This is a genomic window from Streptomyces sp. NPDC099050, assembly GCF_044759865.1.
Classification (GTDB): Bacteria; Actinomycetota; Actinomycetes; order Streptomycetales; family Streptomycetaceae; genus Streptomyces.
In genome coordinates, this window is record NZ_JBIWAE010000005.1 from 225,818 (window position 1) to 279,131 (window position 53,314).

The window sequence follows — 53,314 nt, forward strand, 5'->3', positions numbered from 1 at the left end:
GCGGCGCCGGCCCGTCCGGGCCCCGCCGAGCAGCCGCGTACGGACGCCCGCTGCGGACCCGAACTGTCCTCCCCGCAAGGGGTGGAGGCGCAGACGTGCGTCCTGTCGGGCGAGGGCCGGACGTGGGGGCGCAGCTACTACCGGAACACCAGCGGCCGCGCGCTCGACGCGGTGCTCACGGTGATGGGTCCGGCGGGGCGCACGGTGCAGATCCGCTGTGCGGTCGGCGCGGGTGACGAACCGGGGCTGTGCGAGACGCCGGGGGAGGAGTCGGCCGGGGTTCCGGCGGACTACTCGGCCGTAGCGGAGTTTGCAGTTCCGGATGATGAAGGAGCTCTGCTGCTGCGGTCCGGGAGCAACTCACCGGTCCGGGGTGATGGTTGAGCGTCACCGGAAACTCAAGGGCCCGGTCGCTGGCGACGGGGGATGCACCAGCGACCGGGCTACAAGAACGGTAACAAGAGATCGCCTGTTCGCAAATTCGATCTCTGATATTCGGACACCGATTTGCAGGCGATTAGCGGGAGTTGTGACTCCGATCACCGGTGACCGGTCACCGATGGCCATCCGTGGTAGCGCCCGAGGCCCCTCGTGCGGGCCTTCGTGCGGGCCTTGGGGCGGACCCTCGTGGCCGGCCCGCGAACGGGCCGGCCACCCGGTCAGCTGAGGGTGACCTGGCGGTTGGTGAGGCCGCCGCGCGCCCGGCGCTCCTCCGTGGTCAGCGGCGCGTCCGTGGCGAGTGCCGCGGCGAGCCGCTCCGCGAGTTCGGCCGCGGGCTTCTCCACGTCCTCGGCCGAGACTCCGGTCGGCAGGTCCCAGACGGGGACCATCAGGCCGTGGGCGCGGAAGGAGCCGACCAGCTTGGTGCCCTCGCCGAGCGAGGACGTGCCCGCGGCGGACAGGCGCGCGAGCGCGTCGAGCAGCTTCTCCTCGGGGTGCGGCATGACCCAGCGCAGGTGGTTCTTGTCCGGGGTCTCGCACCAGTAGGCGGCATCCACGCCGGTCAGCTTGACGGTAGGGATGGCGGCCGCGTTGGCGCGCTCCAGGGAGGCGGCGACCTCCGGGGAGGCGCTCTGGGCGCTCTCCGCTTCCGGAATCCAGAATTCGAACCCGCTGTGGACAACCGGCTCGAAAACGCCGTCCACGGACAGGAGATCCTGAAGTCGCGGACCCTCGGCCGGAACCCGGCGGGCGGCGACGACGGTGCCGGGCTCGGCCACGAGCGCGCGCTCCAGGGTGTCGGCCATGTCCCGGGCGAGGTCGCCGCTGGTCGAGTCGTTCTGCAGGCCGAGCAGGACGGAGCCGTCCTCGCGGCGCAGCGCCGGCGAGGCCAGCGGGAGCACGGTCACCAGCGTGACGGAGGGGACGCCCTCGGGCAGTCCGCCCTTGAGGGTGAGCGGCACGGTGGCGGCGGGGACGAGCTCGCGCAGCGCCACCCAGTCGCACTCGCCGGGCAGGCCCTCGAACGGGCGGGCCACGTGCTCGGTCACGGCGTGCGCGGCGGCCGCGCCGTGGCAGGCCTTGTAACGGCGCCCGGATCCGCAGGGGCAGGGCTCGCGAGCGCCCACCACCGGGATCTCCCCGTTGTTGAGCTGCGGCTTTGCGGACTTCGCGGCGGGGCGCTTCTTGGCCATCGTGGGTGTCTCCCGGTTGCGGCGGTACGGCGTCGGTCTGGGCGCGAGCCTAGCCGTTCGTACCGCCACAACCGGTGGGGTGCGGCCGGGAGCACGGTCGGCGTGCGCTCCCGGACGGCCGCCATCCGTCCACCCGCGGTCGAGGACCGGTCGGATCAGGGATCCAGGTCGTCGAAAGCCATACTGAAATCGATCGCCGGGGACGCAACGCGCGTAGCGAAATCCTCGTGCCGGGTCCCACAGGCAACGGTCGCCCATACGGTGACCTCACCCGCCGCTCCGTCCCGGACACCCCAGTCCTGGGCCAGGGCGCTGATGATGTTCAGCCCCCGCCCGCCCCGCGCGGTGACCGAGGGCTTGGCCGGGATGGGGCGGGTGGGCCCGCCGCCGTCCGTGACCTCGACCGTCAGCCGCCCCGCCTTGTCGACGTGCCACGACGCGTGTATCCCGCCGTCGCCGATCTCCCGTACGCCCAGCGGTCTGCCGTGCCGGCAGGCGTTGCTGAGTAGTTCGGAAAGGATCAGTACGGCGTCATCCACGATCGATTCGGACACCCCGCTGATGCGCAACTGCTCGCGCATCCGGTGCCTCGCCTCGCCCACGCCCGCAGGACCATGGGAAACGTCCATGCACGACGACGTGGGCACTTCTTGTGCCACCATCAACGCCACCCCCGGAACCTCCTTAGCCCCACGCATGGTCTGGATGCCCCAATGGCCTGGACCGGAAACCGTCGGACGGGCGCCCTCTGACGCATTCACGACGACCGAACGCGGAGTGGATGCGCCGGTGCACACCCCGTAACGGGTGGTTCGCGTGGGACGAGTGCGCAAAACGGGATGTCAGCGGCCCAGCTGTGACAAAACTTGTCGCGGTCGGTTCGTGATGATCGCTTCCACGCCCAGATCAGCGCAGAGATGAACATCTTCCGGATCGTTCACGGTCCATACGTGAACGGAGTACCCCGAGGCCTGAAGTTTGCGGATGAAGCCCGGGTGGTTGCGCACGATCCGCATTCCGGGCCCGGCGATCCGCACCCCGGCCGGCAGTCGCCCGTCCCGCATCCGGGGGGAGATGAACTGCATCAGGTACACGGTCGGGACCGTCGGCGCGGCCGCCCGCATCCGGTGCAGGGAGCGCGCGGAGAAGCTCATGACCCGGACCGGGTGCGGCCCCTCGGCGGGCGGGGCGTCCAGCGCGAAGCGCTTGAGGAGGAAGAGCAGCCGCTCCTCCACCTGTCCGGCCCAGCGGGTCGGGTGCTTCGTCTCGATCGCCAGCTGTACCGGCCGCCCGGCGTCCGCGACCAGCTCCAGCAGCCGCTCCAGGGTGAGCACGGAGGTCCGCTCGGGGTCGGCGTCCCAGTCGGGAGACTCCTCCCGGTCCTTCCACGAGCCGAAATCGAGGGCGGCGAGATCGGCCAGCTCCAGGGCGGAGACGGCGCCGCGGCCGTTGGAGGTGCGGTTCACCCGCCGGTCGTGGACCAGGACCAGGTGGCCGTCGGCCGTGAGCCGGATATCGCATTCGAGGGCGTCGGCCCCGTCCTCGATGGCCTTGCGGTAGGCCGCCAGCGTGTGTTCGGGGGCATCCTCCGAGGCGCCGCGGTGGGCGACGACCTGGATGGGGCGCGGCGTTGCGTGGGTCACCGGCTCATGGTGCCACCGAGAGGGCCCCGGGTGTCGTGGAGGGCTCGGCAGGTGCTTCTGGGGATGCGTCCGAAATGTCGCAGATAAAGGATGGGGGAGACTCACAGGTCCGGCTTACAGTGCTCTGACGGGTCATGGGAAAGGCTTTGCCCCGGAACTTGTACGGCACGTCGAACGTTCAGTCGGACCGATATAGCCCGTATTTCTGAAGCCGTGTGTGACGAGGAGAGAGCGCTGTGAGCACCGAGAACGAGGGCACCGCGGCCCCGACGCCCCCCGCGGCTCCGCCCGTACCCCCGGTGGCCGCGCCCGTCGACGCCGCGCCTGCCGCCCCCGCGCCTGCCGCCCCCGCCGCGCCGACGCCCGCGGAGCCGGTGACGCAGCAGCTGCCGCCGACGCCCGCGCCAGGCGCCGAGCCCACCCAGCAGCTCCCCCGGACTCCGGCGGCCCAGCCCGCGCCGGCCCAGCCCGCCGCGGCCGTCCAGCCCCCGGCCCCGGCCCCGGCTGCGTACCCGGCTGCCGCGTACCCCGAGAGCCCGGCCCCGCCGGTCACCCCGGCCTACGCCCAGGCCCCCGCTCCCGCGCCGCAGGCGATGGGCGCCGAGGGCTGGCCGCCCCCGCCGCCCGCGGCTCCCGCGTACGGTGCCGGCGACGGCCACGGCGGCCACGGCGGTGGCGGCTGGGGCGTGCCCCTGGCCACCGACGGCGCTCCGCAGCCCAAGCGGAAGGGCAAGGGCGGCCTGATCGCGGGCGTGCTCGCGGCGGCCCTCATCGCGGGCGGCGTCGGCGGCGGCGTCGGCTACTGGGCCGCCGACCGCAGCGCCGACGGCTCCGGCTCGACCACGGTCAGCGCCGGCAACACGCCCAAGGACCTCAAGCGCGATGCCGGCTCCGTCGCGGGCCTGGCCGCCGGCGCGCTGCCCAGCGTCGTCACCATCGAGGCCTCGGCAGGCGACGGCGAGGGCGGTACCGGCACCGGGTTCGTCTACGACCAGCAGGGCCACATCCTCACGAACAACCACGTGGTCGCCTCGGCGGCCAACGGCGGCAAGCTCAGCGCGACCTTCTCCGACGGCAAGAAGTACGAGGCCGAGGTCGTCGGCCGGGCCCAGGGGTACGACGTCGCCGTCATCAAGCTGAAGAACCCGCCGTCCGGCCTCAAGCCGCTGCCCCTCGGCGACTCGGACAAGGTCGCCGTCGGCGACTCGACCATCGCGATCGGTGCGCCGTTCGGCCTGTCCAACACGGTCACCACCGGAATCGTCAGCGCCAAGAACCGCCCGGTCGCCTCCGGTGACGGCTCCAGCGGGAAGAACTCGTACATGAGCGCCCTCCAGACGGACGCCTCGATCAACCCGGGCAACTCCGGCGGTCCGCTGCTCGACAGCCGCGGCGCGGTCATCGGCATCAACTCCGCGATCCAGTCGGCCGGCAACGGCGGCTTCGGCGGCGGCCAGGCCGGCTCCATCGGCCTCGGTTTCGCCATTCCGGTCAACCAGGCGAAGAACGTCGCCGAATCGCTGATCAAGACGGGCAAGCCGGTCTACCCGGTGATCTCGGTCTCCGTGGACCTCGCGGCCAAGACCGACGGCGCGAAGATCTCCGAGACGGGCGCCTCGGCCGGCGAACTGGTCGACCCGAGCGGCCCGGCGGGCAAGGCGGGCCTGAAGCCCGGCGACATCATCACCGAGTTCGGCGGCAAGCCGATCGACAGCGGCCCGACCCTGATCAGCGAGATCTGGACGTACAAGCCGGGCGACACGGTGAAGCTGACCTACCTGCGCGGCGGCAAGCCGACCACGGTGGACATCACGCTCGGCTCGCGGGTCGGCGACAAGTAGCAGCGGGACCAACTGGCTTGATGGCGATGGGCCGTAGGCGCGATTGTGCCTGCGGCCCCTCCCAACGTCCGCTTATGCTTCGACCGTGTTCGATTCGCGGCACATACGGACGTTCCACGAGGTGGTCGCCTCGGGGTCCTACTCGGCCGCCGCGCGGGTCCTCGGGTACACCCAGCCCGCGATCACCCAGCAGATGAAGGCGCTCGAACGCGCCGTCGGCACCCCGCTGTTCACCCGCGTGGGACGCCGCATGCAGCTCACCGAGGCCGGGGAATCGATGGCCCGGCACGCGGAGACCATCCTCGGCAGCCTCTCCGCCGCCGAGGCACAGCTGAAGGCGTACGCCCGGCTGCGGACCGGCCGCGTCCGGCTGTGCGGCTTCCCCAGCGCCAACGTCACCCTGGTCCCCGAAGCCCTGAGCAGCCTGGCCAAGGAGCATCCGGGCATCCAGGTCGAGTTGCTGGAGGGGGAGCCCCCGGATTCCTTGCGCAGGCTGGAGCGGGGCGAGTGCGACATCACCCTGGCCTTCACCTATCCCGGCCTGCACGAGGAGGTGCCGGAGGAGGTCGCCGAGGTCAGGCTCATGGAGGACCAGCTGACGGTGCTGCTGCCGACCGGGCACCCGCTGGCCAGGCGGCGGGCCGTGCACCTCGCGGACCTCTCCGAGGAGCGGTGGATCGCCGGCTGCCCGCGCTGCCGGGCGAACCTCCTGCACGAATGCGCGGGGCTCGGCTTCGTCCCCGACATCCGGTTCGCCACCGACGACAACCTGGTGGTCCAGAGCCTGGTCGCACAGGGCCTGGGCGTGGCCATGATGCCCGCGCTGGTGCTGCCCTCGCTCTCGCTGAGCAAGGTGTGCGGGCGGCCCCTGCTCCCGGCCGCCCGCCGTCACATCGCCGCACACGTGTACCGCGACCATCTGCGGGTCCCGGCGACGGCGGTGGTGCTGGAGGCCTTGCGGCAGGCGGCCTCGAACCGCGTCGGCTGCTGAACCGGTCCGCCGGAGGTTCCCGCTCCTCCCCCAACCCATAAGCCGGTGTTGGGATTTCAGCTCATAACTGTCGTTGGACGTGATGGGTGGGTTCCTCGACGCTCCCCCTATGACCACCACCACGCCGGCCCGCACGACAGCGAGGACGGCCGCCCTCGTCAGTGAGATCCGTACGGTCGTGGACCGGGGACTGGCCCCCGACCTGACCGCCTACCTGGTCGGTGAACGCCTCGCCCCGCATCTGGGAATGCCCGGTCTGCTCACCGCCGGGCAGCGCGAGGGGCACGCCGACCGGTACCGGCAGCACGTCCTGCACGCGGAGCCGGACGGGAGCTTCTCCGTGGTGGCCCTGGTGTGGCTGCCGGGCCAGGAGACGGCCATCCACGACCACGTCTCGTGGTGCGTGGCCGGGGTGCACGAGGGCGAGGAGAGCGAGCTCCGCTATCGCCTCGTTCCCGCCACGGCCACCTCCGGAGCCCGGCTGGTGGCGACCGAGCACGTGGTCAACGGCCCCGGCGACGTCTGCGGGTTCGCCCCGCCCGGCGACATCCACAAGGTCCGCAACTCCTGTCGCACGAAGGCGATATCCCTGCACGTCTACGGCGCGGACGTCGTACGCCTGGGCAGCAGTGTCCGCCGCGTCTACACACTGCCGACCGACTGATGGCCATCCTCAACCGCCCCGTGCGCGGAGCGGGATCCACGGTGCCGGTCGATGTTTCACGTGAAACAACGTCATCGTGGCCCGGGTTGGGCCTCGCGGCGGCCGGAGTCCTGGTCGCCTGGTCGGTGCACCGGTTGGTGCCCTGGGCGCCGATGCTCACGGTGGCGGTGGTGCTCGGCATCGCCGCGGCTCACCTGCCCGGCCTACGGGGCTTCGTACGGGGCCCCGCGCGCCCGGGACTCTCCCTGGCCGGGCGTCGCCTGATGCGGATCGGCATCGTCCTGCTGGGCCTGGCGCTGGGGCTGGACGAGGTGCTCGGGCTGGGCTGGGCCACCGTGGCCATGGTGGCCGGGGTGGTGGCGGCGACCTTCCTCGGCACCCTCTGGCTCGGCTGGCGGCTCGGACTCCCCGGAGACCAGCCGTTGCTGATCGCCACCGGGTACTCGATCTGCGGAGCCTCGGCGATCGGGGCCGTCAGCCAGGTGTCGGGCAGCGACGAGGAGGACGTGGCCTCCTCGGTGGCCCTGGTCACCCTGTGCGGGACCCTCGCCATCGCCGTACTCCCGCTCCTCCAGTCCCCCCTCGGCCTCTCCGACCCGGACTTCGGCCGCTGGGTGGGCGCGAGCGTCCACGACGTCGGCCAGGTGGTGGCGACCGCCCAGACGGCCGGCCCCGGCGCCCTCGGTGAAGCGGTGCTGGTCAAGCTGATGCGCGTGGCGCTACTGGCCCCGCTGGTCGCGGCGGTGGCCTTCTCGGTACGGGCCCGCCGGCGCGGAGCACGCACGTCCTCGGGGCGCCGACCGGCTCCGGTACCGCTGTTCGTGGCCGGTTTCCTCGCGGCGGCCGCGCTGCGCGCCACCGGGACACTGCCCGACGTAGCGCTGGAAGGGGCGCACACGGCACAGGAACTGCTGCTGGCCGCAGCCCTGTTCGGCCTGGGCAGCGCGGTCCACCTGCCCACCCTGTCCCGTACCGGCGGCCGGGCGGCCCTCCTGGGCCTGGCGGCCTGGGTGGTCGTGGCCGGAGCCTCGTATGCGGGTGTCCTGCTCACCACCTGACGGCAGCACGCCCCCACGACGATCACCCCGCCCCCGGAATCCCCAGCGCCGCCCACCCCCACCGCCCGGTACTCTGTACCCGCCAGGTGGGTTGCCCGAGCGGCCTAAGGGAACGGTCTTGAAAACCGTCGTGGCAGCGATGTCACCGTGGGTTCAAATCCCACACCCACCGCCAGGTCAGAGAAGTAGCAGGTCAGAGGGCGGGTACCCGAATCGGGTGCCCGCCCTCTCCGCTTGGTTCCTCAGTCCCTGGCCAGGGCGGTCGCGGTGGCCAGGGCGAAGCCCTCGGGGTTGTCGAGCATGATGTTGTGCCCGCAGTCCGGGATGGGGACGACCGCCACTCCGGCCGCCTCCAGGGCAGCGGTCCCGGGCAGGCCGCCGTCCTCGGCGGGGAACAGGTAGCTGCGCGGGATCGTCAGCCGCAACAGCAGCTCCCGCATCGTCGGCGTCGTGCCCGCCGCCAGGTGGACGGCGCTGCGGTGCAGGGCGACACGGCCCGCCAGCCGCATCGTGGACCACCAGTGCGCGCCGACCCGGTCGCGCACCTCGGCCCAGCCGCCGGCCAGGAACTCCTGCTCGGTGTAGGTGGCGAGCCCGCTGCTGCCCGCGACGGCGGGGTCGGGCGGGGTCGGGTCCAGGTTGGCGTCGACCAGCACCAGCCGGGATACGAGGTGGGGGTGCCGGTCGGCCAGCACGATGGCGACGGCGCCGCCCATGCTGTGCGCGATCAGTTCGGCGGCGCCGGTGCCGGCCTGCTCCAGCACGGCGGCGAGAGCGTCGGCATGCGCCTCCAGCGTGTACGAGAAGTCCTCGGGCCGGTCGCTGTGCCCGTGCCCCAGCAGGTCGATCAGCAGGGACCGCCGCCCGGCGAGCAGCGGATGGACGGCGCTCGCCGCGAAGTACGCGGGCGAGGTGGATCCCAGCCCGTGCAGGTAGATCCGCGCCGGGCCGCCCCCGGGCAACTCCACCCAGCGGATCCGGTCACCGCTCGCTGTGACGACGGCACTTCGCATCCCGAACTCCCCTAAGTCGATGTGGATCACGAGCGTAGTGGCTCCGCTTCACCCGCGATCCGTGGAGTCAGCCGAACCAGACGACCAGGCGGACGCCCTCGTCCCCGTGCAGGCCGGCCAGGGTCCGCATGACGGACCAGACGGCGCCCAAGTCGCTCTCGGGCACGGCGTCCCGGCGGCGGAGCAGGCCGACGCGGAAGAGACGGTCGCCGTCGGGCCACTCCATACCTTTCGGGTGGGTGCGGCCGGCACGGTAGAGGGCTTGGGGATCGGTGACGCCGGAGAGCTCGGCGAAGCGGCTGAGGCTGGTGTTCCTGCCGTGCAGCTCCCAGACTCCGCCGGCGTCGCGACGGTACTCGTGGACGTAGGTGTCTGTCCCCATGGCGGGATTCTGCTCGGTGGGGCGGGATCGGGCGAGTGCTTTGCGGTGTACCCACCGGATCCGAGGTGGGTCAGTAGTCCTTGAGGGTGATGGAGTTCGCGACCTTCTGGATGGGCTCCATGACCTTGTTCACCATCCGCTCCTTGCCCGGCAGGAGGTCCAGGAGGGAGAGGAGGGTCAGCTGGATGGAGATCTGGCGCTTGGTCCGCATGACCATGTGCTTGATGTTCGAGGGGCCGAGCTTCTGGTTCTCCTCCGCGAACCGGCGCATCTCGCGTTCGTACGCGGCGAAGCCGGTCCTGTGGTCGCCGCCGGCCGCGGCGAGCTCGCCCGCCAGGACGTAGGCACCGACCAGGGCCAGGATCGTGCCCTCTCCGGAGGCGGGCGAGGCGCAGTACGCGGCGTCGCCGACCAGGACGGTGCGGCCCTTCGACCAGTGGTCCAGGTGGGCCTGGCTGAGGGAGTCGAAGTAGAAGTCCGGGGCCCGGTCCAGCGCCGCGAGGAGCCGGGGCACCTCCCAGGACCCGCCCGCGTACGCCTCCGCGAGCAGCTTCTTCTGCTGGGCGACGTCGTGGCGGTCGTTCGCCAGCGGCTCCGAGGCGAAGAGAGGAGCCGCCCTGGACGTCGGTCCGCTGGGCGCGGACCGTGTCGAGGACCCCGGCACGGGAGACCACGTCGAGCGCGGCACCCCGGATGTCGATCTTGTAGCCGCACTCCCGGAGGGCGGCTGGCGCGCTCGACGACGGTCGGCCGGAAACCGTTGTGGCGCAGCCAGTGGGCCAAGGCGGTGCCCGCGATGCCTGCACCGGATATCAGTACGTCTCGGTTCTGCATGGAGACCCGGTCCCCCCGACCATGAGGTGAAGCTCCGCCGCGCCGTCGATGGAGCCTGCTGGCGGGCTGAGTTGATGTCAACAATCGTCTTGTGAAGGGGAGATGGCGGTCCTCTGGAGGGAGTCCGGCCCGGGTTCGCGGGTGGGCCCGCGGGGGGATGCGCGGGGGTGGCCAAGGGGCGGGAATTATGCGATTAGCCCCTTTGAGTGGTGTTTGTCGGAAGATCGGCGCGCGTCGTGGAGGCGTTCCGGTTGCGCCCGCATCATGACGAATGTATTCAGATCCACCCGTCGGAACATCGCGAAAAGAGGGACCCGTCATGGCTCACCGCAGCACCATCACGTCGATCTGGACCACTGTCCTCGCGGCCCTCGTGGCCGTCCTCGCCTCCTTCGGCTTCGGCGCCAAGGTCGCCCAGGCCGCCGCCACCCCGCTCTCCTCCTTCCCCGCCGCCGCCCCCGCGGCCGTCACGGTGAACCGGCCGGCCTTCATGGCCCGGCGGACCTGGAGGGCGATGATGCGTGGTGGTTCGCTCCCGCCCACCATCAAGCAGCGCATCCGCGCCGAAGCCCATGGCAAGACCCCGTCCGTCCGCCGCTCCACCACCGCCCTGGCCGCCGGCTCCGGATCCGAGTCCGCGTGTGGAGCGGACGAAAGCGTCCGTAGCGCCACGCTCGCCGCGGCGGTCCGCGTCGGAGCCGCCCGCCGGGAGATGGCGCTCGCCGCGTAGTGCGCGGCACGGAGCGCTCGTACCGAGCAGACGCGGGATCCGCTGACCGCTGCAACCACAGGAACCGCTGGAACCGTTGACCGCGGAGTTCGTTGATCGCAGGACGCAGGACGCAGGACGCAGGACGCAGGACGCAGGACGCAGGACGCAGGACGCAGGACGCAGAGCCCAGAACCCGTTACCGCAGGACGCAGTGCGCGCAGGTGTGAGCAGTAGGGCCCAGTGCGCGGCGCCCCGTACGCACGACACGGCAGCACCCAGTACGCGCACCCGACCTGGTCATCAGGACCGCAGGTACGCCGCAGCGCGCAGGAGCACCGCAGGAGCACCACAGGAGAGGCGTAGAAGTACGCGAGAGAAGCGCGCAGAAGCACGCAGAAGCGCAGCGCAACCCAGCACGGGCGCTGGAGCCCGGTCGGTCGGTGTGTGCAGGCCGCGACCGCGGATCGCGCCGTGAAGGTGCCCCGGAGCGGGGCACAGGGGGAAGGCCCCGGCGAGCGCCGGGGGCGTGCAGGGGGCGTGAAGCTTGGCAGCGCAGGGCCGCAGGCCCGGGAGACGGTGGGGTTCCCGGACGGCGCGGCCCTTTTTGGCATGTCCGGGGCCGACCGGTTTGGCGGAACGGTTCGCCCCTTGCCCGGCATGGGTTTCAGCGGGTCTGGAGGCGCTGACCTGGGACGTCTGAGGCGCGAATGGGGTTTATCCGATGTTGGTCATGCTTGCGGGGGAATCGAGGGCTCCGGGGTGGTTCGCCGGGGATTCGGTGGGCAACTCTGGTCTCGCGACGTCGTCACCACACGGAACGACCGAGGCGGTCGGCCAACTGCCTTGGAGTAAACCCCACTTCGGTTTTCTGGAGGATACAGACATGGCAAGCATCCGTACCGCCCGCGTCATCGCCGCCGTCGCCGCTCTCCCCCTCGCCGTCGCCCTCTTCGGCGGGGTGGCATCGGCCGACAACGGCTCCTTCGCGAACGACGGATCGAATGCGAGCGTCGCCAGCATCATCGGCAGCGGCGTGGGTGGCAACAACCACGGCAACTCCTCCACCTCGCAGCAGGTGGCCACCGGATCCGGCGCGTCCAACCAGAACAACACCGCGCAGGTCAACGGCTCGGCCTTCACCGCGATCGAACAGCACAACTCCAACGTCGCCGTGAACTTCTACCCCTGGTGGTAGCCGCGGCCTGAGTCGCACCGACTGCTGAGGGCGCCCGCGCGACCGGACCGGCTGGGGTCCGGTAGTGCGGGCGCCCCCGCGCGTTTTACGTGCTCCCTCACAGCGCCCCGGCCTTGACATCCACCTGGAATCTGACGGACAGTCAGGTCCACTTGATGATGTGATGCCGGGAGGCCAGCGCCGTGCACCTCGCCCCGACCGAAGGCCAGTTGCGGCTCCGCTCCGAGCTGCGGGAGTACTTCGGAAACCTGCTGCCGGACGGGGTGCCCGAGGACCCCGCCGAGCAGCGCGCACTACTGCGCCGGATAGGCGCCGACGGACTGCTCGGGCTCGGCTGGCCCGTCGAGTACGGAGGCCAGGGCCGCGGCCCGGACGAGCAGTTCGTGTTCTTCGACGAGGCCTACCGGGCGGGCGCACCCGTCTCCATGGTCACCCTCAACACCGTCGGCCCGACCCTGATGAAGTACGGGACGCAGGAGCAGAAGGATTTCTTCCTGCCCCGGATCCTCAAGGGCGAACTCGTCTTCGCCATAGGCTACTCCGAGCCCGAGGCGGGCACCGACCTCGCTTCCCTGCGCACGAGGGCCGTCCGCGACGACGAGGGCTGGCTGATCGACGGCCAGAAGATCTTCACTTCCAACGCCCAGAACGCCGACTGGATCTGGCTCGCCTGCCGCACCGACCCGGAAGCCCCGAAGCACAAGGGCATCTCCATCATCCTGGTGCCCACCGACGCCCCGGGCTTCGCGTGGACCCCGATCGACACGGTCGGCGGCCTGACCACGACCGCCACGTACTACGACTCCATCCGCGTGCCGGCCGGCAACCTCGTCGGCCCCGAGCACGGCGGCTGGGGCCTGATCACCAACCAGCTCAACCACGAACGCGTCGCCCTCGCCGCCATCGGCATGCAGGCCGAGGACTTCTACCAGGGCGCGCTCGACCACGCCCGCACGCCCGACCCGGTCACCGGCGAGCGTCCCGCCGACCGCCCCTGGGTGCAGTCGCGGCTCGCGGAGGCCCACGCGCGCCTCGCCGCCGTACGCCTGCTCAACTGGCGCCTCGTCCAGGACGTCGGCTCCGGCACCCTGGCGCCGGGCGACGCGAGCGGCGTGAAGTTCCTGGGCACCGAGTCCACCGTCGAGGTGTACCGGATCTGCCAGGAGGTGGTGGGTGAGGAGGCGCTCATCCGGGGATCCGGATCCGGCCCCGAGGTCTTCGCGGGCGGCGAGCTGGAGCGGATGAACAGGGCCGCCCAGATCAACACCTTCGGGGGCGGCGTCAGCGAGGTCCAACGGGAGATCGTCGCCATGATGCGGCTCGGCATGAAGGGAAGGAAGCGATGACCGCCAGGTCCGCCACCGACGCCGCCGCGGAAGCGGCGGCACCATCGGAAGGGACGGAAGCAGCGCGCTTCCACGCCCTCCTCGCGTCCTTCGAAGGGCAGCCCGCCGCCACCGCGGGCCAGGGCAAGGATCCCGTCAACGAGCCGATGATCCGCCACTGGTGCGAGGCGATGGGCGACGCCAACCCCACCTACACCGGGCCGGACGCCATCGCCCCGCCCACGATGCTCCAGGCATGGACGATGGGCGGACTCTCCGGCCACACCGGCCGCTCCTCGGCTTACGACGACCTCCTCGCGCTGCTCGACGGCGCGGGCTGCACCTCCGTCGTCGCCACCGACTGCGAGCAGGAGTACCTGCGGCCGCTGCGCCCCGGCGACGCGATCACCTTCGACGCCGTGATCGAGTCGGTGTCGCCGCGCAAGACGACCAAACTGGGCACCGGCCACTTCGTGACCACGCGCATGGACGTCCGCGCGAACGGCGAACCCGCCGGGACCCACCGCTTCCGGATCCTCAAGTACGTCCCGGCGGCGACGAAGGCAGCCGAGCCGACGAAGGCAGCCGAGCCGACGAAGACAGCCGAGCCGACGAAGACAGCCGAGCCGACAAAGACAGCCGAGCCGACAAAGACAGCGGAGCCGAAGAAGGCAGCCGAGCCGACGAACCCCGCCCGGCAGGCCAACCCCGCCAAGCCCGCCCAGCGCCCCCGCCCCGTGATCAACCGCGACAACCAGGGCTTCTGGGACGGCGTCCGCGAGCACAAGCTCCTGGTCCAGCGCTGCACCGCCTGCGCGACGCTCCGTTTCCCCTGGCTCCCCGGCTGCAACACCTGCGGCAGCCCGGACTGGGACACCGTCGAGGCGTCCGGCGCCGGCACGGTGTTCTCGTACGTGGTCATGCACCACCCGCCCTTCCCCGCCTTCGACCCGCCCTACGCGGTGGCCCTCGTCGAACTCGCCGAAGGGGTCCGCATGGTCAGCAACATCACCGGCGTCCCGTACGACAAGGTCCGCATCGGGCTGCCCGTGCGCCTGGAGTTCCTGCGCGTGGACGAGGAACTGGAACTGCCCGTCTTCCGGGGGAGCGAGGCCTGATGGACTTCCACCCCACCGAGGAACAGGCCGCCGCGGCGGGACTCGCCGCCCAGATCTTCGGCGACCTCGCCACCCACGACCGCCTCGGCGCCGCGGGCACCGGCAGCGACGCCGAGCTGTGGAAGGCCCTCACCACCGCCGGACTGGCCGCCGCCGTCGAGGACGTCGGCCTGCTCGGCCTGGTGCTCCTGCTGGAGGAACAGGGCCGCACGACGGCGCAGGTCCCGTACGCCGTCACGTGCGTGTACGGGATCCTCGCCCTGGCCCGGCACGGCACCGACGAGCAGCGTGCCCGGCTGCTCCCGGCGCTGGGCTCCGGCGACGCGGTCGCCACCGGGGCCTTCCCGAACCGCGGCCGGATCACGGCCTCGCCGGACGGCCGGCTCACCGGCACCGCCCCCGCCGTGCCCTGGCTGCGCGAGGCCACGCACGTCCTGGTCCCGGACCGGACGGGAGCCCTGTGGCTCGTACGGACTGACGCCCCCGGGGTGGGTACGGAGCCGGTGGAGACCACCGCCCCCTGGTCGGCCGGAGCCCTGACGCTGACCGGCGCCGAGGCCGAGCGGGTCGGCGCGGAGGGCTCCTACGCGGACGTACTGGCCGTCGCCCGGACCGCCTTCGCCGGACTCCAGGCGGGCGTCTGCGCGGGCTCACTGGCCCGCGCGGTGGAGTACACCTGCACCCGCGAGCAGTTCGGCCGGCCGCTCTCCACCAACCAGGCGGTCATGCTCCGCGCGGCCGACGCCTACATGGACACCGAGGCGATACGGGTCACCGCGTACGAGGCGGCCTGGCGCGTGGACGAGGGCTTGCCGGCGGGGGAGCACGCGCTGACGGCGGCCTGGTGGGCCTCGGAAGCGGGCAAACGGGTCGTCCACGCGGGCCAGCACCTGCACGGCGGGATGGGAGCCGACCTCGACCATCCCGTCCACCGGCACTTCCTGTGGGGACGCCAGCTGGACGCCTACCTGGGCTGCGGCAGCGAACTGCTGGCCGAGCTGGGCGCGGTCCTGTCCGAAGGCACGCCCGCGTACACGCCCGCATACACGCCCGAAGGGGACGACGCATGAACACCGGAGCCGTGAACACCGGGGCCGTGAACACCGGAGCCGTGAGCATCGGCGACATACTGCCGCCGCTGGAGATACCGGTCACCCGCACCCTGATCGTCGCGGGCGCGATCGCGTCCCGCGACTACCAGGACGTGCACCACGACGCGGAGCTCGCGCGGGAGAAGGGCTCCCCGGACATCTTCATGAACATCCTGACGACCAACGGCCTGGTCGGCCGGTACATCACCGACCACCTCGGCCCGCGCGCGGTCCTGCGCAAGGTCGCGATCCGCCTCGGTGCCCCGAACCACCCCGGCGACACCATGACGCTGACCGGCACCGTCACCGCCCTCGACGGGGACACGGCCGAGATCCGCGTGGTCGGCGCCAACGGCATCGGCCACCACGTCACGGGCACCGTCACCGTCACCCTCGCCGCCCCGGAGGGCACCGCATGAGCGTCCGCACCCGTGACCAGCTCGGCGGCCGCGCCGCCATCGCCGGCATCGGCGCGACCGAGTTCTCCAAGGACTCCGGCCGCAGTGAGCTCAAGCTGGCCGTCGAAGCCGTGCACGCGGCCCTCGACGACGCCGGGCTCACCCCCGCCGACGTGGACGGCATGGTCACCTTCACCATGGACACGAGCCCCGAGATCACCGTCGCCCAGGCGGCCGGGATCGGTGACCTCTCCTTCTTCTCCCGCATCCACTACGGCGGCGGCGCCGCCTGCGCCACCGTCCAGCAGGCCGCCCTCGCCGTGGCCACCGGGGTCGCGGAGATCGTGGTCTGCTACCGCGCCTTCAACGAACGCTCCGGCCGCCGCTTCGGTTCCGGAGTCCAGCAGCGCGAACCCTCGGCGGAGGGCGCGGCGCTCGGCTGGTCGCTGCCCTGGGGGCTGCTCACCCCCGCCTCCTGGGTGGCCATGACGGCCCAGCGCTACCTGCACGCCTACAACCTGACCCCGGAGGCGTTCGGCCACGTCGCGGTCACCGACCGCCGGCACGCCGCGAACAATCCGGCCGCCTACTTCTACGGCAAGCCCATCACCCTCGCCGACCACGCGGCCTCGCGCTGGATCGTCGAGCCGCTGCGGCTGCTCGACTGCTGCCAGGAGACGGACGGTGGCCAGGCCATCATCGTCACCACCGCCGAACGGGCCCGTGACCTGCGGCAGAAACCCGCCGTGATCACGGCGGCGGCCCAGGGCGCGGGCCGGCGGCAGGAGGCCATGTCCTCCTTCTACCGGGACGGCCTCACCGGGCTCCCCGAGATGGACGTGGTCGCCCGCCAGCTGTGGCGGACCAGTGGACTGCGGCCCTCGGACATCGACGTCGGCATCCTCTACGACCACTTCACGCCGTTCGTGCTGATGCAGCTGGAGGAGTTCGGCTTCTGCGCACCGGGAGAGGCGGCCGATTTCGTGGCCGCCGACGCGCTGCCGCTCAACACCCACGGGGGCCAGCTCGGGGAGGCGTACCTGCACGGCATGAACGGCATCGCCGAGGCGGTCCGCCAGCTGCGCGGCACCTCCGTCAACCAGGTCTCCGGCGCCGCCCACGCCCTTGTCACAGCCGGTACCGGCGTCCCGACCTCCGGCCTGATCCTGGGCGCGGACGGCTGACGCCTTCCGCCGTTCCCCTCCGGGTGGAAGCCCCGCCTCCTCCACCTTCAGGAGGTGGGGCGGGCCCCGCCCCTACAACCTGAGGGGGATCCCGCTTCGGCACTTGCGGCCGATCCGGTGGGGCCGCGCCGCTCCTAGCGTGGAGGCATGACCACGCCTGTGTGCACGCTCGCCTCGAATCCGACGCCGTACCCGTCGTTCTCGGCGTACGTCCGGACCCGCGGCACGGTCCTGATGCGCACCGCGCGCTCGCTCACCGCCAACCCCTGCGATGCCGAGGACCTCCTCCAGACGGCGCTGGCCAAGACCTACGTCGCGTGGGACCGCATCGAGGACCACCGGGCCCTGGACGGGTACGTCCGCCGGGCCCTGGTCAACACCCGCACCAGCCAGTGGCGCAAGCGCAAGGTCGACGAGTTCGTCTGCGACGAGCTTCCCGAGGCCGCCGAGCCGCCGGCCGCCGACCCCGCCGAGGCGCAGGCGCTGCGCGACGCGATGTGGCGCGCGGTGACCCGACTGCCGGACCGGCAGCGGGCGATGGTCGTCCTGCGCTATTACGAAGACCTGAGCGAGGCCCAGACCGCCGAACTGCTCGGCGTCTCGGTGGGCACCGTCAAGAGCGCCGTCTCCCGGGCGCTGGTCAAGCTCCGCGAGGACCCTGAGCTGGCTCCCGTCCGCTGAGCCAAGCCCCCGGTCCGACCCCTGCCCAGCCCTGCCCCCTCCCCACTCCGCCCCCTCCCGGCCGATGTTTCACGTGAAACAACGCCGCGTTTCTACTCTTGGGTAGTGACATGCCGACCGGTACGTGCGCAGAATCGCAGCATCCGTAGCCGCCGCAGCGCCGCAGCGCTCACCGGGAGGACGCTTTGCTGAGCACCATGCAGGACGTACCACTCCTCGTCACCCGCATACTGCAGCACGGGATGACGATCCACGGGAAGTCCCAGGTGACGACCTGGACCGGGGAGGCCGAGCCGCACCGACGCAGCTTCGCCGAGATCGGGACCCGTGCCACGCGCCTGGCCAACGCCCTGCGCGACGAGCTGGGCGTCCGGCAGGACGACCGCGTCGCGACCCTGATGTGCAACACCAGTTCTAAAACACTCGCGGCGTGACCTGCGGAAACGCGCGGCGGAGGTAGCGGCAACACGGCCCCGGCACCTGTTTAGGTGCCGGGGCCGTGTCCGTCACGGGTGCTCCTGTGTCACTGGGCTGGTGAGGGGCAGGCCGGCGGCGAGTCGTCGGCGTACTGGTGGCGCTTCGGGCGGGGGCAGGCGATGAGGGCCCGCGAGACGCACTCCTGGCCCGGGGGGTACCAGTTCCACACCACGTCCTTCCCGCTCTCCTCCATGAGTCGTTCGCGCGCGTATTCGAGTCTCTGGGCAACGGGGAAGCTATCGGCGTCCAGTGGGGGGTACTGCGCCAGCGCCTTGCCCAACCATGTGACGGCGTCCTCGATGTCGGTGAACGTGGTCTCGACGTGCTGGGGGGAACGGCGTAGCCAGTCCTCGACCAGGAAGGGCGGGTAGTTGCTGGGGGCGTCTCCCTTGCGTACTTGCCCGTCCAAGTAGGCGCGTCCCGTGTAGGCGTAGGCGTGCCAGTGCTGCGTCACGTGGTGCTCCTTGCACAGCGGTGGATCAGGGGCGGAGAGCGGCGGTCTGGACGTACTTAACCGCGTCGTCCGTGTCCATGAGCAGCACCGACCCGAGGAGGTATTGCCGTGCCTGCTCGACGGCTTCGCGGGTGTCACCCATCAGGGTGTTCGGGGACAGTTCGGCCCGCATCTGCGGGTCGATTAGGGCGCGTTGGACGAGGTCTTCTACGAGCTGTTGCATGACCCACTGGTGAGTGCGTTCTTTGAAGGCCACGGTGAGGTGGAGGGAAGTTTCGTTGCCTACGGTGTACGGGGAGTGGACGAATCCGCGGGGAAGCCAGAGGACATCTCCGGGGCTGAGCGTGTAGCTCAGTTCGGGCGGGGTGTTGGCCAGGTACTCGCGCTGCTCGGGGGTGAACCCGGTCAGGTGGAAGGAGCCGTGTTCCTGGACGGGGTTCTCCACGAAGGGGCGGTGGCAGGGCCATGTCTTGCGGCCGGCGAGCTGTACGACGAGGGTCACGTACGGGTCGAAGTGGTATTTGAGGCCCTGGCATCCGGGGGGCGTGAGGTAGGCGTTCACGTGGACACCGAAGGCGGTCTCGCGGCGCAGGTTCTCGTGTAGCCGGGCGATGGCGGGTTTCATCTGCTCCAGCTCGCGGAGGGAGATGGAACCGCCGTTGGCGATGTGGTCGCGCACCGCGCCGCGCCGGGGCATGCCGGGGTCTGCCGGGTCGTGGTACTCCCACTTCTCGGACACCCTGCCGTCCTTGATGAGGACGACATTGCGCATTGAGAGGCATTCGGAGTCGATCAGGATGTCGAGCTCCTCCAGCGTGAGGAGGTCCCGGAACGTGGTGGGGTCACGCTCGAACAGGCGGGGTTCGCGTGGCCAGGCGGTTAAGACCTCCACCGGGTTGCCGATCAACGTACTCAGGGACATGTGCCGCTCCTCATCTCCGTGTCACCGAGGGGGGGCACCCCGGGTGTCCCGGGGTGCCCCTAACTACTCCGCGCGGTGGTCTAGCCGTTCTTGGCCAGCCACTCGCGGGCGAAGCCGGTGATTTCCGCGCGGGACATGCGCAGCTCCTGGCCCTGGCCCTCGGGCTTGGAGTCGCGGAGCGCGTAGCCGCCACCGACCAGGTCGGAGACGGTGATGCAGCTCTCCATGGAGTCGGAGCCGTTGTCACCTCCGCTGCAAAGGGCGATGAAGGGGCCCTCGATGGCCTTCTCGTACAGGTTGCTGTTCGGCATGATTTCCTCCGGTGCATCTGCTGTGCGGAGAGGCGTTCTCCGCGTCGTCGTGCACTTGCTGACCCGCCCGGCCGCTCACCTGTCCTTCTTCACGGGGTTGGCAGAGTGGCCGGGCGGGGGTTGGCTCCACCCCTGCCGGAAGGGGTTGGCTCGGCAGGGATGGAAGTCAGGCGCGCTGAACGGTGTCCGGGTCGGCGTGCCATTCGCGGCCCCCGCTCTCCGGACACAGGAAGGCGGTGGGGCGCTTGTAGCGGGCGGTGGGGTGCGCGGCAGGGTCTTCCCACGCGAGGTCCACAGCGCGGAGAATCCCGACGCGTCCGTACGCGTCTGTAACGAGGTGGCCTACGTCCTCGGCGGTGATCATCGGGAGCCGTCCGGGTGGACGCACTGCACGTGCCAGTAGGCGACGACGGCCGGCCCGTCCGGCCTGCCGAGCATTCCCCGTCGAGCGGGCCGGCCCCACGCGATCGCCGTGCAGCACGAGGGGCACACCTCGCGCTTCTCGGGATATGTGACGTACTCGAAGACGTCCTCTGCAACCTCTTGCGCCATCGCCCACCGTCCGTTGCCGTCTCACTGGGGTGTGTGTGAATGACGCTAGGGAGTCGGCCCGGCCGGGGTCCAAGGAGTCCTACGGAGTTCTACGAGGTCACTCCAACGCGCGGGAGGCTGAAGCAATCAGGGCTTCCGCCTTCGGTCCGAAGACGGCCAGTTTCCTGAACTCGGCGAAGGCTTGCAGGTACTGCCGGATCTCCGAGGGGGCCGTGACATTGATCTGCGCGGTCAGCGTCTCCACCTGGGCTTGTTCCTCGTCATAGATCGAAAACGTCTCCAACATCCACATGCGCCGCGCGGCTGAGAACGGGATCACGCCGATGGAAACGGTCGGCAGATACATGATCGACCGGAGATGGTCTAGCTGAGCTGCCATCACTTCCGATCCGGCGATGCGGTGATGGAGGACCGTCTCCTCCAGAAGGAACACGAACCGGTGCGCGCCTTGGCGGAGGATGCGGGAGCGCGCTACGCGGGCTCCGACTGCGTCAGACACGTCGTCGGGTGCGGCGCGGAAGGCCGCGATGGATCCGAGTAGGGCGCGGGCGTACGCGGGTGTCTGGCAGAGCCCGGGGACAACGTTGGAGCAGTAGACGCGAAACGTCTCGGTGCGGTCAAAGAGAGGCACGTAGGACTCTTGCAGGTGCCTAAGGCCGGTCCTCTGGAGCCGTTTCCAGTCGACGTACATGCTCTCTGCCGAGCGGGAGGCCGCTATCAGGTCAGCGGCCACCCCGTCGACTCCACATGCTCGACACCAGGCCCGAACGTCTTCGTCCGAGGGTGGTGTTACTGCGTTCTCCAGCCGAGAGACCTTGGACTTGTACCAACCGGTCCGCTCGGCGACGGCCTTGGCTGAGAGGCCGGCGTCCTGGCGGATCTCTCGCAAGCGGTTCGCGACGGCCTGGCGGGCCGTCTGGGCGCTCGATGATGGTGAGGTGGGCATGGTGCGGGCGTGTCCGTCAGACCTGGTACTCCGCGTGGGGAATGGCGCGGTCCCAGACGGCTTCGAAGGCGTCCGCACACAGCTTGGCGACGCTGGGCTCGTCGGTCACCTCATCGCCGAGATAGGCGCCTTCCCCGGAGAAGTGCCCGAAGCGGACTAGGCGCCCGTCGAAGACCCAGAAGTCGTTGCCGGGCAAGGCCAGGTCGGACGCCTGCCGTCGCGGTAGCCAGCGAATGTCCTCACCCGCCGCGACGTTGGTGAACGTGCCGTCGTACAGGTAGCGCGTGTAGTCGCTGACAGGCTCGGAGATGATCCGGGCGCGGCGGATAAGTACGCCACGGCTCACGGTCTCCGCGACCATGTCGAGCCACGGCCGCCACCAGGTGGACCGGTCATCGGGGTTTGGCCTGTATCCGGCCTTCCAAGCGGCCACGCGCGGTGCTTCATCGGGGTCGTCGTAGTGGTCGCGCATCTCCAGGTGCACGGCCGACTGTCGGCAGCCTGCCAGAAGCTCACTGAACGGTGGTGCGCTCTGCCGCATCGCAGGCCTTTCGAATCGCATCGATCATGCGGAAGGGGATCCGCACGACCCCTTCGCTGTCTGGGATAGGGCCGGTCTTGAGGCAGTCGGCGAGCATTTCGTCGTCCGGATTCCACCCCTGAAAGACAATCTCTTGTTGCTCCCCGTGTACCCATACGGTCGGGCAGTTCGCGCCGTCAGTGTTGGGGTCTTTCGCGATGAACTCTAGAGCCATGGCACGCCTCCGGTACGGGTTGGTTCCATGCGGTTCTACGAACGATCCCCGTGGGCGGTGGGGGTGGTCAAGAGGTGGTTCACGCCGAAGGGCGTTCGGGAAACGAGAAAGGCGCCCCCTGCTCGGCCATGTGGCCGAGCAGGGGGCGGTGTCGTTCAGCGGGCGGCTCCGGCCTGCCACAGGGTGAGCAGCAGACCGACGATGGCGACCAGGGCGGCGAGGGAGGGAAGGGGCCAGCGGGACCGTTCGAGGGTGTCGAGGCGGGCTTCGTGGTCGGCGAGCTGCCGGTCGGTCTGCTCGCCGCGCTGTACGAGCAGGGCGAGGCTTCCGTCGACGCGGGCGAAACCCGTCTCCATCGTGCCGCGTAGCCGTTCGAGCTCGACGGCCACGGCGGCCGGCTCGGAGGGGGTAGGGCTGGTCACGAGATGTCGGGGCCCTTCGCGTCGTCGACCAGGCCAAGGCCGGCGCGGTCGAGCAGGGCCTCGACGGCGGGCAGCGCCATGACGCGGGCGAGGCCACCGGCGACGGCGAGGGCGCCTATTACCCAAGGCAGGGTCTCGGGGATGCCGGACGCGGCGACGATCGCAGGGAGGGCGAGGGCGAACGCTGCGGCGGTCTGGAGGACGGTGCGGACGGACCGCTTGCTTGTGGGGGTCATGTGGGGGAGCTCCTTTGGTACAGGGGGTGTTCAGGCGGTGACGGTGAATCCGCGGCGCCCCGCGAGGGTGTCGAGGCTGGCGCGGCCGGGGATGCCGTCGGCGGCGGCCCCGGAGTAGCCGCACCGGCCCTGCCACCGGGCGTAGGCGGCGCGGGTGGCGGTACCGAAGTGCCCGTCCACCAGGTCGCGGGCGAGCAGGCCCTCGGCGGCGAGGGCAGCCTCGACGATCCGGGCGCCCGGGTAACTGACCGGGGCTCCGGCCTTGGGCGGGTCCTGACGGGCCGCGCTGATCAGCTTGGACAGGGACACGGCCTTGGGGGCCGGGACCGGGGCGGGCTTGCTCGGGGCCGGCTGGTCGTCGGCCAGGAGCTCGGCGACGCGGGCCCGGATCTTGTCCATGGTGAGCGCGGGCCCGCCCTCGTGGCCGATCGGGCCGCGGGGGTCGACCTTGCCGGGCTGCCACTCGGAGTGGCCGATCACGGACTCGGCGGCCCAGCCGTGGGCGCGGCAGATACCTGCGGCGGCGCGGGCTATCGCCTCGACCTGCGCCTCGGGCCACGGGTCGTGGCCGTCGCCGAGGTTGATGCACTCGAAGCCATAGAAGTGGCGGTTCCCATCGACCGTGGCCTCGTTGTCGGCGGGCAGGGGGGACCGCTCGTCGATTACGGCGTCGAGGACGTCGTCGTCTCCGCTCCCTGCGTGGTTGGTACGCCCGTACCCGATGAGGTGGACCGTGCCGGCCTTGTCGATGACGCCATGGCAGAGCGGGCCGGGTAGGGCGTTGTATCCGGTGCGGCACAGGGCGACGCTGTGGGCGGTGCCGGTGCTGACGGTGTGGTGGATCATCACGCCGTGCACGGGCCCCCAAGGGCCCTTGTGGTTGCGGTTGTGGGTACGCCAAGCGCCCACCTCCACTACGTCGACACCGTTCCCTGTGAGGGCGGTAAGGAGGCGAGCGGCGGACAGGGGTGCGGTCATGGTGGCTCCAGACATGAAAAAACGCCCCTCGGCGCGGTGCGCGGGGCGTGCGGGAAGACGGCTCGGTCAGGCGGTGAGGATCGGCAGAATGACGCTCGTGATGTGCGCGTAGCCGCTGTTGGAGGGGTGGACATGGTCGTGCCCGGCGGGCCCCGGGTTGGTGGGGTCGCCCCAGTAGCCCAGGGAGTCCCAATAGGTCCACGAGTTGCGGCCCAGGGCCCACATGTCGATGAGCGCGGCGCCGTAGGTGTGGGCCAGCCCACGGGCCGTGGCGCCGTAGTCCTGGTAGATCACGTTGGTGGTGTGATGGCCGATGTGGGGAAGCATGATCAGGAGATCGGTGGAGCCGTCCTGGGCGTCGCGGACGGCCTGCATGTAGCGGGCGATGTTCGCGGCCCACGTGGCGGCGGGCACGTTCTGGTCGGCGTCGTTGGGGCCGGCGGTGTAGATGATCAGATCCGCCGGATAGTCGGCGCCGCCGTTCCACGTCGCGGTCAGCGCCGTGGGGGCCGGGTCCGCGTACATCGCCGAAGTGGCGCCCGCGCGCGCGAGGTTGTCCACGACTATGCCCGTCGTGTTTTCACCGGAGACCCCGCACACGGAGAGGAACTCGTTTGCGTTGCTGGTGGTGCCTGCCCAGGTGAGCGTGACGGTGTGCTGCCCGGAGGCGAGTCCGGTGATCGTGGTCGTCTGGATGTCGGGTGTGGTCGCTCCGCTGTCGGCCACGGCGACGGGTGCGCCGCCGTCGATGCGGTAGGTGAACGCGGCCCTGGTCCCGGTCGGCGGGGGGCCCGTCACGGTGAAGATCTTCACCGTGGATCCGGTGACCTTGTAGGTGATCGCCGAGTTGGTGATCTCCGCGTACACGTAGCTGATGCCGGGGCCGATCCGCAGGGACCCAAGGCGCCACGTCCCGGTTTCCTCCGCGATGCATCCGTTGGCGGTCCAAACGGCGAGGGTGGCGGCGTTGCTGATGGCGGACGGTGTCCGCGAGGACGGGAAGAACCCACTACCGCCGTCGCCGTACTGAGCCTGGAGGGCGGTACGGACGCCACCGACCCACCCGCCGGAGTGCAGGTTCGAGGCGTACCAGCCCTGCGAGGAGGAGCCGCCTACGACCGCGATGCGGGCCTTTCCGCCGTTGGCGGCGGCATTGCGTGCGGGGCGCCACCTCTGCCCCCAGCCGGCGGGCACGTAGATACCTCGGTCGCCGCGCGCAGCGCCGAGGTTGGCGGCGGTCAGGACCACGTCCGGGCCCGCCTTGCCGTTGACGGTGTCTACGGAACCTGCCGGCCCCACAGGCCCGACCGGGCCGGGTACCGGCACCCAATTGGGCGTGGTGGGGTCTGCGGGGGCGATATCGGCGATGTCCACAACGGGCACCGCGCGGGGCAGGAGCACCTGATAGGAACGGTTGGGTGACACGCCCGTGAGCTGCTCAGTGACCGTGTAGCTCCAGCCGGACGGGTTCATGCCGGGGGCGTCGGTGGCGGGCAGGTCGACGGAGAAGGTGCCGTCCTGGGCGAGGGGCACGGGCACGGGGCCGGCGAGGAGTACGTCAGCGGCGGCGATGGTGATCAGAGCCGGCGCGCGGAAGACGACCTGACCCCGAAGCGGGGTCCCGTCGAGGGTGAGGCACTTCCCGACAACGGTCACGGTGGGTATGGAGGGGGGCAGCATGCGGGCCTTCCGGGGTTAGGCGGAGCCGACGCCGTACAGGTAGCGAGTCATCGCGTAGACCGGGCCAGGGCCGGTGGTGACGCGGGCCTGCAAGGTGAGCGTGGCGTCCATGTCATAGAGGTAGCTGGGCACGTCGCCGATACCGGCGAGCGGCTGGCCGTCCGCACCCGTGATGACGGGCGTTTCGTTGACGCAGATACGGAGCTGGCCGGGGCCGGATAGAGATGCGGATGCGCGGATGCGCGGATGCTGAATCAGAGCGCGCGAGCGCTGCAACGTCGTCCAGGCCGAGTCACTGGTCTGTGGCCAGGCGGTGACGCTCTCTGCGGTCGGCGTCGGGTAGGGCAGCCAGGGTTTGGACAGTCCGCCTGCGGTCACGTCCTCGACCAGGAGAGGGTTTCCCTTGGCGTCGGTGATACGAAGAACCTGTGGGGCGGCGGCGGTGTCACCGTTCCAGATGCTCAGCGCGGTGCTGCCGTCGCGGCGGCGGACTATGAGCCCGAACTCGGGTGTGCCGTACGTGGTGGGCAGCGCGCCGAGCGTGAGGTGTTCTGTGCCGTCGGGGGCCCGGACGAGGAGCTTTCCGCCGTCGCCGATCGTGACGGTGCCGCCGGTGATCTCGTTCATGGCGGGGCGCATCTGTGTCCGCCCCGACAGTTGGTGTACCTGCCTCTCCAGTTGCTTGATCCGGTCGAGGAGGTCGAGGGGTACGCGCGTCATGCGGGGGGCTCCAGATACAGGGTGGCCGTCTCGGGCTGGTCGCGCGCGGGTGGGGTGATGGACAGCCCCACCACGCGGAATCGGGCGTCGAGGGTTTCGGGGTGCCACAGGTCCCGGATGCGGACGCGCACCGTCGTGCCGATCAGGGCGAGGGTGCTGACGTGGTCGAGGCGGATGGTGATTTCCGGGATGGTGACGGCCGTGAGCGCGGCGGCGGCGTCCGCGCGCGCGTGGGCGTCCAGCGTGGTCTGCTGGTCGGCGGTGGCGTAGTCGCTGGTTCCGTCGAGGCGGGGCCAGCCGGCCGCGATGTGGTCCGCGGCGACCTCCACCGGGGACATGAGAGGCACTGACGCCGAGGCCTGGTTGCCGTTGGTGGCGGCGCCGCGAGACTGCCAGGCCGTCGCCAACTGTGTGGCGTCCGCCGGCCAGGCGTAGGACACGATGTGGCCGGGGTGGTCCAGGACGACGTCGGCGGCGCCGGTCCGGATCACCGGATGCCCCAACTGGAGTTGCTTCGCGCGGAGTCCGGAGGCGCTGCGGTAGGAGGCGATGCGCCACTCGAAGCCGTTCTCTACCGCGGCGAGATCGTCGATCAGGTCGCCCACGCGGGCGTGGTCGTAGCGCAGGTAGGTGCGATCTCTAAGGACCCGGTGGCGGGTGTAGTCGTAGGTGATGCCGATGTCACCGCCGGGGGTCTGTTGCACGTAGTCGATGAGGTGGCGGACGATCTCGGCCTGGTCGACTTGGGCGGCGGTGTAGGTGTCGAACAGGGTCCGCCCGTAGAGGTAGGACTCCCACGCGCCGACCTGGATGCGTGCGGAGAGCATGCCGCGACTGTCGGAGGCGAGATGGTGAGTCCACAGGATGCCGCCCCAGATGATGTCTGCGCCGCGCTGCACCCACACAGCGGTGCGGCCGGGCAGAAGGGCGGCGCGGGCCCGGTCGGCGAGGGCCCGGTTCGGTATCGGGATCATCGCGGTCAGGCGGCCGGTTTTGCCGATGTAGTCGTCGAGGGTGACATCGCGCATGGGGAGTACGTCGATGAGCCGGTCGGTTCGCAGGTCGCAGAGAAGGACGCGGTACACCAGGGCCTACAGGACGTAGCAGGCGGAGATGACAATGGCGCGCCCGGCGGTCAGCAGGCCGCCGCCGGACCACGACCGCAGCAGGAACTGTCCGTCGGTCTGGACCTGCACCGCGCCGTGCCCGAAGCCGTCTGAGGCCTGCACTTCGGTAGCGGCCTGGGGGCGCCACCCGGTAGGGATCCGGCACATGAGCTCGTCGGCGAGCTGACCGTCAGGCGCAACCGGGATGTCGCTGCCGGTGCGCTGCACGGTCAGCGTGAACGAGCAGATGCCGGATTTGCGTCGGGCCGCGAAGGCGATCACGGCCCATCCTGTGGCGCTGGTGGTGCCCGTCGTCGTGGTCTCCACCGCCTCAGCGGGCGGGTACGCCTGCCACGCGGTGCCGCTCCAGCGTTCCAGCGCCGTACCAGTGTCGCGGTACTGGCCCGGATAGGTGCCGTCGAAGACCAGACCGAAGCCCCTCGGGATGATCCCGCCGTACGCGGACGTGTAGGAACGCCGATCGGTGAGCGCCGTCGACCAGTTCAGTCCGCCACTGCCAGCACTGGTACCTGCGGGCACGGTGATGAGCCACAGGCGGATAGCCCCTTCGGGGAGGGCGGCTGCTACCGGTGATGAGGCGGGTGTCCCGGGCAGGATCTCCAGGAGCGCTGCGGTCTGCCCGGAGGTGTCGTGTTGGCTGTCGTAGACGCGGAGGACGATCTGATCGATACGGGCGAACTGCGCGTGTCCCTCGGTGACGTTGAGGGTGACCGCGCTGGTGACGGCCACCGGGTACGCGCCCTGCGCCATGCTGCCCTGCACCACTGCCCGGCCGGTGCCGACCTGGACTTGCATGTTGCCGGCGCCGGTGGCGGCGAAAGGGTCCGTACCCGCTACCAGTCCTGCGCGGGTGGTGACGTTGCCGATGGGGGCCATGACGCCCAGCGGGGCAAGTCGAGTGTCCTGTCGCGTCTGTCCATCGGGCGATAGCCAAGCGCTTCGTACGGTCATGGGGGGCGTTTCCTACCAGTAGGCCGAGCGCCATCGCACGGTGGCGGACGCGCGGGGATCGGAAGTGCCGGACGTCGTCCGGAAGTGAAAATCTGAGGCGCCGGGCGGGAGGGTCCAGGACTGCTCCGGGGCACTGCGCGCGGTCACCGTGTACAGGCGCGATGCCGTCCCGTTGAGGAGGACGGTGCCCGCTGCGGTGTCAACGGTCAGGACGTCCTCGGCCGCGAGGCGCAGGTCGTACTCAAGAACCGCGCCGGTGGCCAAGTTCGTCAGGGACGGCGTAGTCACAGGGCCGTGAAACTCCACGGTCGGATGCGTGGGTGCGGTGCCGTCGTTATGGGCGCTGAGCGTTCCCGTGCTGCCGGGCGCCCCGAAGAACAGGGGCCACGTCAGAGGCCACTTCAGGCCCGGTTCGGGCTGAGGCAGTCGAGCTGTGGCACTCTGCTCCGCGAGTTCGTAGCGCCGTGGGTCGCTCGCTTCCCACTCCACCGCGCCACCGATGATCGTGCCGAGCCGGTAGCCGGTACCGACGGGGACCGCGCGGCGCACCACACGCGCCCACACCAACAGCGGCCCCCGTTCATCGAGCCACACCACAAGAGGTAGTTCCTCGCTGGTGACCGAGGTACCTGCGGCCAACTGGCCGACGACGTGGCCGACTTCGGCCCGGGGCGCCCGGATCACCATCCCGGAGATGCCCACCGTGCGGGTCTGAGCGAGGAGCGCGCCCGGGTAGGCGCCATGCCCGCCCGATCTCGCCACGGTGCCCGAATCCAGCGCGGGCAGCTCCTCCCACCCCGTTAGCTCCCGCCATCCGTAGCGGGTGTCGGCGCCAAGCAGAAGGGACCCGTACTGCACCTGCCCAGGGCGGGTGATCAGCGATCCGATATCCACGCTCACCCCCTTGCCTTGGCGAGCCAGTGAAGAGCGCGCGCGTTGTCGTCGGGGGTGCCTTGCTCGGCGGCGTGCCAGTGCTCGACGTGCACCAGGGCGCCGCCCCCGCCTGCCGACGCGGCAAACGGGTCACCGGCCGTGCCCGCGCCGCCCGCGCCCGCGAAGGCCTGGGAGAAGGACGGGACAGAGGGCGGAGTGACGAGGTTGCGCATGGTGCGATCCACCGCGCCGGCCCCGCCCTCGATGCCCTTGACCAGACCGGCGGGAATCCACCGGCCCACGTCGCGCGCCATGACCTTGGAAGGCGAGGCGATGCCCAGGGCTTTCGCGATGGGCCCGGGGATCAAGTTCTTGGCCCAGCCCGTCAAGGTGGACTTGAGCCAGGAGCCCATTCCCTGAATGCCGGTCCACAACCCGCGCACGACGTCGCGGCCCTGGTCGACGAGCAGGCCGCCCAAGTCGCCGATCGCGTCCGAGATGCGGCCCGGCAGGCCGCGCATCCAGTCGACTGCCTCGCCGGCCTTGCTGACGATCGAGTCGCGGAAGTCCCCCAGAGCCTCGACCGCGCGCTCGCGCATCCGGCCCGCGAACGGCGCGAGAGCGTCGGCGGCCCGGCCGGGCAGACTGGCGATCCAGCCGACAGCGGCGGAGATGCCGGCGCCGACCCATTCGCCGATCTTGGTTGAGATCCGGCCGATGAGTTCACCGGCCGCCTGTACGGCGCCCTTGGCGAGTTCCCAGGCCTTGCTGAAGTCGCCCTGTAGCAGCGCGACGATCGCGCCGATGATCGGGATGACAACCTGCTCGATGACCGCAGCCAAGCCGTTCGCGAACGTGGCCGCGAGCTTGCCGATCAGCTCGATCAGCGGAGTGATCAGCGGCATCAGGGCCGTAAGCGCACCGATCAGCAGTTGCCCGAGGGCGGGCAGCAGCGGAGCCAGCGCAACGAGGATCTGTCCGAAGGCCGCGCCGACCGTCGCGAGCGACGGAGCGAGCGCCGTGATCAGATCCGCGAGGATCGGCAGAATCGTTTCTGCGAGGTCCCCGAGGACCGCCGCGAAGGGGGTGACCAGGCCGGGCAGTTGGTCGAGGATCGGCGTCAGGGCCCCGGCCAGGGCCCCGACCAGGAGCATGACGACCGGGGCCGCCTGCGCGATGACGTCGCCGAGCGCCGCGAGGAGGGGCGTTACGGCAGGCAGGACGGAAGCGACGAGCTTGCCGATGACCGGCAGGATCGGCGCGACGGCGCCGATCAGGACCCCGAACGCGTCCGCTGCGGCGGCGAGGACCGGGCCGAGCGCGCCGACGATCGGCGCGAGGCCGTCGCCGAGGGCGGTCATGAGCCGCGCGAGCGGCGGGCCCAGGGAGGCCAGCGCGGGGGCGAGACTGTCGAGCAGGGTCTCAACCAGGGGGGCGAGTGCCCCCATGAGCGCGGACAGCACCGGCCCGCCCGCCTCCGCGAGCGTGCCAATGAACCCACCCAACGCGGGCAGGATGATCGACAGGCCCTCGAAAAGGCCGGTCAGTCCCTCGGCGGCGCCGGCCGCGCCCGCGCTTAGGCCGTCGAACAGGCCGGCGAGGCCGTCGCCGAGCAGGCCGAAGCCACCGGACAGGGCCTCGACGACCGGCTGTGCCGCCTGAACGACGTTGACCAGGCCGGGCAGCAGGTTTTCGACCAGCGACCCGAGGCCGCCCACGAGGGGCTGCACCATCGGCGCGACACCAGCGAAGAGTTCGCCGAGCCGGGGCGCGATGGCCTTGATCGTGCCCTCGATCTGGCCGGCTGCCTCGACGAACGGCTTGACGAGCGGCTGCGCGGCCTTCTGGACGGTGGCCTTGGCCGACTCGGCCATGTCCGAGAAAGCGGACTTGACCTGCTCGTTCTCGGCGAGCACCTTCGCGCCCAGGCCGATGATCGCCAGGGGGACGGCGGCGATGCCGCCCGCCGCGACCAGTGCCGAACCGGCGAGCAGCTTCGTCGAGGTGGCGGCGGCGCCGAGCAGCGGACCGATACCGGCCAGGCCCCGGCCTGCTTCCTCCGCGCCGCCCCCGATGCCTGCGCCGAGCGCACCGCCCATCGCCGCACCAGCGGCGATGAACCGGCCGTTCATGTCGCGCAAGCGGCCGTCGGCGTCCCGCTGGAACTGCTCCAGCGCGGATTCCGCCCGGTCGATCCCGCGCTGCGCCCCGGAGTCGTCGAGGTCGATAAAACCCGTGAGCTCGCCGATGGTGAGGGCCAAAATGCACCCCCTATCGACGCGCTAGGCGCGCTCCCTATTGAGTTTTTGAGCTGTGTTTTACTGCCCGGTTAGCCGGGCGATTTCGTCCGGGTCAGTCACCACGCGAGGCGTATTTCGCCATGTGGTCGCGAACCGGGATTCCGAGGGGAGTCCCGCGAGGAGAACCAGGAATCGGCGCGTCGACATGCGCGCCAACTCCTGAGATGAGGTGCCATATTCGCGGGCAAGGTCAGACTCGACCACGCCCCAGTGGGTCAGGACCGCGTGCCAGAATTCCGCGGCTTCCCCTTGCCCTTGCCCTTGGGCCGGGGCCGGTTCGGGGCCTGCCGCGGTGCTGCTTTTCCCGTGGTCTTCGTGGCCTCGCGCTCGTCGTACAGCTCGGCCGCACGCTCCATCGAGACGGCGCCGGCCTCTGCGGTCTGGGCGGTCGCCCACAGCAGGACGATGCCGAGCCGGCGGTCGTCCATCCCGCATTCGGTCCAGTGGTCGACCGCGTCCGGCCCGAACAGGGAGCCGAGCAGGCGCCGGATATCCTCCGGCCGTGCGGAGTGCTGGACGCGCTGGAGCTGGAGCGTGAACAGGGTGGGCAGGGACGCAGGGAGGACGTAGGTGCGCCCGTACAGGCGCAGCGGTACGCCCTGCTTGGCGGGCTCGGCCTGCTCGGCGAAGAACGCGTCGAAGTCTGCGACCTCAGCCCCGCCGTCCTGCTCGTGAAGGGGTTCGGTCACGGGGTCACCGCCATGGTGGTGGGTGCGCCGCACCGGGTGAACGTCGCGGACCACGAGGTCTTGGCGTTGGTCTCGCCGCCCCGCTCGCCGGGGGTGACGGTGCACTCCCATACGGTCCACTCGGTCTGTGACAGGTGCCGGTACCGCATGCGTCCCCGGGATTCCTCGCCGAACAGGTAGGCCCACGTCTTGTCGATGTAGTCCTGTCCGGGATCTCGGGTGCCGGAGGTCGCGGCGTACTGCCCGCTTACCTCGATCGTCGATCCGCGCTGCATTACGTCCTGCTCGTAATAGCCGTCGGAATCGAAGTCGGTTGTGTCGGCGGTCTCTTCGTTTTCGCCTGGATTCTCGGACCAGGAGAGGAGATTGGCGAGGCGGATAAAGGTGTTGGGCGTGGCGCCCTCGACCTGAAATTCCCAGCCTCGCGCGTCAATGGGCCGTCCCATAGGGGGCCTCCTATTCGCTGCGGTGGGTGGTGGGGGCGGACACGTCGAGGTCGAAATTGACGGTGTGTTCGTGTCGGCCGGATGAGTCGGGGCCCATGGGGGCGGGGGTGGCGCGGGCGGCGGCGAGGACCAGCCACGTGCCATCGGCCAGGGCGAGGCCGGCGAGGCCGTGCAACTCGCTGTAGATCGCCCAGCAGCGGGCGCGGGAGACGCGCGGGTCCGGGCCCCCGCGCACGCGGACCTGTAGGCGCGGGGTGTCGTACGCGTTGCGGGTGTCGGGCGCCTCGCCCCCGTACAGCCACAGCCCAACAGCCGCGTCTGGGGTCGGCGGCATGCTCTCGATGAACAGGTCGCCGGTGGTCCCGGTCGGGTCGTAGGTGGCGTGTCCGGCGGCGTCGAGCAGGCGGGCGATCCCGTCGAGGGGATCAGCCACGCAGAGACCTGCGGAGCTGGGCGGCGATGATCTCGCCGACCGCGTGGGCCTCCTCGGTGAGCGGCCCTTCGAGGTACTTGGCGCTGCGCCCGGCGTCGTGCCGGTAGTTCAGCTCCTCGTGTTGGCGGACCGCGTACGGCGTGTCGTAGGAAACGGCCCCCTTGAGGGCCTGCTCATCGACGGTCGCGGTACCGGAGCGTTCGAGGGTGGCCTCTTCGATCGGCACCCGCGCACGAGACACCTGTAGGACGTGCTCCGTGGCCAGTCGCAGACCGCGTACGGCGCCTGCCCGGGTGCCGCGTAGGGCGGCGTCCCCGTTCCACTTCAGGCGGGTGCGCTTCACTCGCAGAACACCTCCGCGGATTCGGGTACGGGCAGGCCCGGCGCGGTGTGCGGGGCGATGTGCAGCGCGGTCGTGATCCGCCCGGACGGAAGGGTGATCCGGGACAGCGGCGGACAGGCCACATCGGGCGCGGTGAGCACCTGCGCCGTGGACGTGACCTCGCGTCCCTCGCGGTTGCGGACGGTCCGCACGGTCTCGGCGACCAGGGCGGGAACGTCGGCGGCGGGCGGCCCGTACGTAGGCCCGTACGCGGCGTCACCCGCGTACGGCTCGATGGTGATGCGGTGCGGCAGCAGCCACCCGGGGACTCTCACCAGATCACCCCCACCTGTAGGCCGGCGCGGGTGAGCGCGCGGTACGCGCGGGGCGCGAGGTCGACAGTCCCGGGCGCCTGGGTGCCGGTGCGGCGCCCGGACATGGCCACGGGGCCCAAGCTGACGGAGTCCCACCGGTCGTCGGCCCCGGTCCCGTCCGTTCCGGCGGCGAGCTGGTACTCGACCTGCGCACAGACGGCGTCCGCGAAGGCGGCCACGACGGCCGCCTCGGTGGGCATGCCCATGCCGTCGGTGTCGTACAGGGCGGTCGTGAGGGCGTCGTCGACGTCCTCGGACGCGCGGGTGAGCAGGCGGCCGGCGTCCGGCGGCGCCGGTTTCCCGGACCACGCGGTGAGCTGCTCCGGCGTGGCGTAGATCCGGGGCACGGCTTAGGCCTCCTTCTTGCTCCGGGCCGGGGCAGCAGAACGCCCCGTCGCCTTGGTGGGCGGCGGGGCGCTGTCGGCGTCCTGCTCCTGGTGCTCGTTGTCCTGTGGCGGGGCGTCCGGCTCGGGGCCGGGCTCCTGCTCCTGGTGGTAGCGGCGCAGCATCATGGCGGAACGTTTCTCCTGATCAGGCGGCGGCGAGAGTTCCGACGCACACGCCCCGGTCGTCAAGGCGCTTGGTTGCGTAGTGCATGTTGGTTGTGACCACGGTGGTGCGCTTGAGGATGTCGCGGTCCGTTTCGACCAGCGGCCTGCGCTTGTAGAGGGCGCCCATGCTGTTCTTCTTGAGCAGCAGGAACTTCTTCACGGCGATCCGGTTGGTGACGATGACGGGCACGCCCGCGACGGCGCCGATCTGGCCCGTGCGTACGGGCGTGTCGGCCCCCAGCTTCGATGCCTCGATGAACTGCGAGTCCTTGAACACGTCCACCTGCTGCGCGGAGTTGATGAACAGACCCGCGAACTCGCTGGGCTCCCACTCGTCGCCGAACACGGCCAGGGCATCGACCAGGACGGGCCAAGACAGCTTGGTCGTACCGGCGCCTGCGGTGAACGCGAGCGGGTTGCCTCCGCCCTGGGCGGTCTCGTCGGCCTGCGCCTGCGCGATGAGGGACGCGTCAACCTTGCGGGCGGACAGGATGCCGAACTGGCGCTGAGCTTCGGCGCGCGGGTCGCCAAGGCCGGTGAGGATCGCCCGGTCGGTGATCTCGACGGCCTTGCCGGCCTCCTTGATCATGCTCTTGCTGGCGCGCTGGCCCATGATGCTGGTGCTCATGGCGGTGCCCTCGGTCAGGTCGTCAAGCTCGCCGATCGCGTCCCACTTCGGAAAGCTGATCTCGTCGCCGGGCTGGCCGACAAGGGTGTCGTCCTGGACGACGGCGCCGGAGTTCAGGACGCGCACGGCGCCGGTGAACTGAGCCTGCGAGAGGTCGGCCCACACCTCGGGAATGATCAGGTTGGTGCTGGTGGTCGTGGGCATGGGTGCCCTCCTCTGCTACTGGGTTCCGGCGAGGCGCCGGTACATGGCTGGGTCGGTCTGGTACAGCTCGGCGCGCTCGGCGTAGGGCATGGCGGCGAACTGGGTGGCGGTGACGCCCTGCGGCGGGGCGCCGCTGAACTCGCTTCCGCCGATGTGCGGGCCGGTCGGCTTGGCGCCGAGACGGGGGTTCGCCGTGATGGCGGCCGTGATGGCTGCGGTGACGGCGGCGGTGTCGGCCGGGTCGACGTCGGCGAGGGAGTCGGCGAACTGGCGGGAGTCGAGCAGGGCGTCGGGGTCGGCCCCGGCCGCCGTGGCAGTGCGGTAGACGGCAAGCTCGACGGCGGTCTGTCGGGCCTGCGTCTGCGCGGTGGTGAGCTGCTGTGTCAGCTCCTCCGGCGTCGCCTGCTGGCCCGCCCTGGACGGGTCGAGAATGCCGATCAGCTGCGCGGTCAGCTCGGCGCGCGCGGTGTCGGCGGCCTGCTGCTTCGCGTTCACCCGGCCCTTTCCGGCTTCGGCGCGGGCGGCGGCGAGGTCGGATTCGAGACGTGCGATCGTCGCGGCCTGGTCCTGCTCGCCGGGGGCCGGCGGGGCTGCTCCCGGGGCGGGGGGCTGCACGGCGTTCGGGTCCTGCCCGGGGTTTGCGTTCTGGTCGCCCTGCTCGCCGGTGTGGCCGGGGGTGGGGGTGCTCATGGTGGTGCCCTCCTGGGGCTGGTGGGCCCGCTCCTGGCGGGCGTACGGGCATGCGAAAGGGGGCCCGCACCTGGCGGGCCCCCTCGGGGTGTTCTTCGGTCGTGGGGCTACTGGGGCGGGTCGGGGCCTGCCTTGCGGCGGGCTGCGGCGTACCCCTTGATCCACGCGGTGCGCAGGATGTCGTCACGGCCGTACGGGCACACGGTCGGCGGGTCGCCTGCGCGTCCGGCCTCGGTGCCCTTCTGGTGCGCCTCGACGATCTGCGCGCGTGTCCCCACGGTTCACCTCTTGTTCTGCTGGTCGGCTTCGTTGTTCGCGGCGCCCTCGGCCCAGCGCTGGCGCTGTCCGGTGGCCTTCGTGATGAACTCGGCCTGCGTGAGCCTGCCGTGCTCGGCCCACCACTCTTTCAGCTCGTCGCTGGCGCGGCTGTAGGCGATCCGGGCCGGGCCTGAGAACAGGCTCACGGGGTCGTGTCCGGCCGCCACGGCCTTCTTGTTGAGCAGGTAGCCACGACAGTCCGACTCGGCGGCGAGGTACTGCCGATAGACGTACTCGTCGTACATCTCGCGGGCCTGGCGGCGGGTGATCCGCGGCCCTTCCTCGTGCTCCCCTTCCTCGGCGGCGAGGGCGGTTGCTCCGTCCCCGGCGGCGACGGCGGCCCACACGGCGTCGTCGGCGAGGGCGCCCCACCCGTCGGGGTCGGGCGCGGGGGCGAGGGCGGTAGCGAGGGCCTGGCGGTCGGCGAGCAGGTCGTCGACGGCGTCGCCGGTGGTGGCCGGCTGCGGCATGTCGACGGCGTCGCGGCGGTCCATCTCTCCGGCGATCCGCAGTAGCTCGGCGGGGTCGGCGTAGGACATGGCCCACGCGAGGGTGTCGTCGTCGGCCTGGTCGAGGTCGGCGCGGAGCGTCCCGGCGGGGAAGGTGCGGGCGAGCAGGTCACGGCGGGCGGCCTCGGCGGCGGTGGCCTCCTGGTCGTCGGGCGCGTCGCGGTAGCGGGCGGCGAGCTGATCGTCGGAGAGGTGGACCAGGTCCGCGCGCACGCCCGGCAGGTCCCCGGCGCGGTTGCGGCGGTGGAGCTCCGCCATGACGCGCAGGGTGTCGGCATCGTCGAGGTGCGGCAGGATCCGCGCGAGTTCGTCGTCTGACAGGGCGAGCAGGTCGTCGATTAGCCGGCCGCCGGGACGGGCCCGGTCGAGCAGGGCGGCAAGGTCGCGTCGGTCCGCCTCGGCCTCGACGCGCGCGCGGGCACGGTCGTCGAGCAGGTCGGAGCGCATGGCGGCGGCGAGCTGGTCGTCGCTCATCTCGCGCGGCGTCCGCTCGTCGCCGGAGAACAGGCGGGCGGCCTCGACCTGCTCGGGCGTCGGCGCGGTGCGCGGCTCGGGCAGGTTGGATGCACCCGGCTGCTCTCGGTGGCGCAACCGGCGTAGGTCGGGGTGAGCGGCAAGGTGGGTGCGCATGGCGCCCTGCCACTGCCGGAGCCTGATCCCGGCGGCGCGCTTGCCCTCGGGTGTGACGGCGGCGGCCTGGCGGCGCTTGTACTGGCGGATCTTCCGCTCGATGGCGCGCTGTCGCTGTCCGGCCTCGTACCCGTCCGGGTCGCTGGTGGCCTTCTCGATGACTGTCAGACCCGGGGTGTACGCGCTCACGGAGTGCCGACAGTTCGGGTGCTGCAAGCCCGCGAGGCGGGCATCGTCGAGGGACCCGGCCACGCGCACGGGGACCATGACCCCGTCTTGGGTAGCGTGCTCCACCTCGACCGTGCGGGCGCCGGCCGGACCGTTGATGGACAGCACCTTGCCTTCCCAGGGTCGGCAGAGCGGGCACTCGCGCGGGGAGTCGGACACGGCGACCAGGTCGACGCCGTGCTCGGCGAGCGTGCGCATGTGGGCTTCGGTCGCGGCGCGCCCGGTCGCGGTCCGTACCGCCATCTCCGCATAGCTCGTGAGCTGCCAGCGGCGGCCGGACTTGTCGCGGAAGTGGGTTACTCCCTCGTCGGCCCATCGGCGCATGGCGTCCTGTGTGGCCTGGCGGCGGGTGCCGGTACCGAGTGCCACGGTGGCCGTGACCTCGGAGACGACGGCCCGGAAGCGGTCGACGATGGCGCGCAGGATTCCGCGGTGGGTCGAGGTGACGACGTCGACGGTTTCCTGTGCGAGGCGGTCGACGGCCTGCGCCTGCGGTAGCCGGTCGTCGACCAGCCGACGCGCGTCATCGGACAGTGCGCCCAGCTCGGCAACGGCGGCGCGGTGGCCTTCGTTGTAGGACTGGGCGACCGCGTCGAACACGTCGATGGTGACGGCCTGGTGCAGCTCGTCGACGACGGCCTGTGAGGCTCGGCGCATGGCCTGGACGGCGGCGAGCTTCTGCTCGGCCCAGCTGGGCGCGTCCAGACCTGCGGCGAGCTGGCGGGCGATGATGGCGAGTAGCCGTTCCTCGGCGGCGGCGTACAGGTCACGGGTGCGCTCGGCGAGAGGCTCGACCATGCCCGGGTGAATCGGCACCGTCTCACCCCCTCGCTATGTCTCGTCCGGTTGCGAATCGTGTGTTCCCGAGCGGTACTGGAAAATGAACACGGTGATCCGGGAGGTACCGCAATGCTGCGCGTAAATCTCTTGCTCGCCTCTGCGCCGTTGCCCACGCCGAATCCCGCTCCGGGGGTGAGCGGAAGCAATACTGCCATCGTCATCGCGGCCCTTGCAGTGAGTGCCATAGCGACGATATCGGCGGCCATAATCGCCGGGAGAGCAGGCCGTGTTGTCGCACAGGTCAACACAGAGGCTCAGTCAAAAACAGAGGCAACTCGGATAAAGGTGAAGGTCGTCAAAGAATTCTTGGCGGCGGTGGATGGCTACTGGCAGTTCGCGAATGATCTGTACGATGAGCGTCGGGCCTGGAAGCGTAGACGTTGGATACCGGGATTCCAGAGCACCCCCTCATACCGCACGAGAACTGGAACCGTCACTAAGCGCGTAACGCAGGCCCAACTGCATCTGGAAGCAATGTCCGGCGCTTTCGTGAAAAACGCGGTTGACGACTACGTGAGGTTTCTCCGCAACTTGATGATCGACGCCTATAATGCAAAGTGGGACAAGGGAAATACCGGAAAAGATGAACGTAACGCGCTAATGGCTGCCATACGTGATGAATTGGATATCGATTCACGCAAGCGGGAATGAGGCGACTGGGTCCGGTGCCGCTGCGCCGGTCTCGGCGAGGATCGCGTCGACCTCGGCCCGAACGGCGGCGTCGTCCCACTCGGGGTGCAGGATGCGCACCTTCGTCCCGGTGGAGACGGCCCCGGCACGGGCGAGCAGGTCGAGCGTGGTGGCGGTCTGCTGCTCCGACTCCGCGACCCCGTCGCCGAACTCCACCGACGGGCGCTCAGGCGTGATGCGAGTACCGAACTGCGCGACGTCGAGCAGCAGCATGACGTGCAGCATGTCGGCGGCACCGTGCCGCCAGTAGCCGGCCTTCTTCTTCCGGGTCACCATGCTGCGTTGGTCGCGGCTGTCTGACTCGGTCGCGGTGATCGCCTCGCCCTCGCCGTGCAGGCCGAAGGACTGGGCGGAGTAGCCGGCCGACTGGGCGGCCTGCCTCATGATCGCCTCGGCGGTTCGCTGGTGTTCCTCGACCCGGATATCGAACTGGGTCAGCGTGATGGCCGCGCCCTGTTCGTTGGGCGGCATGTTGAGCTGTTCGTATACCTCGCGGTCCGCCTCGAAGCTGGCGCCCTTGCCCGGCCCCTCGCTGCGGAGGTAACCAGTCGGGACGATCAGGCGCGCGCGGGCGAGGCGGATGTCGCGCATCCACGACGTCCACACCGTGTCCAAGTTGTCGAACAGGTCATAGAGCGGCGCGGCGTAGTCGCTGCGCCCGATCGGGGATCCGCGGTGGCTTCTGTTGGGCCCGATGTTCGGCACGTAGGCACAGGTCAGCAGGGGGATACCCGTGCTGATCGTCTGCCCGTCCCCGCCCGGGTCGAGGGACGCGACCAGGTCGGCGGTCGCGGGGTGCTCGCCGAGCGGGACAGGGCGGCCGACGTTGTCGGACGTCCCCCGGTACAGCGCGTGGACGACACGGCCGGGCTCGTGCCGCTCGAAGTGTCGCCACACGGTGGCCCCGTCGCCGCTGGGAAGCTCCTCCCAGAACGTGGCCGCGCGCAGCATGCCGAACCGGAACTCGGGGATGGCGGCGTCGGGCTGCACCACGGTGAGCAGCGGACGGGCCGCAAGGGTCTTATCCCACGTCACCCGCAGGAACACCCCGGACAGGGCGGCGGCCTGCTCGGCGGCACCCAACAGGGTCTGTTGCACGCGGCCTTCGTCGAGCAGCTGCTCGATACGGGCCTGGGTCAGCTTGTCCGGGGTCCTGATGGCGGGCATGTCCGCGAACAGGAGATCAGCACTGGTGGTCGCGATGTCGCCCGGCATCGGAATGTGCAGGCGGTTGTCACGGCCCGCCGCCGGCTGGGAGCGGCGGCCCCACATCCGGCGGCGTCCGGGCTGTTCCTGGCCTTCGCCGTGCAGGCGGGCCAGACGCTTGGGGTCGCCGGAGTACCACGCGTCGTCGATGCGGATCCGGTCGTAGATCGGGGCCCACTGCGGGGGCGGCCATGCGGCGCCGGTCTCAGGGAGTGCCACGGGCGGTCACCTCCTCGGACAGGGGTATGTGCACGGTGGCGGTGAGCGGCTGCTCGCCGTGGTGGATCCGGCGGCCCTCGCGGTCGAGGACGTACAGGGCCGCTCGTACGCCCTCGCGGGCGTGTACGCGGACGTCGAGGACCAGGGCCGGGGGCAGGCCCAGGGCGCGGCAGACGGCGCGGCGCTGGTCGGTGGTGATCGTGGTGGGGATGGCGGAGGGGGCGCTCATGTGGGGGGTTCCTAGGGCGGTGCGGCGAGTTTGTGACGCCACTCATGGGCGGTCGAGTGGACGACGTAGCGCAGGGCGTCACAGGAGTGGTCGTTCTTCTTCACGGGCTTGTCTTCGCCTAGGGCGGCGGCGGCCTCGTCCCACACGTAGCCGGGTAGCTCGTCGAGCAGTCCCTCGCATGAGCGGTGCACGCGCAGTAGGCCGGCGCCGAGCAGGGAAGCAACGGACCGGATCCCGTTCACGACCTCATTCGAGGCGCGGGCGATGCCTTCGTAGGAGTCGGCCCACAGCTGCGCGATGAAGCTCGCCGCGCTGGGGTCGCAGAACGTCCACTCGGGCCGTACGCCCAGGTCTGCCACCCACTTGCGCAGGGCGGCGGAGTACTGGGCGTCGGTCATCTGGCGGCGCGCCGCGCGGGAGTCGTAGCGCCACTCGGCGCACACGTACAGAACCCCGTCGACGCCCTCGCCAAGCAGGATTGCGCTGGTGGCGTTGACGGTGCCGTAGTCGATGCCGATCCAGTGGCGGCGCATCTCCGGCAGGGTGTCGACGACGTGCTCGTCTTCATCCCACATGTCGTAGATGGCGCCCTCGGCCTGGACCCACAGCCCCAGGACGTTGCGCTTAAAGAACAGGCCGGTGTGCGTGGCCTTGATGCGGGCCTTGTACTCGTCGTCGAGACCAGGGTTGTCGTCGAGCTGGAAGTGCCACGACTTGAGACGGGTTTCGCGCGGCCTGAGTAGGTAGTCCTTCCTGAGCCAGTGCGCGGGGTTGTCGGGGTTGGTCGTCCCGAAGATTTTGGATCCGGGGACGGAGCATCGGGCGGTGAGCTGGTCGACGAATGACTTGGGGAGCGTCGTCAGCTCGTCGGCGTACGCGCCCGCGCAGGTGAGTCCTCGTACCTTCGGCTCGGCCTGGGCGTCGTTGGCGCCCAGGGCGTGAACGGTGCGCCCCAGGACGGTTGCTGTGGGGGCGCCGCTGGTGTAGCGGATGTCCTGCGCGACCTCGCCGAACACGTCGGGGTTCGTGAGCGGCCCGAACACGTTGCGGGCGAGGCTGTCACGGGTTCTGCCGACCATGACCAGTTCACCGCCCGTGGGCGGGTCGGCGACGTAGGCCAGCCACCGGAGGAGACTGGCGATCGTCTTGCCGGACCTGACCGACCCTTCCCAGATGTTCAGGAAGGACTCGGCCTCGACGATGCTGTCGATCTGCTTGGTGGACAGGGCAAGGTCAGTCGACATCGTCGGCGGCCTCGCTGGCGTGGCGCTCGGCGTAGTTCCGGGCAAGTCCATCCATGAGTCGGCCGATGACCGAACGGGACTGCTCGCCGGCCTCGGCGCGCGGGGGTGCGAGCTTGAGGGAGCGGTCGAGGGCGGCCCCGGCGGTCGCCATCATGGTGCGGCGGTCGGCGGGGGTCGGTTCGTCCTGCCACTTCTCGGCGTAGGTGTGGTCCTTCCCGCCCCACTCGAAGTACAGGTGCGGTTGGGTCATCCGGCCGACCTCGCGTTCGGCTGCGTCGTGCAGCGTGATGGCGAGTTCAGCGCGGCGTGCGGCGAGGTCGGCGCGGCGGACGCGGGTGGCGGTCTCGACCTCGGCGGCGCGGTCGAAGGTGAGCGGCGGGTCGAGGTTCGCGGCGATCTTGGACACGGTCGAGGGGGAGCGGCCGATCGTGCGGGCGATCTCGTTGCGGGCCTTGCCCTGGTCGTGCAGGCGGCGAACCTGGGTGCGGTCCTTGTCGGTGATGGGGCGCGCCATGACGGCTCACCTCCTCGCACAGCGGGTTCACAGAGACGCGTTCTGCGCCTTCCGGTCAGGGGTGTCCGCGCGCGGCTTCAATCGTTGATCAAGGTATGACTTACTCACGCGCGCGGCTTGCCTCAATGGCATTGGCTATCGGCGCCTTCAGCCTGACCGCCGTTCCTGCCCACGCGGACACGGAGATCGTCCACGTGATGTACCCGGTCAGCTTTGAGCGGGACGGGAGCATCAACATCTCTAAGTCGGATGTCGGCCTTCAGGAGGGGGTGAATCAGAACGTCGAGGTTGAGCGAACTCCATAACAGGTGGCCAGCCATGCAAAAGCGCCCCGCCGGGTGGGTGGCGGGGCGCTGGTGTGGAGCGACTGTTTCCGGGCATGCCGGGGTCGCCCCCGACTTTAGGTCACGGAAGAGTAACGGCGCAAGCGCATGTCGGACAGGCGCGCGTGCAGGGGCCGCGACCGGTCGGACGGGCGCGCCCCGCCTGTCGGACGACGGGGCGCGCGGCTGTCACGCGGCGACGTGTGCGCCTCGGGGAGGCTCGGGCAGGTGCGCGCTAACTCCGGGGGCGGGCTGTCGGACGTCATACGCGCTGGTCGTGGGCCTGGTCGTGGCCTGCCCTTCCAACTGGTAGGCGAGGATCCGCGGGGCGGTGTCCGACGGACACATGCCGTGGTGCCACGCGGTCCGATAGATGGCCGCGAGCTGTCCGACGGCGGCCCGGATCGCGTCGGACGCGTTGACGCCGGGGCGCATGAGTACGGCGAGGTCGTCGGACAGGGTCCGGTCGACGCGCACGGACGTGCGGGTACCGATGGCCGGCGCGGCGGCCGTGCGGGGCGCGCCGGTAGGGTTGGTGTCAGCCATGTGGGGTGTTCTCCCTCTGGTGAGTCGGGCCCGGTGTGGAAGGTGGAAGCTCCCCCGGGCCCGCATTATTTGCGGGTCGGGTCAGTGATCGAGCTGGGTGTCGCCCTCGTGTTCGGCCTCTCCTCGCGCCTTGTCGGGGTCGTCTCCGTCGCCAGCGCGCCACACGCACACGCGCGCCCCACTACGGGACAGGGCGACGTCGTCGCCGACCCGGCTGGCGAGGATGCGCTCGGCGAGATCGTCGGCGGTCTCCGTCGTTTCCTCTGGGCCGGACGCGACGCTTTCCCACTTGCCGTTGCCGACATCGCGGTACAGAACCCACAGGGCTTCCCACGGGTTGTCGCGAATCACCTGGTAGGCGTGCCGGGCGCTGCAAGTCACTTCGCTGGCGATCTCGGGGGCGGACCACCCGTCCACGTGGGCGTCAACGATCATGCCGGGCAACGCCCCTTCCACGGCCTTGGCGACGCGGCGGATAAGGCCAGCCTCGGCCAGCGTGAGCGACTCCCCGAACTGCTCGGCGATGTCGTCGCGCTCCTCGAACGACTTGGTCGCGGCGTACCTCTCGGCGAGGCTGGCGAGCCCGTGGGCGGCTTCCTGCTGCGCCCGGTGACGTTCGCGGTCCTTGTCGTACTCGTCGAGCAGGGCGAGCATCTTCTCGCGCAGCTTCGCGGCGGCCGGCTGGTCAATCTCCGGTCGCCCCGCGCTGGCGCGCCTGATGGTGCTGGGCGTCCATACGGCTCCGGTGACGGGGCTGGGCTGCTGCTCGTCGCTCATGGCGTGCTGCTCCTGGTGGTCGGGGCCCGCCCCACGGGCGTGGGGCGGGCGGTCGGCGGGGGTCTACTCCTTGGCCTTGACCCGCTCGGCGGCGGCGGGCTCGAACCGCACGCGGACAATCAGCTTCTCGGGCTGCTCGGCGGGGCCAGTCTCGCTGAACAGTGCGCCCTGCTCGACGGGCCGCTCGACGGCGAACAGGGTGTCGGCCTGCTGCTCCCCGATCCACTCGCCCCGCCACGTGCCCGCATCGGCCTCGGCCTCGGTAACCAGGGCAGCGGCGTACAGCGCTTCGGCCTCCTCGACGGTGGCGACGGCGGCGCCGGCCTCCTCGGCGTGCTCGACGGCGTCGACGGCGCGGGCGGCGGTTTCGAACGCGGCGGCCTCCTCGGCGACGGCCTGCGCGGGCGCGGCGTTCAGCGGCCGGGACCACATGCAGTGCGTGACGGGGCGGCCCGTGTCTCGGGCGGTCTCGGTCGCGGCGCCGTCGGCCTCGGTCTTGGTCGAGTAGGCGCCGACCAGCGTCCGTGCGCCGATCTTGCACGCGCAGTTGGTGTGAACGGTGGTGATCGTCTCCGTGATGGAGCTCCCGCCCCGACGGAAGGCGCGCGCCGCGACGCGGATGATGTCGGTCGGCGCGGCTTCGGCGTCGGCGGCCTCGACGGTCTCGGCGAGCGCGACGGCGGCAGCGGCGAGGGGCGAGGCGGCGCCGAGCGACCGGGCGTAGGCGCGGCCCTCGGCGGCCGTGATGCAACGGGCGCAAAGCTGCTGGCCACCGGTCGGCCCGTCGGTGTACTCGCTGACCTCGCGCCCACAGAGCGTGTCGTCGTTGTTCGAGTAGTGGACGCGGCGGCCGGTGCCGACCTCGCAGTACCGGACCCCGGCGCGCTCGGCGAGGGTGGGGCCCTCGATGGCACGGTCGGCGGCGACCTGCTCGGCGGCGACGCGGTCGGCCTTCTCGGCCTTGGCGCAGGACTTGCAAACGCGCTGCGCAATAGGGGTGTTGGGGTCGTGCTGGAGTTCGCGACCGCAGTAGCTCGTGTGCGTACCGGGCTTGGCGTAATGGCCGGTGGCGCCGTAGCCGTGGGCGTAGGTGTCCATGGGGTGTCTCCCGTGGTGGTGGTGGTCCGGGGTGGAAGCCCGGGGCGCCGGGGTGGAAGCCCGACGGGACCTGACGGTATCTTTCCTGAAGTCATTTCGCAAGCACTGTGAAGTGACTTCAATCGTTGCTCGAAAGAGTGAACCCCCTTCCTTTATGGCCGGGTTGGCCTACCTTGAAGGTGAGCCACTGAGACGGTGAGGCCGAATAGGTCCGGGGATCCCGCCACCTTGCGCCGTGTTGGCGCCGTCGACTCAGAAGGGCCCTGGGGTGCGCACCCCAGGGCCCTTCGTTCATGTGCGGGGCGTCGATTGCCCTCGTCTGGCTTGTAGTGCCACCCACAGCGGGACCAGGTCGGCGCCACGCCACACCCGGTGGCCTCGGTCGAGCGGGGCCGGCGCCTCGCACCCTTCCCCGGTCCCGCACACCACCAGCGGCTCGCCCCCCGACCGCGTACGGGCCGCGAGGGCTCCCCCGCACCACGGACACGGCTCGAGTAGGTCGGTGGTTCGCCCGTCCCTGCCGAGTGCCCGCTCGACCGTCCGGCGGGCGCGGGAGACGACGGCGGCGGCCTCGTCCAGCACACGGGCCGGTATGGCGGTGAACAGGTCCCCGTCGACGTCCTCGCCCAGTAGGCGACCCTCGACCCACACGGCGGCCCAGTGCAACCCATGGGCGCGGCTGCCGGGGGCGACGGCGTCGGCGGGTCCGGCGTCGCGGTGGTACGTGCACGTCCAGCGGGCGGGGTCGGCGGCGTCGTCCTCGTCGCGGACGAACCTGCCGTGCCGGTCGCGGCCGGTGCGTACGGGGCGCTGCGCCTGGGCGGCGAGTTGGTCGGCGAGGTCGAACAGGTCGCTTTCGACGTCGAGGGCCGCGTCGAGGGCGTCGAGGTTCACGGGCGCGGGGTGCTCGCGCAACGTCAACGGCGTCCGTCCGATCGCGGGCTCGTCGGCCTGGTGCTCCTCGTCGTCGGCGAGGTGCCCGTCGATGTACGCGCGGGAGTCGCGGGGCGGCCAGTCGGCGGCCGGGCGGCGGGCGATGGCGGCGAGCAGGTCGCCCCACTGCTCGCGGATGGCGAGCAGGTCATCGGCGGCGCGGCGACCGGTACGGGACGGGGCGGCGCGCTCGTCGAGGGCGGCGTAAGCGGGCGTGGTCACGGTGCAGTGCTCTCCTACTTGCGGCGGGTGCGGGCGGGCCCGTACGGGGAGCGCCACGCCGGGCGGGCGGGGCCGGCGGGCGGGATGGCCGGGGCCTGGTGGGCGTGGTCGAGGGCGGCGGCGAGTTGCTGCGCGGCGTCCCGGAGCGCGGGGGCGACGGCGGCGGCCCACGCGTCGAATGCGGCGCGCAGTTCCGCGAGTGCGGTGCGCACCCGGTCGGGGTCGAAGGGGGCCGGCTGCTCCGTCACGGCTGGCCTGCGCCCTGGGCGTCCTCGGCGCGGGCGTAGTGGTAATCGGCGTCGGCCTGGGCGCGGCGGGCGTCGGCCACGGCCTCGGCGGCGGCGGCGATGCGGTCCTCGGTGGCGCGGGTGCGGTCGTGGGCGCGCTGTATGGCGGTCTGCTGGCCTGCGACGGTGCGCCGTAGCTCGTCCGCCTCGGACAGTTCCGCGGTGACGTGTGCGCGCAGTAGGGCGGCCTCGGCGGCCGTGAGGGCGGCGCCTCGCTGCGCCCGGTCGAGCAGTACGAGCAGGGACTCGCGGCGGGCGTCGCGGTCTGAGGCGCGGTGGCGGCGCTCGCTCATGGTGCGGCGGGTCACTGGCCGGTCCCTTCGGCGCGGTGGATGTGGATGGGGCACTGGGCGGGGTTGGCGCACGCGGCGCGGGCGAGGCGGAACAGGGCGCGGTCGACGGCGCGGGCGCGGGCGCGGGCTCGGCGGTCGGGCGCGGTGAGGCGCAACCACCACACGAATGCGGGGATGCTGGCGACGGCGGCGGCCAGGGCGAGGGCGGTGTCGTTGCTCATCGCTTCGTCCGGCGGCGGGTGAGGCGTCCCTCGATGCGGTCGAGCAGGTCGTCGACGCCCGTGCGCGGGATGTTGTCGAGGCGGACGGCGTGACTGCGCAGCATCGACACGAGGTGCCGGCCGACGGAGGGTTCGACGATGGGCGCGCCCTGGTCGAGGGCGGCGGCGAGCATGTTGGACAGCTCGCGGGTGTGGTGGGCGAGGGCGTCGGCGGCGTGCCGGGCGGCGTCGGCCGGGTGGTGGCGGGTGGTGAGTCGCTGGGTGAGGACGGCGAGGGCTTCCCCGGGGTGCGCGGCGAGGGGCTGCTCGTCGGCGAGTTCGTCGGCGAGCTGCCGGAGGATGGCGGCGACGGTGGGGCGGGCGAGGTTCGAGCGGACGTCGGCCGGGCCGGTGTTGGGAAGGGTCAGGATCAGGCGGTGGGTGTCGAGCGAGGCGACGGCGGCGGCGTCGGGGATGCGGGTCACGGGGTCGGGCTCCTGGTCGGTAGGGGTGGTGCTCGTGCGCGCGGGAGGGGCCGCGACCGGTCGCGCGGACCGGTCGCGGCGAGGGGCTAGAACGGGGGTTCGGCGCCTGTCTGGCTGGCCCATGGGTCGTGGGCGGGCTGCTGGCCGTATCCGTGGTTCTGGGGCTGCTGGCGGGCCTGTGGGGCGTTGTTGGTGCTACCGGTCTTGGTGACGGTGGCGGTGGCGTTCTTGAGGCTGGGGCCGACCTCCTCGACGTCCAGCTCGAACACGGTCCGCTTAACGCCCTCGCGGTCGTCGTAGGTGCGCTGACGGAGTCGGCCGTGAACGATGACGCGCATCCCTCGGGCGAGGCTTCCGGCGACGTTCTCGGCGGCCTGGCGCCATATCGAGCAGGTCAGGAAGAGGCTTTCCCCGTCCTTCCATTCGTTGGTCTGGCGGTCGAACGTGCGCGGGGTGGACGCGATGCGGAAGCGGGCGACGGCGGCGCCACCCGGGGTGAACTTCAACTCGGGCTCGTCGACCAGGTTGCCGATGACGGTTACGAGGGTCTCGCCTGACACGAACTGCCTGCTTTCGATCGTGGAACGGAAACGCTGTTTTTGGATCGTACGTGAAACGTAACGGGTGTGGGTGTGCGCTGTCTTCTGGGTTCATGGGGTGTTAGCGGATGCCGCGTCCGTTGACGACGTGGCGGCCTCGGAGACGGCCACGGTGGTCCGATGCGGTCGGGCCCTGGGTCATGAGCCGTGCGTACGGGCTCGGCTCGTCCTCGTCGGGGTCCTCGGCGCGCGCCGGCTGGTCGCGCGGGGCCCGGTTCACGCTGCGGCCTGCTGGGCGTTCTGCTGCGCGGTCGCGACGTCGACACGGGACGGGTGGGGGGTTGCGCGCTCGTGCCGCTTCTTCCCGCCCCCTCGGCAGGGGTGACCGGCGCGCGCCCGGCACGTCTCGTACGGGCACGGCACGCCGAGCGGGTCGGGGAGTCCGTCCGTGGCGAGGCGTTCGCGCTCGGCGCGGCGACGGCGGAGCGGGGCAAGCTGGGATTTGACCGTGCGGGGCATGTAGTCGCCGAGTGCGGCGAGGCGGGCGGCGGCGAACTCGTTCCGCTCGTCGCGGGTGCTGCCCCCGGTCAACTCGCGGTAGACGGCGGGCGCAGCCTGCCCGATGGCGACGGCTCGGCGGGTGCCGGCCAGAGCGGCCCGGTAGGCCGGAGCGTTGTCGGGGTCGACCGCCGGGACGGGGTCGGTGTGCCGTCCGAGGGTGTCGCGGCGGAACGCGGCCCACTTGCTCCCGATGTCGCTCGGCTGGATGCGGTAGGGGTTGGTGGCTATGTACTGCTTGACGACGTGTCCGGCGTGCCAGTGGCGGCCATCGGGGTGCGGGGCGGTCGGCGGGACCTCGGCGAGCAGTTCGGCCCACTGGTCGAGCCGCTCATCGGCGGCGGCCTGGTCCTCGGGGGCGAGGCGGGGGTCGAGGCGGACGGCGTAGGCGAGCAGGGCGCCGACTTCGGTGCGGTTCATCGGTGGTGCTCCTGGGGGGTGATTCCGGCGGCGGTGGCGAACATGGCGGCGGCGTTGGCGGCCTTGCCTCTGCGGGGGGTGCGGTCGAGGGGGATCACGTCGGCCCCGGTGCGGGGCGGCGGGACGGTGCCGGGTGCGGCGGCCGGCGGGAGGTTGAGCCATGCCCGCAGGAAGTACCGGGCGTGGGACACGTCGCGCTTGCTGGCGGCCTTGACGGCGACGGCGGCGAGCATGTCGACCCCGGACCGCTTGAGCAGGGCGTCGACCTGGAACCACTCGCCGGGACGCAGGTCCCATGCCGGGTAGATCTGGGCGGCGGTGATCTTGTCGACCAGTTCGCGGGCGAACTCGGGCGGAACGCTGCTGGGCGCTCCTTCCCTCACTCCTTCATTCACTCCATCTATGGGTGAGTGATGGGGTAGCGATTCCCGACCAGTAGTGGTCGGGTTCTCCGACCACAAGCCCTGTTCGGGGTCCTCGGCTACCGGTCGCGATTCACGACCAGTAGCGGGGGCCGCAGTGGTCGCGTTCTCCGACCAGTAGCCGTTAGTGGTCGGACTTTCCGACCGCTGGCCCGGGGTCGGTTGTGGTCGGGATTCACGACCAGTGGCGCGGCTGTATCCGACGGCCCCGGGGATCCGGTAGGTGGTGGCGCGGCTGCCTGCGGCGGGCGTCTCGACCTCCAGCTCGCCCGATTCGAGGGCGGCGTCGACGGCGGCCAGCACGGTCGTCTTGTGCGCGTTGACCCGGCGGACCATCTCCGTCGTGCCCATTCGCACGGTGGCCGTGCTGTCGGTCGTGGCGTCGGCCAGGGCGAGCATGACGACTCGCACGTTGCCACGTGAGCGGCTGTGGTCCCACACCCATGCCTGAGCATCGAGGGTCACGGGGTGCTGTCTCCTTCGGGGGTGGTGCGCCCGGGGCGAGGGGCGCGGGGCCGGCCTCGCCCCGGGAAGGGCGCGGGACCTAGTAGGGGCGGGTCCGGGCGGGCTGGTGCTCGTCGCACCGGAAGCCGCACGGGTAGAGGCGAACCGTTTCTGCGCCGCACTGGGGGTTCCCGTGCTCGCAAGGGGTCTGCCTCTTGGCCCGGTTGTTGCAGGCGTCGCAATACCGGCGCCCGTCGGTCCGGTGGCGGCCGTGTACGGCCTGGTCGTGGTCGCACGATGGGGCGCGGTGCGCCATGCCGGTGATGCTGGCGAGGGCGGCCCGGTCGCGCTGGCGGGTGGGCCGGTCGTCGACGTGGTCGGGCTCGCAGCACTCCGCAACGTCGCACGACGGCTTGACCTGCCCGACGGGGGCCCGGCCGGTGCGCAGGATGAACGCGGCCTGCCGGGCGGTGTACGAGGTGCCCGCGTGCTGGAAGCGGCCGACGCCGTGCCCGTTGAATCCGGCGGTCCACACCCGGTGTCCGTCCCCTGTGGTGCGGGTGCGGTCGGCGAACGCGGCGGCCAGACCTGCGGGAGGGGCCGACGGGGAGTCGAGCAGGGGCGCGGCGGCGGTGGTCACTGGGTCGACTCCTTCTCGGGGGCGGTGGTGAGCGCGGCCATGTAGCGGGTGAGGGCGCCGGAGCGCCACGCCTGACCCACCGCGGCTTTGCCGGTCTTCTTCCACAGCAGGGAGTGCGTCCGGGCGCGGACGGGCTTGATCAGCACTCCGGGCACGTCGTGCAACTCGCCCGTCTCCGGGTCGACGATCCGCGCGGCCTGGGCGGCGTCCATCTGCGCGACCAGCTCGGCGAGCTTCCACGGACGGACCTCGCGGACGACACGGGTGGTCGTCCAGTCCTGGGCGGGGTAGGTCTGCCGGAGCCATCGGGCGAGGGCTTCCTCGTCGGTGACGACCGGTCCGGTCGCCCCCGCCCGGAGAGAGATCGTTGCGACGATCTCGCCATCGGGGAGGGTCGCGACGACCCGCTCGACTCCGTCGCGCCGGGCGGCGGCGTCCAGCGCGGTTTGCATCCGGGCGCGCACGTCCTTCTTGGCGGTCGCGACCCGGGCGGCGAGCAGGTCGAGGGCGGCCTCTTCGAGGGCGAGTTCGCGCAGTGTCGGGGCGTCCTGTTCGGCCTCGGCGGCGGGGGCCTGGTCGTGGTCGCCGACTTCCCCGGCCTCGACGGCGAGGCGCTGCACCCCGATGCGTTCGGTGATGACGTCGTGGTGGTGCTGGGCGATCTTCTCGGCGACGGACGGCTCGCTCATGCGCCCGCACCCCTCACGGCGTCGAGCAGGTCGTCGCGCTGCTCGCGAAGCTGGGCGATCGTGGCGGCGGCCGGCTGGCACTGGTGCCGACTGGCGAACGCCTGGTCGGCCTCCGCCCGGTCGAGTCCGGCGGACTTGGCGGCGTCGTACATCTCGCCGAGCGCGGCGGCGTGCTCCTGGTCCTCCTCGGCGGCCGGGGCCTCCGGCTGGGCGCCGGGCTTCTGTGCGGCCTGGGCGCGCTTCTTCGCGGCGACGGCGTCGAGGCTGGCGAGGAAGTCGGCGGGGGCCCCGGCCGCGACGGCGGCGGCGCGCACCTGGTCGAACTGCGCCGGGGTCTGCGCGGCCGTGGCCTCGGCAAGGTAGTCGCGGCGCGGGGTGGCCGGCTGGGCGGGCGCCGGGGCGGGCGGCTGCTCCCACGGGCCGGGCTCGGCGCGCTCGGACCGGCGCGGCTGCTGCGGGCGCTGCTGCTGGCGGGCCTGTCCGCGCTGCTGGCGCTGCTGCTGCTTCTGGGCGTACTCGGCGCGGTGCTCGGGCGTCGGCTGTACGGGGTGGTCGCGGTCCCCGTCATCGATGCTGCGCCCGTCGACGGGCAGCATGAACAGGGTGAACAAGAGGTACTTGAGCGCGGCCGACTGGGCCTTGTTCGTCGACTTGTCCGCGATGTCGAACGCTTCGCCCGGGACCTCGGCTATCAGGCAGTCACCTGCCGGTCCGTAGACGCGGTAGCGCATGGTGATGTTGGTCCGGGTCATCTTCCCGTCGCGGTCCTGCCGCTGCCCGGCGATGGTCGGCAGGATGAACACGCCGTGCGCTCGCATCGGGCCGGCCATCGCGCTCATGACGTCGTCGATGCCTCTAAATGCATAGTTCTGCTGCGTGTTCTTCTGGTTCTTCCCCACGGGCATCGTGTCGCGCATGACGGCGTTGATCGCGGCGAAGATGCGCGGGGCGTTGGCCGGGGTGCCGTCGGGGGCGGGCTCGTAGGTGGTAGGGGCGGGGGCCGGGAGCGAGGCCGACGCGGTGACGGCTTCGATCAGGCGCGCCGCGAGTTCCGGCGAGACGCGGGGGTCGGTAAGCGGCGTGGGCAGAGTCGTCACGGTCACGGGCGCGGGTTCCTGTTCCGGGTGAGGCGGGAGAAGGCGGCGAGCTTGGTAAGGCGGGTGGCGTACGTGATCGCGTCGTCCGGCGTGAGCAGGGCGTCGACCTGGGGGGTCCTCGGCAGTTCGTCGAGCAGGGCGTCGCGGGTGCTGTCGGCCTGGGCGGCGCGGATGCACCGCTCGTACTCCGGCATGTCCTCGCTGCACTGCGCGAAGTCGAGGCGCCTCACGTGGGCGGCGTGGTCGGCGAGCAGCTGGCCGACTCCGTCGGGGTCCTCGGCGTAGGCGAGGGCGAGGTCGTCGACCAGCGGGGCGAGGCGGTCGGCGATTGGCCAGCGGACGGCGCGGCCGTCGGCGGTGAGCTGCGGGGCGATCATGGGGAGGCCCGGGGTAGCGTCGGGGGACACGTCTTATCTCCTGTGGTGGGCGTGCGGGCCGTTCCGGGTCGAGTCCGGGGCGGCCCCCTTTGTGTTTCAGGCGGCGGCGCGGTCGGCGGCGTTGGCCTGGGCGGTGGCCTGCTCGGCGCGCATTTCGCGCTCGATGCGTCGCAGGACCAGTTCCGCGGCGGGGTCGAGGCGTCCGGCGGCGCGGTCGCGGTCGCGGCGTTCGCGGGCGACGTCCAGAGCCCATCGGGCTTCGATGAATGCCTGTTCGCGGGTGATCAGTGGCTCGCTCATGCGGCGACCTGCTGGGGGTTCAGCGCGGCGGTGGTCAGGCCGTAGGTCCGTTCGATGGCGGCGAGGCCAGCGGGGCCGGGGGTGTTCCGGCCGGTTACCCATCGGTAGACGGTCAGGTACGGCACGTCCATGCGTCGCGCCATCTCGATGGTGGTGTGGTCGCCCCTGGCGTGCGCGGCGGCGACCAGGGCCTGTGAGACGTGAGACATGGCAGATTCCTTTCCCGAAACGA

At 71.1% G+C, this 53,314-nt stretch carries 69 protein-coding genes, 1 tRNA gene and 2 pseudogenes (1 of these 72 only partly in view); 16 read left to right on the plus strand and 56 right to left on the minus strand.

Annotated features, from left to right (window positions below; translation table 11 throughout):
• Positions 1–384, plus strand: partial view of a hypothetical protein gene (locus ACIQV3_RS11195; protein WP_403711987.1) — the 3' portion only. Its footprint begins 249 nt before the window's first position; only the last 384 of its 633 coding nucleotides appear in the window; its start codon lies off the left edge, out of view; it ends in the stop codon at positions 382–384.
• A 275-nt stretch (positions 385–659) separates the two neighbouring features.
• On the opposite strand, the gene ACIQV3_RS11200 is transcribed toward ACIQV3_RS11195, so the two are convergent.
• From ACIQV3_RS11200 to ACIQV3_RS11210, 3 genes are all read right to left on the minus strand, one after another.
• Complete coding sequence (locus ACIQV3_RS11200) at positions 660–1,634, minus strand: DUF5926 family protein (protein ID WP_403711989.1); 975 nt, start codon at positions 1,632–1,634, stop codon at positions 660–662.
• Between the two features lie 155 nt (positions 1,635–1,789).
• Complete coding sequence (locus ACIQV3_RS11205) at positions 1,790–2,296, minus strand: ATP-binding protein (RefSeq protein WP_403712309.1); 507 nt, start codon at positions 2,294–2,296, stop codon at positions 1,790–1,792.
• Positions 2,297–2,476: 180 nt separating this feature from the next.
• A complete protein-coding gene (locus ACIQV3_RS11210) occupies positions 2,477–3,277 on the minus strand; it encodes a glycerophosphodiester phosphodiesterase (protein ID WP_403711991.1) in 801 nt (266 codons plus the stop codon).
• A gap of 236 nt (positions 3,278–3,513) precedes the next feature.
• Between ACIQV3_RS11210 and ACIQV3_RS11215 the strand changes: the two genes are divergently transcribed.
• The 5 genes from ACIQV3_RS11215 to ACIQV3_RS11235 all read left to right on the plus strand — a co-directional run bounded on the left by ACIQV3_RS11215 (position 3,514) and on the right by ACIQV3_RS11235 (position 8,006).
• Complete coding sequence (locus tag ACIQV3_RS11215; RefSeq protein WP_403711993.1) at positions 3,514–5,118, plus strand: S1C family serine protease; 1,605 nt, start codon at positions 3,514–3,516, stop codon at positions 5,116–5,118.
• A gap of 85 nt (positions 5,119–5,203) precedes the next feature.
• On the plus strand, positions 5,204–6,109 hold the full coding sequence (locus ACIQV3_RS11220; protein ID WP_403711995.1) for a LysR substrate-binding domain-containing protein: 906 nt from the start codon (positions 5,204–5,206) through the stop codon (positions 6,107–6,109).
• Positions 6,110–6,218: 109 nt separating this feature from the next.
• The gene (locus tag ACIQV3_RS11225; RefSeq protein ID WP_403711997.1) at positions 6,219–6,773 is read left to right on the plus strand and encodes a cysteine dioxygenase; all 555 of its coding nucleotides are present in this window, start codon (positions 6,219–6,221) and stop codon (positions 6,771–6,773) included.
• A complete protein-coding gene (locus ACIQV3_RS11230) occupies positions 6,773–7,831 on the plus strand; it encodes a YeiH family protein (RefSeq protein WP_403711999.1) in 1,059 nt (352 codons plus the stop codon). Before ACIQV3_RS11225 ends, ACIQV3_RS11230 begins: the two co-directional genes overlap by 1 nt.
• An 85-nt stretch (positions 7,832–7,916) precedes the next feature.
• Positions 7,917–8,006, plus strand: a tRNA-Ser gene (locus ACIQV3_RS11235).
• 67 nt (positions 8,007–8,073) lie between these two features.
• Here the strand turns inward: ACIQV3_RS11235 and ACIQV3_RS11240 are convergent.
• From ACIQV3_RS11240 to ACIQV3_RS11255, 4 genes and pseudogenes are all read right to left on the minus strand, one after another.
• The gene (locus tag ACIQV3_RS11240) at positions 8,074–8,844 is read right to left on the minus strand and encodes an alpha/beta fold hydrolase (protein ID WP_403712001.1); all 771 of its coding nucleotides are present in this window, start codon (positions 8,842–8,844) and stop codon (positions 8,074–8,076) included.
• 67 nt (positions 8,845–8,911) lie between these two features.
• Positions 8,912–9,226: a hypothetical protein gene (locus tag ACIQV3_RS11245; RefSeq protein ID WP_403712003.1), complete on the minus strand. Its 315-nt coding sequence runs from the start codon at positions 9,224–9,226 to the stop codon at positions 8,912–8,914.
• Positions 9,227–9,296: 70 nt separating this feature from the next.
• Positions 9,297–9,890 carry an FAD-dependent monooxygenase gene (locus ACIQV3_RS11250; RefSeq protein WP_403712005.1) on the minus strand — a complete coding sequence of 198 codons (594 nt, stop codon included), beginning with the start codon at positions 9,888–9,890 and terminating at the stop codon, positions 9,297–9,299.
• A 65-nt stretch (positions 9,891–9,955) separates the two neighbouring features.
• A pseudogene (locus ACIQV3_RS11255) lies at positions 9,956–10,381 on the minus strand (hypothetical protein); the annotation flags it as partial.
• Here ACIQV3_RS11255 and ACIQV3_RS11260 point away from each other — a divergent pair.
• The 9 genes and pseudogenes from ACIQV3_RS11260 to ACIQV3_RS11300 form a co-directional block, all read left to right on the plus strand.
• A complete protein-coding gene (locus tag ACIQV3_RS11260; protein ID WP_403712007.1) occupies positions 10,380–10,790 on the plus strand; it encodes a DUF6344 domain-containing protein in 411 nt (136 codons plus the stop codon). The pseudogene ACIQV3_RS11255 and the gene ACIQV3_RS11260 overlap by 2 nt on opposite strands.
• An 865-nt stretch (positions 10,791–11,655) precedes the next feature.
• Positions 11,656–11,967, plus strand: coding sequence for a hypothetical protein (locus ACIQV3_RS11265; protein WP_243331303.1), 312 nt, complete (start codon positions 11,656–11,658; stop codon positions 11,965–11,967).
• A gap of 182 nt (positions 11,968–12,149) precedes the next feature.
• Positions 12,150–13,313: an acyl-CoA dehydrogenase family protein gene (locus ACIQV3_RS11270; RefSeq protein ID WP_403712010.1), complete on the plus strand. Its 1,164-nt coding sequence runs from the start codon at positions 12,150–12,152 to the stop codon at positions 13,311–13,313.
• Complete coding sequence (locus ACIQV3_RS11275) at positions 13,310–14,410, plus strand: OB-fold domain-containing protein (protein ID WP_403712012.1); 1,101 nt, start codon at positions 13,310–13,312, stop codon at positions 14,408–14,410. Before ACIQV3_RS11270 ends, ACIQV3_RS11275 begins: the two co-directional genes overlap by 4 nt.
• Entirely contained in the window at positions 14,410–15,480 is a 1,071-nt protein-coding gene (locus tag ACIQV3_RS11280) for an acyl-CoA dehydrogenase family protein (RefSeq protein ID WP_403712014.1), read from the plus strand. The genes ACIQV3_RS11275 and ACIQV3_RS11280 overlap by 1 nt, the downstream gene beginning before the upstream one ends.
• On the plus strand, positions 15,477–15,920 hold the full coding sequence (locus ACIQV3_RS11285) for a MaoC family dehydratase (RefSeq protein ID WP_403712016.1): 444 nt from the start codon (positions 15,477–15,479) through the stop codon (positions 15,918–15,920). Before ACIQV3_RS11280 ends, ACIQV3_RS11285 begins: the two co-directional genes overlap by 4 nt.
• On the plus strand, positions 15,917–17,083 hold the full coding sequence (locus tag ACIQV3_RS11290) for a lipid-transfer protein (RefSeq protein ID WP_403712018.1): 1,167 nt from the start codon (positions 15,917–15,919) through the stop codon (positions 17,081–17,083). Before ACIQV3_RS11285 ends, ACIQV3_RS11290 begins: the two co-directional genes overlap by 4 nt.
• A 147-nt stretch (positions 17,084–17,230) precedes the next feature.
• On the plus strand, positions 17,231–17,764 hold the full coding sequence (locus ACIQV3_RS11295) for a SigE family RNA polymerase sigma factor (RefSeq protein ID WP_389438589.1): 534 nt from the start codon (positions 17,231–17,233) through the stop codon (positions 17,762–17,764).
• A gap of 185 nt (positions 17,765–17,949) precedes the next feature.
• Positions 17,950–18,180: pseudogene (locus ACIQV3_RS11300) on the plus strand (fatty acid--CoA ligase); the annotation flags it as partial.
• Between the two features lie 107 nt (positions 18,181–18,287).
• Here ACIQV3_RS11300 and ACIQV3_RS11305 read toward each other — a convergent pair.
• The 28 genes from ACIQV3_RS11305 to ACIQV3_RS11440 all read right to left on the minus strand — a co-directional run bounded on the left by ACIQV3_RS11305 (position 18,288) and on the right by ACIQV3_RS11440 (position 38,306).
• Entirely contained in the window at positions 18,288–18,695 is a 408-nt protein-coding gene (locus ACIQV3_RS11305; protein WP_403712020.1) for a hypothetical protein, read from the minus strand.
• Between the two features lie 25 nt (positions 18,696–18,720).
• Complete coding sequence (locus ACIQV3_RS11310; protein WP_403712022.1) at positions 18,721–19,617, minus strand: JmjC domain-containing protein; 897 nt, start codon at positions 19,615–19,617, stop codon at positions 18,721–18,723.
• Between the two features lie 80 nt (positions 19,618–19,697).
• A complete protein-coding gene (locus ACIQV3_RS11315) occupies positions 19,698–19,928 on the minus strand; it encodes a DUF397 domain-containing protein (RefSeq protein ID WP_403712024.1) in 231 nt (76 codons plus the stop codon).
• Positions 19,929–20,094: 166 nt separating this feature from the next.
• Positions 20,095–20,223, minus strand: coding sequence for a hypothetical protein (locus tag ACIQV3_RS11320; protein ID WP_403712026.1), 129 nt, complete (start codon positions 20,221–20,223; stop codon positions 20,095–20,097).
• 65 nt (positions 20,224–20,288) lie between these two features.
• Positions 20,289–20,480 carry a hypothetical protein gene (locus ACIQV3_RS11325; protein WP_403712028.1) on the minus strand — a complete coding sequence of 64 codons (192 nt, stop codon included), beginning with the start codon at positions 20,478–20,480 and terminating at the stop codon, positions 20,289–20,291.
• A 97-nt stretch (positions 20,481–20,577) separates the two neighbouring features.
• Positions 20,578–21,426, minus strand: coding sequence for a helix-turn-helix domain-containing protein (locus ACIQV3_RS11330; protein WP_403712030.1), 849 nt, complete (start codon positions 21,424–21,426; stop codon positions 20,578–20,580).
• Between the two features lie 16 nt (positions 21,427–21,442).
• Positions 21,443–21,967 (minus strand): DUF6879 family protein, encoded by a 525-nt coding sequence (locus tag ACIQV3_RS11335; RefSeq protein WP_403712032.1) that lies wholly within the window; start codon positions 21,965–21,967, stop codon positions 21,443–21,445.
• Positions 21,939–22,181: a hypothetical protein gene (locus ACIQV3_RS11340; protein WP_403712034.1), complete on the minus strand. Its 243-nt coding sequence runs from the start codon at positions 22,179–22,181 to the stop codon at positions 21,939–21,941. The genes ACIQV3_RS11335 and ACIQV3_RS11340 overlap by 29 nt, the downstream gene beginning before the upstream one ends.
• A 155-nt stretch (positions 22,182–22,336) precedes the next feature.
• Positions 22,337–22,603 carry a hypothetical protein gene (locus tag ACIQV3_RS11345; RefSeq protein ID WP_403712035.1) on the minus strand — a complete coding sequence of 89 codons (267 nt, stop codon included), beginning with the start codon at positions 22,601–22,603 and terminating at the stop codon, positions 22,337–22,339.
• Entirely contained in the window at positions 22,600–22,839 is a 240-nt protein-coding gene (locus ACIQV3_RS11350) for a hypothetical protein (protein ID WP_403712037.1), read from the minus strand. Before ACIQV3_RS11350 ends, ACIQV3_RS11345 begins: the two co-directional genes overlap by 4 nt.
• A 30-nt stretch (positions 22,840–22,869) precedes the next feature.
• On the minus strand, positions 22,870–23,817 hold the full coding sequence (locus ACIQV3_RS11355; protein WP_403712039.1) for an N-acetylmuramoyl-L-alanine amidase: 948 nt from the start codon (positions 23,815–23,817) through the stop codon (positions 22,870–22,872).
• A 66-nt stretch (positions 23,818–23,883) separates the two neighbouring features.
• The gene (locus ACIQV3_RS11360) at positions 23,884–25,473 is read right to left on the minus strand and encodes a GDSL-type esterase/lipase family protein (RefSeq protein WP_403712041.1); all 1,590 of its coding nucleotides are present in this window, start codon (positions 25,471–25,473) and stop codon (positions 23,884–23,886) included.
• A gap of 39 nt (positions 25,474–25,512) precedes the next feature.
• Positions 25,513–26,217, minus strand: coding sequence for a hypothetical protein (locus ACIQV3_RS11365; RefSeq protein ID WP_403712043.1), 705 nt, complete (start codon positions 26,215–26,217; stop codon positions 25,513–25,515).
• Complete coding sequence (locus ACIQV3_RS11370) at positions 26,214–27,302, minus strand: hypothetical protein (protein WP_403712045.1); 1,089 nt, start codon at positions 27,300–27,302, stop codon at positions 26,214–26,216. The genes ACIQV3_RS11365 and ACIQV3_RS11370 overlap by 4 nt, the downstream gene beginning before the upstream one ends.
• 6 nt (positions 27,303–27,308) lie before the next feature.
• Positions 27,309–28,220 (minus strand): hypothetical protein, encoded by a 912-nt coding sequence (locus ACIQV3_RS11375; protein ID WP_403712047.1) that lies wholly within the window; start codon positions 28,218–28,220, stop codon positions 27,309–27,311.
• Between the two features lie 87 nt (positions 28,221–28,307).
• Complete coding sequence (locus ACIQV3_RS11380; RefSeq protein WP_403712049.1) at positions 28,308–29,189, minus strand: phage distal tail protein; 882 nt, start codon at positions 29,187–29,189, stop codon at positions 28,308–28,310.
• 2 nt (positions 29,190–29,191) lie between these two features.
• A complete protein-coding gene (locus tag ACIQV3_RS11385) occupies positions 29,192–31,429 on the minus strand; it encodes a hypothetical protein (protein WP_403712051.1) in 2,238 nt (745 codons plus the stop codon).
• Between the two features lie 254 nt (positions 31,430–31,683).
• The gene (locus tag ACIQV3_RS11390) at positions 31,684–32,157 is read right to left on the minus strand and encodes a hypothetical protein (protein ID WP_403712054.1); all 474 of its coding nucleotides are present in this window, start codon (positions 32,155–32,157) and stop codon (positions 31,684–31,686) included.
• Entirely contained in the window at positions 32,154–32,603 is a 450-nt protein-coding gene (locus ACIQV3_RS11395; RefSeq protein WP_403712056.1) for a phage tail tube protein, read from the minus strand. The genes ACIQV3_RS11390 and ACIQV3_RS11395 overlap by 4 nt, the downstream gene beginning before the upstream one ends.
• A 10-nt stretch (positions 32,604–32,613) precedes the next feature.
• Positions 32,614–33,036 (minus strand): minor capsid protein, encoded by a 423-nt coding sequence (locus tag ACIQV3_RS11400; RefSeq protein WP_403712058.1) that lies wholly within the window; start codon positions 33,034–33,036, stop codon positions 32,614–32,616.
• Complete coding sequence (locus ACIQV3_RS11405) at positions 33,029–33,379, minus strand: hypothetical protein (RefSeq protein ID WP_403712060.1); 351 nt, start codon at positions 33,377–33,379, stop codon at positions 33,029–33,031. Before ACIQV3_RS11405 ends, ACIQV3_RS11400 begins: the two co-directional genes overlap by 8 nt.
• Positions 33,376–33,693 (minus strand): hypothetical protein, encoded by a 318-nt coding sequence (locus ACIQV3_RS11410; protein WP_403712062.1) that lies wholly within the window; start codon positions 33,691–33,693, stop codon positions 33,376–33,378. The genes ACIQV3_RS11405 and ACIQV3_RS11410 overlap by 4 nt, the downstream gene beginning before the upstream one ends.
• Positions 33,690–34,079 (minus strand): hypothetical protein, encoded by a 390-nt coding sequence (locus tag ACIQV3_RS11415; RefSeq protein WP_403712064.1) that lies wholly within the window; start codon positions 34,077–34,079, stop codon positions 33,690–33,692. The genes ACIQV3_RS11410 and ACIQV3_RS11415 overlap by 4 nt, the downstream gene beginning before the upstream one ends.
• A 3-nt stretch (positions 34,080–34,082) precedes the next feature.
• On the minus strand, positions 34,083–34,244 hold the full coding sequence (locus ACIQV3_RS11420; protein ID WP_403712066.1) for a hypothetical protein: 162 nt from the start codon (positions 34,242–34,244) through the stop codon (positions 34,083–34,085).
• Positions 34,245–34,263: 19 nt separating this feature from the next.
• On the minus strand, positions 34,264–35,115 hold the full coding sequence (locus ACIQV3_RS11425; RefSeq protein WP_403712068.1) for a phage head protein: 852 nt from the start codon (positions 35,113–35,115) through the stop codon (positions 34,264–34,266).
• A gap of 15 nt (positions 35,116–35,130) precedes the next feature.
• Entirely contained in the window at positions 35,131–35,805 is a 675-nt protein-coding gene (locus ACIQV3_RS11430; protein WP_403712070.1) for a hypothetical protein, read from the minus strand.
• Positions 35,806–35,912: 107 nt separating this feature from the next.
• Complete coding sequence (locus tag ACIQV3_RS11435; RefSeq protein WP_403712072.1) at positions 35,913–36,083, minus strand: Rmf/CrpP fold protein; 171 nt, start codon at positions 36,081–36,083, stop codon at positions 35,913–35,915.
• A 3-nt stretch (positions 36,084–36,086) separates the two neighbouring features.
• Positions 36,087–38,306: a phage minor capsid protein gene (locus tag ACIQV3_RS11440; protein ID WP_403712074.1), complete on the minus strand. Its 2,220-nt coding sequence runs from the start codon at positions 38,304–38,306 to the stop codon at positions 36,087–36,089.
• Positions 38,307–38,399: 93 nt separating this feature from the next.
• On the opposite strand from ACIQV3_RS11440, the gene ACIQV3_RS11445 reads away from it, so the two are divergent.
• Positions 38,400–38,981 carry a hypothetical protein gene (locus ACIQV3_RS11445; protein ID WP_403712076.1) on the plus strand — a complete coding sequence of 194 codons (582 nt, stop codon included), beginning with the start codon at positions 38,400–38,402 and terminating at the stop codon, positions 38,979–38,981.
• On the opposite strand, the gene ACIQV3_RS11450 is transcribed toward ACIQV3_RS11445, so the two are convergent.
• The 21 genes from ACIQV3_RS11450 to ACIQV3_RS11550 form a co-directional block, all read right to left on the minus strand.
• Positions 38,964–40,445, minus strand: coding sequence for a phage capsid protein (locus ACIQV3_RS11450; RefSeq protein ID WP_403712078.1), 1,482 nt, complete (start codon positions 40,443–40,445; stop codon positions 38,964–38,966). The genes ACIQV3_RS11445 and ACIQV3_RS11450 overlap by 18 nt on opposite strands.
• A complete protein-coding gene (locus ACIQV3_RS11455; protein WP_403712080.1) occupies positions 40,432–40,674 on the minus strand; it encodes a hypothetical protein in 243 nt (80 codons plus the stop codon). The genes ACIQV3_RS11450 and ACIQV3_RS11455 overlap by 14 nt, the downstream gene beginning before the upstream one ends.
• Positions 40,675–40,685: 11 nt before the next feature.
• Positions 40,686–41,918 carry a PBSX family phage terminase large subunit gene (locus ACIQV3_RS11460; RefSeq protein ID WP_403712082.1) on the minus strand — a complete coding sequence of 411 codons (1,233 nt, stop codon included), beginning with the start codon at positions 41,916–41,918 and terminating at the stop codon, positions 40,686–40,688.
• Complete coding sequence (locus tag ACIQV3_RS11465) at positions 41,908–42,432, minus strand: helix-turn-helix domain-containing protein (RefSeq protein ID WP_403712084.1); 525 nt, start codon at positions 42,430–42,432, stop codon at positions 41,908–41,910. Before ACIQV3_RS11465 ends, ACIQV3_RS11460 begins: the two co-directional genes overlap by 11 nt.
• A 512-nt stretch (positions 42,433–42,944) precedes the next feature.
• The gene (locus ACIQV3_RS11470; protein WP_403712086.1) at positions 42,945–43,301 is read right to left on the minus strand and encodes a hypothetical protein; all 357 of its coding nucleotides are present in this window, start codon (positions 43,299–43,301) and stop codon (positions 42,945–42,947) included.
• Between the two features lie 81 nt (positions 43,302–43,382).
• The gene (locus tag ACIQV3_RS11475) at positions 43,383–44,078 is read right to left on the minus strand and encodes a hypothetical protein (RefSeq protein WP_403712088.1); all 696 of its coding nucleotides are present in this window, start codon (positions 44,076–44,078) and stop codon (positions 43,383–43,385) included.
• Positions 44,079–44,141: 63 nt separating this feature from the next.
• Complete coding sequence (locus ACIQV3_RS11480) at positions 44,142–45,176, minus strand: hypothetical protein (RefSeq protein ID WP_403712090.1); 1,035 nt, start codon at positions 45,174–45,176, stop codon at positions 44,142–44,144.
• A 291-nt stretch (positions 45,177–45,467) separates the two neighbouring features.
• Entirely contained in the window at positions 45,468–46,331 is an 864-nt protein-coding gene (locus ACIQV3_RS11485; protein WP_403712092.1) for a hypothetical protein, read from the minus strand.
• A 14-nt stretch (positions 46,332–46,345) separates the two neighbouring features.
• Positions 46,346–46,579, minus strand: coding sequence for a hypothetical protein (locus ACIQV3_RS11490; protein WP_403712094.1), 234 nt, complete (start codon positions 46,577–46,579; stop codon positions 46,346–46,348).
• Complete coding sequence (locus ACIQV3_RS11495) at positions 46,576–46,926, minus strand: hypothetical protein (RefSeq protein ID WP_403712096.1); 351 nt, start codon at positions 46,924–46,926, stop codon at positions 46,576–46,578. The genes ACIQV3_RS11490 and ACIQV3_RS11495 overlap by 4 nt, the downstream gene beginning before the upstream one ends.
• Complete coding sequence (locus ACIQV3_RS11500; protein WP_403712098.1) at positions 46,923–47,132, minus strand: hypothetical protein; 210 nt, start codon at positions 47,130–47,132, stop codon at positions 46,923–46,925. Before ACIQV3_RS11500 ends, ACIQV3_RS11495 begins: the two co-directional genes overlap by 4 nt.
• On the minus strand, positions 47,129–47,596 hold the full coding sequence (locus ACIQV3_RS11505) for a hypothetical protein (RefSeq protein ID WP_403712100.1): 468 nt from the start codon (positions 47,594–47,596) through the stop codon (positions 47,129–47,131). Before ACIQV3_RS11505 ends, ACIQV3_RS11500 begins: the two co-directional genes overlap by 4 nt.
• Positions 47,597–47,682: 86 nt before the next feature.
• On the minus strand, positions 47,683–48,156 hold the full coding sequence (locus tag ACIQV3_RS11510) for a single-stranded DNA-binding protein (RefSeq protein ID WP_403712102.1): 474 nt from the start codon (positions 48,154–48,156) through the stop codon (positions 47,683–47,685).
• A gap of 255 nt (positions 48,157–48,411) precedes the next feature.
• Complete coding sequence (locus tag ACIQV3_RS11515; RefSeq protein WP_403712104.1) at positions 48,412–49,113, minus strand: cell surface glycoprotein; 702 nt, start codon at positions 49,111–49,113, stop codon at positions 48,412–48,414.
• A complete protein-coding gene (locus ACIQV3_RS11520; protein ID WP_403712106.1) occupies positions 49,110–50,000 on the minus strand; it encodes a hypothetical protein in 891 nt (296 codons plus the stop codon). The genes ACIQV3_RS11515 and ACIQV3_RS11520 overlap by 4 nt, the downstream gene beginning before the upstream one ends.
• Positions 50,001–50,079: 79 nt before the next feature.
• A complete protein-coding gene (locus ACIQV3_RS11525; RefSeq protein WP_403712108.1) occupies positions 50,080–50,619 on the minus strand; it encodes a hypothetical protein in 540 nt (179 codons plus the stop codon).
• A complete protein-coding gene (locus ACIQV3_RS11530) occupies positions 50,616–51,308 on the minus strand; it encodes a hypothetical protein (RefSeq protein ID WP_403712110.1) in 693 nt (230 codons plus the stop codon). The genes ACIQV3_RS11525 and ACIQV3_RS11530 overlap by 4 nt, the downstream gene beginning before the upstream one ends.
• Positions 51,305–52,411 carry an ERF family protein gene (locus tag ACIQV3_RS11535; protein ID WP_403712112.1) on the minus strand — a complete coding sequence of 369 codons (1,107 nt, stop codon included), beginning with the start codon at positions 52,409–52,411 and terminating at the stop codon, positions 51,305–51,307. Before ACIQV3_RS11535 ends, ACIQV3_RS11530 begins: the two co-directional genes overlap by 4 nt.
• Positions 52,408–52,812, minus strand: coding sequence for a hypothetical protein (locus tag ACIQV3_RS11540; protein WP_403712114.1), 405 nt, complete (start codon positions 52,810–52,812; stop codon positions 52,408–52,410). Before ACIQV3_RS11540 ends, ACIQV3_RS11535 begins: the two co-directional genes overlap by 4 nt.
• A 66-nt stretch (positions 52,813–52,878) precedes the next feature.
• Positions 52,879–53,082, minus strand: coding sequence for a hypothetical protein (locus tag ACIQV3_RS11545; RefSeq protein ID WP_403712116.1), 204 nt, complete (start codon positions 53,080–53,082; stop codon positions 52,879–52,881).
• A complete protein-coding gene (locus tag ACIQV3_RS11550) occupies positions 53,079–53,291 on the minus strand; it encodes a helix-turn-helix domain-containing protein (protein ID WP_403712118.1) in 213 nt (70 codons plus the stop codon). Before ACIQV3_RS11550 ends, ACIQV3_RS11545 begins: the two co-directional genes overlap by 4 nt.
• Positions 53,292–53,314 lie beyond the last annotated feature (23 nt).

Bases quoted from the DNA above. Each gene is read 5' to 3' on its own strand.
- ACIQV3_RS11200 (WP_403711989.1), bottom strand. From the start codon at position 1,634: ATGGCCAAGAAGCGCCCCGCCGCGAAGTCCGCAAAGCCGCAGCTCAAC.
- ACIQV3_RS11205 (WP_403712309.1), bottom strand. From the start codon at position 2,296: ATGGTGGCACAAGAAGTGCCCACGTCGTCGTGCATGGACGTTTCCCAT.
- ACIQV3_RS11225 (WP_403711997.1), top strand. From the start codon at position 6,219: ATGACCACCACCACGCCGGCCCGCACGACAGCGAGGACGGCCGCCCTC.
- ACIQV3_RS11230 (WP_403711999.1), top strand. From the start codon at position 6,773: ATGGCCATCCTCAACCGCCCCGTGCGCGGAGCGGGATCCACGGTGCCG.
- ACIQV3_RS11240 (WP_403712001.1), bottom strand. From the start codon at position 8,844: ATGCGAAGTGCCGTCGTCACAGCGAGCGGTGACCGGATCCGCTGGGTG.
- ACIQV3_RS11245 (WP_403712003.1), bottom strand. From the start codon at position 9,226: ATGGGGACAGACACCTACGTCCACGAGTACCGTCGCGACGCCGGCGGA.
- ACIQV3_RS11260 (WP_403712007.1), top strand. From the start codon at position 10,380: ATGGCTCACCGCAGCACCATCACGTCGATCTGGACCACTGTCCTCGCG.
- ACIQV3_RS11265 (WP_243331303.1), top strand. From the start codon at position 11,656: ATGGCAAGCATCCGTACCGCCCGCGTCATCGCCGCCGTCGCCGCTCTC.
- ACIQV3_RS11275 (WP_403712012.1), top strand. From the start codon at position 13,310: ATGACCGCCAGGTCCGCCACCGACGCCGCCGCGGAAGCGGCGGCACCA.
- ACIQV3_RS11280 (WP_403712014.1), top strand. From the start codon at position 14,410: ATGGACTTCCACCCCACCGAGGAACAGGCCGCCGCGGCGGGACTCGCC.
- ACIQV3_RS11285 (WP_403712016.1), top strand. From the start codon at position 15,477: ATGAACACCGGAGCCGTGAACACCGGGGCCGTGAACACCGGAGCCGTG.
- ACIQV3_RS11290 (WP_403712018.1), top strand. From the start codon at position 15,917: ATGAGCGTCCGCACCCGTGACCAGCTCGGCGGCCGCGCCGCCATCGCC.
- ACIQV3_RS11295 (WP_389438589.1), top strand. From the start codon at position 17,231: ATGACCACGCCTGTGTGCACGCTCGCCTCGAATCCGACGCCGTACCCG.
- ACIQV3_RS11310 (WP_403712022.1), bottom strand. From the start codon at position 19,617: ATGTCCCTGAGTACGTTGATCGGCAACCCGGTGGAGGTCTTAACCGCC.
- ACIQV3_RS11315 (WP_403712024.1), bottom strand. From the start codon at position 19,928: ATGCCGAACAGCAACCTGTACGAGAAGGCCATCGAGGGCCCCTTCATC.
- ACIQV3_RS11325 (WP_403712028.1), bottom strand. From the start codon at position 20,480: ATGGCGCAAGAGGTTGCAGAGGACGTCTTCGAGTACGTCACATATCCC.
- ACIQV3_RS11330 (WP_403712030.1), bottom strand. From the start codon at position 21,426: ATGCCCACCTCACCATCATCGAGCGCCCAGACGGCCCGCCAGGCCGTC.
- ACIQV3_RS11335 (WP_403712032.1), bottom strand. From the start codon at position 21,967: ATGCGGCAGAGCGCACCACCGTTCAGTGAGCTTCTGGCAGGCTGCCGA.
- ACIQV3_RS11340 (WP_403712034.1), bottom strand. From the start codon at position 22,181: ATGGCTCTAGAGTTCATCGCGAAAGACCCCAACACTGACGGCGCGAAC.
- ACIQV3_RS11350 (WP_403712037.1), bottom strand. From the start codon at position 22,839: ATGACCCCCACAAGCAAGCGGTCCGTCCGCACCGTCCTCCAGACCGCC.
- ACIQV3_RS11355 (WP_403712039.1), bottom strand. From the start codon at position 23,817: ATGACCGCACCCCTGTCCGCCGCTCGCCTCCTTACCGCCCTCACAGGG.
- ACIQV3_RS11365 (WP_403712043.1), bottom strand. From the start codon at position 26,217: ATGACGCGCGTACCCCTCGACCTCCTCGACCGGATCAAGCAACTGGAG.
- ACIQV3_RS11375 (WP_403712047.1), bottom strand. From the start codon at position 28,220: ATGGCCCCCATCGGCAACGTCACCACCCGCGCAGGACTGGTAGCGGGT.
- ACIQV3_RS11395 (WP_403712056.1), bottom strand. From the start codon at position 32,603: ATGGGACGGCCCATTGACGCGCGAGGCTGGGAATTTCAGGTCGAGGGC.
- ACIQV3_RS11420 (WP_403712066.1), bottom strand. From the start codon at position 34,244: ATGATGCTGCGCCGCTACCACCAGGAGCAGGAGCCCGGCCCCGAGCCG.
- ACIQV3_RS11425 (WP_403712068.1), bottom strand. From the start codon at position 35,115: ATGCCCACGACCACCAGCACCAACCTGATCATTCCCGAGGTGTGGGCC.
- ACIQV3_RS11430 (WP_403712070.1), bottom strand. From the start codon at position 35,805: ATGAGCACCCCCACCCCCGGCCACACCGGCGAGCAGGGCGACCAGAAC.
- ACIQV3_RS11445 (WP_403712076.1), top strand. From the start codon at position 38,400: ATGCTGCGCGTAAATCTCTTGCTCGCCTCTGCGCCGTTGCCCACGCCG.
- ACIQV3_RS11455 (WP_403712080.1), bottom strand. From the start codon at position 40,674: ATGAGCGCCCCCTCCGCCATCCCCACCACGATCACCACCGACCAGCGC.
- ACIQV3_RS11460 (WP_403712082.1), bottom strand. From the start codon at position 41,918: ATGTCGACTGACCTTGCCCTGTCCACCAAGCAGATCGACAGCATCGTC.
- ACIQV3_RS11465 (WP_403712084.1), bottom strand. From the start codon at position 42,432: ATGGCGCGCCCCATCACCGACAAGGACCGCACCCAGGTTCGCCGCCTG.
- ACIQV3_RS11470 (WP_403712086.1), bottom strand. From the start codon at position 43,301: ATGGCTGACACCAACCCTACCGGCGCGCCCCGCACGGCCGCCGCGCCG.
- ACIQV3_RS11475 (WP_403712088.1), bottom strand. From the start codon at position 44,078: ATGAGCGACGAGCAGCAGCCCAGCCCCGTCACCGGAGCCGTATGGACG.
- ACIQV3_RS11480 (WP_403712090.1), bottom strand. From the start codon at position 45,176: ATGGACACCTACGCCCACGGCTACGGCGCCACCGGCCATTACGCCAAG.
- ACIQV3_RS11500 (WP_403712098.1), bottom strand. From the start codon at position 47,132: ATGAGCAACGACACCGCCCTCGCCCTGGCCGCCGCCGTCGCCAGCATC.
- ACIQV3_RS11515 (WP_403712104.1), bottom strand. From the start codon at position 49,113: ATGAACCGCACCGAAGTCGGCGCCCTGCTCGCCTACGCCGTCCGCCTC.
- ACIQV3_RS11530 (WP_403712110.1), bottom strand. From the start codon at position 51,308: ATGAGCGAGCCGTCCGTCGCCGAGAAGATCGCCCAGCACCACCACGAC.
- ACIQV3_RS11545 (WP_403712116.1), bottom strand. From the start codon at position 53,082: ATGAGCGAGCCACTGATCACCCGCGAACAGGCATTCATCGAAGCCCGA.
- ACIQV3_RS11550 (WP_403712118.1), bottom strand. From the start codon at position 53,291: ATGTCTCACGTCTCACAGGCCCTGGTCGCCGCCGCGCACGCCAGGGGC.